Origin of the sequence: Bacteroides sp. NSJ-39, assembly GCF_014287315.1 — a bacterium.
GTDB lineage: Bacteria > Bacteroidota > Bacteroidia > Bacteroidales > Bacteroidaceae > Bacteroides > Bacteroides finegoldii.
In genome coordinates, this window is the sequence record NZ_JACOOB010000008.1 from 115344 (window position 1) to 173014 (window position 57671).

General features: G+C 42.6%; 42 protein-coding genes and 3 pseudogenes (2 of these 45 cut by a window edge). 28 read left to right on the plus strand and 17 right to left on the minus strand.

All coding sequences use genetic code 11. The features are described from left to right. The 5 genes from H8S63_RS11410 to H8S63_RS11430 all read right to left on the minus strand — a co-directional run. Positions 1-14, minus strand: partial view of a RagB/SusD family nutrient uptake outer membrane protein gene (locus tag H8S63_RS11410; protein WP_186926840.1) — the start only. 1870 nt of this gene lie to the left of the window's left edge; only the first 14 of its 1884 coding nucleotides appear in the window; it begins with the start codon at positions 12-14; its stop codon lies beyond the left edge, outside the window. Between the two features lie 12 nt (positions 15-26). Beyond that, entirely contained in the window at positions 27-3431 is a 3405-nt protein-coding gene (locus tag H8S63_RS11415; RefSeq protein ID WP_186926841.1) for a TonB-dependent receptor, read from the minus strand. Between the two features lie 168 nt (positions 3432-3599). Then, on the minus strand, positions 3600-4658 hold the full coding sequence (locus H8S63_RS11420; protein ID WP_186926842.1) for a FecR family protein: 1059 nt from the start codon (positions 4656-4658) through the stop codon (positions 3600-3602). A 130-nt stretch (positions 4659-4788) separates the two neighbouring features. Beyond that, positions 4789-6108, minus strand: a complete 1320-nt coding sequence (locus H8S63_RS11425) for an SGNH/GDSL hydrolase family protein (RefSeq protein WP_186926843.1) — start codon at positions 6106-6108, stop codon at positions 4789-4791. Between the two features lie 124 nt (positions 6109-6232). Then, complete coding sequence (locus H8S63_RS11430; RefSeq protein WP_186926844.1) at positions 6233-6844, minus strand: RNA polymerase sigma factor; 612 nt, start codon at positions 6842-6844, stop codon at positions 6233-6235. A gap of 213 nt (positions 6845-7057) precedes the next feature. On the opposite strand from H8S63_RS11430, the gene mazG reads away from it, so the two are divergent. Next, entirely contained in the window at positions 7058-7846 is a 789-nt protein-coding gene (mazG, locus tag H8S63_RS11435; RefSeq protein WP_186926845.1) for a nucleoside triphosphate pyrophosphohydrolase, read from the plus strand. A 115-nt stretch (positions 7847-7961) separates the two neighbouring features. Here the strand turns inward: mazG and H8S63_RS11440 are convergent, their stop codons facing one another. Genes H8S63_RS11440 through H8S63_RS11460 form a run of 5 tightly spaced genes read right to left on the minus strand, consistent with a single transcriptional unit; the run spans position 7962 to position 11921 of the window. After that, positions 7962-8426 (minus strand): hypothetical protein, encoded by a 465-nt coding sequence (locus H8S63_RS11440; RefSeq protein ID WP_186926846.1) that lies wholly within the window; start codon positions 8424-8426, stop codon positions 7962-7964. Between the two features lie 27 nt (positions 8427-8453). Next, the gene (locus tag H8S63_RS11445) at positions 8454-8831 is read right to left on the minus strand and encodes a hypothetical protein (protein ID WP_081449106.1); all 378 of its coding nucleotides are present in this window, start codon (positions 8829-8831) and stop codon (positions 8454-8456) included. Positions 8832-8878: 47 nt separating this feature from the next. Then, on the minus strand, positions 8879-9430 hold the full coding sequence (locus tag H8S63_RS11450; RefSeq protein ID WP_022275055.1) for an RNA polymerase sigma factor: 552 nt from the start codon (positions 9428-9430) through the stop codon (positions 8879-8881). Positions 9431-9454: 24 nt separating this feature from the next. Next, positions 9455-10993, minus strand: coding sequence for a L,D-transpeptidase family protein (locus H8S63_RS11455; protein ID WP_186926847.1), 1539 nt, complete (start codon positions 10991-10993; stop codon positions 9455-9457). After that, positions 10983-11921, minus strand: coding sequence for a ribonuclease Z (locus H8S63_RS11460; protein ID WP_186926848.1), 939 nt, complete (start codon positions 11919-11921; stop codon positions 10983-10985). Before H8S63_RS11460 ends, H8S63_RS11455 begins: the two co-directional genes overlap by 11 nt. A 254-nt stretch (positions 11922-12175) precedes the next feature. Between H8S63_RS11460 and H8S63_RS11465 the strand changes: the two genes are divergently transcribed. From H8S63_RS11465 to bglX, 7 genes are all read left to right on the plus strand, one after another. Then, positions 12176-13813, plus strand: coding sequence for a DUF6377 domain-containing protein (locus H8S63_RS11465; protein ID WP_229101852.1), 1638 nt, complete (start codon positions 12176-12178; stop codon positions 13811-13813). 304 nt (positions 13814-14117) lie between these two features. After that, positions 14118-17252, plus strand: coding sequence for a glycoside hydrolase family 2 TIM barrel-domain containing protein (locus H8S63_RS11470; RefSeq protein ID WP_186926850.1), 3135 nt, complete (start codon positions 14118-14120; stop codon positions 17250-17252). Between the two features lie 28 nt (positions 17253-17280). Continuing rightward, positions 17281-18579, plus strand: a complete 1299-nt coding sequence (locus H8S63_RS11475; RefSeq protein WP_186926851.1) for a hypothetical protein — start codon at positions 17281-17283, stop codon at positions 18577-18579. A 12-nt stretch (positions 18580-18591) separates the two neighbouring features. Beyond that, positions 18592-19539 (plus strand): family 16 glycosylhydrolase, encoded by a 948-nt coding sequence (locus H8S63_RS11480; protein ID WP_022275060.1) that lies wholly within the window; start codon positions 18592-18594, stop codon positions 19537-19539. A 30-nt stretch (positions 19540-19569) separates the two neighbouring features. After that, positions 19570-21315, plus strand: coding sequence for a fimbrillin family protein (locus H8S63_RS11485; RefSeq protein WP_186926852.1), 1746 nt, complete (start codon positions 19570-19572; stop codon positions 21313-21315). A gap of 15 nt (positions 21316-21330) precedes the next feature. Further along, complete coding sequence (locus H8S63_RS11490) at positions 21331-22848, plus strand: hypothetical protein (protein ID WP_186926853.1); 1518 nt, start codon at positions 21331-21333, stop codon at positions 22846-22848. A gap of 56 nt (positions 22849-22904) precedes the next feature. Then, positions 22905-25154 (plus strand): beta-glucosidase BglX, encoded by a 2250-nt coding sequence (gene bglX, locus H8S63_RS11495; RefSeq protein ID WP_186926854.1) that lies wholly within the window; start codon positions 22905-22907, stop codon positions 25152-25154. Between the two features lie 90 nt (positions 25155-25244). On the opposite strand, the gene rpsA is transcribed toward bglX, so the two are convergent. After that, complete coding sequence (rpsA, locus tag H8S63_RS11500) at positions 25245-27047, minus strand: 30S ribosomal protein S1 (RefSeq protein ID WP_007757364.1); 1803 nt, start codon at positions 27045-27047, stop codon at positions 25245-25247. A 145-nt stretch (positions 27048-27192) separates the two neighbouring features. Continuing rightward, entirely contained in the window at positions 27193-29400 is a 2208-nt protein-coding gene (locus tag H8S63_RS11505; RefSeq protein WP_186926855.1) for a DUF5686 family protein, read from the minus strand. 538 nt (positions 29401-29938) lie between these two features. Between H8S63_RS11505 and H8S63_RS11510 the strand changes: the two genes are divergently transcribed. The 4 genes and pseudogenes from H8S63_RS11510 to H8S63_RS11520 form a co-directional block, all read left to right on the plus strand. After that, positions 29939-32128 carry a glutamine synthetase III gene (locus tag H8S63_RS11510; RefSeq protein ID WP_007765217.1) on the plus strand — a complete coding sequence of 730 codons (2190 nt, stop codon included), beginning with the start codon at positions 29939-29941 and terminating at the stop codon, positions 32126-32128. 116 nt (positions 32129-32244) lie between these two features. After that, positions 32245-32946, plus strand: coding sequence for a Crp/Fnr family transcriptional regulator (locus H8S63_RS11515; protein ID WP_186926856.1), 702 nt, complete (start codon positions 32245-32247; stop codon positions 32944-32946). Positions 32947-32979: 33 nt separating this feature from the next. Continuing rightward, positions 32980-33087 (plus strand): annotated as a pseudogene (locus H8S63_RS20100) (RNA polymerase sigma-70 factor); the annotation flags it as partial. Between the two features lie 31 nt (positions 33088-33118). Then, a pseudogene (locus H8S63_RS11520) lies at positions 33119-33468 on the plus strand (thioredoxin family protein); the annotation flags it as partial. 135 nt (positions 33469-33603) lie between these two features. On the opposite strand, the gene trxB reads toward H8S63_RS11520, so the two are convergent. Genes trxB through H8S63_RS11535 form a run of 3 tightly spaced genes read right to left on the minus strand, consistent with a single transcriptional unit; the run spans position 33604 to position 37753 of the window. Further along, positions 33604-34554, minus strand: coding sequence for a thioredoxin-disulfide reductase (gene trxB / locus H8S63_RS11525; RefSeq protein WP_007757353.1), 951 nt, complete (start codon positions 34552-34554; stop codon positions 33604-33606). A 39-nt stretch (positions 34555-34593) separates the two neighbouring features. Then, positions 34594-35241: a LolA-like putative outer membrane lipoprotein chaperone gene (locus H8S63_RS11530; RefSeq protein ID WP_022275977.1), complete on the minus strand. Its 648-nt coding sequence runs from the start codon at positions 35239-35241 to the stop codon at positions 34594-34596. A 19-nt stretch (positions 35242-35260) separates the two neighbouring features. After that, the gene (locus tag H8S63_RS11535; RefSeq protein WP_186926857.1) at positions 35261-37753 is read right to left on the minus strand and encodes a DNA translocase FtsK; all 2493 of its coding nucleotides are present in this window, start codon (positions 37751-37753) and stop codon (positions 35261-35263) included. Between the two features lie 125 nt (positions 37754-37878). On the opposite strand from H8S63_RS11535, the gene H8S63_RS11540 reads away from it, so the two are divergent. From H8S63_RS11540 to H8S63_RS11605, 15 genes are all read left to right on the plus strand, one after another. Beyond that, positions 37879-38529: a DUF5063 domain-containing protein gene (locus H8S63_RS11540; RefSeq protein ID WP_186926858.1), complete on the plus strand. Its 651-nt coding sequence runs from the start codon at positions 37879-37881 to the stop codon at positions 38527-38529. A gap of 6 nt (positions 38530-38535) precedes the next feature. Continuing rightward, positions 38536-39180, plus strand: coding sequence for a 3'-5' exonuclease (locus tag H8S63_RS11545; protein ID WP_007757345.1), 645 nt, complete (start codon positions 38536-38538; stop codon positions 39178-39180). A gap of 6 nt (positions 39181-39186) precedes the next feature. Continuing rightward, a complete protein-coding gene (locus H8S63_RS11550) occupies positions 39187-40365 on the plus strand; it encodes a class I SAM-dependent rRNA methyltransferase (RefSeq protein WP_007765161.1) in 1179 nt (392 codons plus the stop codon). Between the two features lie 378 nt (positions 40366-40743). Further along, complete coding sequence (locus H8S63_RS20105; RefSeq protein ID WP_070099487.1) at positions 40744-41142, plus strand: hypothetical protein; 399 nt, start codon at positions 40744-40746, stop codon at positions 41140-41142. Positions 41143-41331: 189 nt separating this feature from the next. Then, positions 41332-42027, plus strand: coding sequence for a hypothetical protein (locus tag H8S63_RS20110; RefSeq protein ID WP_229102205.1), 696 nt, complete (start codon positions 41332-41334; stop codon positions 42025-42027). A gap of 1 nt (position 42028) precedes the next feature. After that, positions 42029-42304: a hypothetical protein gene (locus tag H8S63_RS11560; RefSeq protein WP_186926859.1), complete on the plus strand. Its 276-nt coding sequence runs from the start codon at positions 42029-42031 to the stop codon at positions 42302-42304. Between the two features lie 295 nt (positions 42305-42599). After that, complete coding sequence (locus H8S63_RS11565; RefSeq protein WP_186926860.1) at positions 42600-43196, plus strand: DUF3575 domain-containing protein; 597 nt, start codon at positions 42600-42602, stop codon at positions 43194-43196. A gap of 38 nt (positions 43197-43234) precedes the next feature. Beyond that, complete coding sequence (locus H8S63_RS11570; protein ID WP_186926861.1) at positions 43235-44683, plus strand: hypothetical protein; 1449 nt, start codon at positions 43235-43237, stop codon at positions 44681-44683. 95 nt (positions 44684-44778) lie between these two features. Then, positions 44779-46308 (plus strand): Mfa1 family fimbria major subunit, encoded by a 1530-nt coding sequence (locus H8S63_RS11575; protein WP_186926862.1) that lies wholly within the window; start codon positions 44779-44781, stop codon positions 46306-46308. Positions 46309-46451: 143 nt separating this feature from the next. Then, entirely contained in the window at positions 46452-47420 is a 969-nt protein-coding gene (locus H8S63_RS11580) for a FimB/Mfa2 family fimbrial subunit (protein WP_186926863.1), read from the plus strand. Positions 47421-47496: 76 nt separating this feature from the next. Beyond that, on the plus strand, positions 47497-48750 hold the full coding sequence (locus H8S63_RS11585) for a hypothetical protein (RefSeq protein WP_186926864.1): 1254 nt from the start codon (positions 47497-47499) through the stop codon (positions 48748-48750). 57 nt (positions 48751-48807) lie between these two features. Further along, positions 48808-52383: a BACON domain-containing protein gene (locus H8S63_RS11590; protein WP_186926865.1), complete on the plus strand. Its 3576-nt coding sequence runs from the start codon at positions 48808-48810 to the stop codon at positions 52381-52383. Between the two features lie 399 nt (positions 52384-52782). Next, positions 52783-53631 (plus strand): AraC family transcriptional regulator, encoded by an 849-nt coding sequence (locus tag H8S63_RS11595; protein WP_007757324.1) that lies wholly within the window; start codon positions 52783-52785, stop codon positions 53629-53631. A 35-nt stretch (positions 53632-53666) separates the two neighbouring features. Further along, positions 53667-54326 carry a hypothetical protein gene (locus H8S63_RS11600; protein ID WP_007757323.1) on the plus strand — a complete coding sequence of 220 codons (660 nt, stop codon included), beginning with the start codon at positions 53667-53669 and terminating at the stop codon, positions 54324-54326. Positions 54327-54468: 142 nt separating this feature from the next. Beyond that, positions 54469-55605 (plus strand): OmpA family protein, encoded by a 1137-nt coding sequence (locus H8S63_RS11605; RefSeq protein ID WP_186926866.1) that lies wholly within the window; start codon positions 54469-54471, stop codon positions 55603-55605. Positions 55606-55670: 65 nt separating this feature from the next. Here the strand turns inward: H8S63_RS11605 and H8S63_RS11610 are convergent, their stop codons facing one another. Next, entirely contained in the window at positions 55671-56357 is a 687-nt protein-coding gene (locus H8S63_RS11610; RefSeq protein ID WP_229102206.1) for a hypothetical protein, read from the minus strand. A 243-nt stretch (positions 56358-56600) separates the two neighbouring features. Further along, positions 56601-56759: pseudogene (locus H8S63_RS11615) on the minus strand (ATP-binding protein); the annotation flags it as partial. A gap of 458 nt (positions 56760-57217) precedes the next feature. On the opposite strand from H8S63_RS11615, the gene H8S63_RS11620 reads away from it, so the two are divergent. Next, positions 57218-57671 carry the 5' portion of a nucleoside permease gene (locus H8S63_RS11620; protein WP_007757313.1) on the plus strand. Its footprint extends 794 nt past the window's final position, so only the first 454 of its 1248 coding nucleotides appear in the window; its start codon is at positions 57218-57220; its stop codon lies beyond the right edge, outside the window.

The following is a 57671-nucleotide window of genomic DNA, read 5'->3' on the forward strand; positions in this document are numbered from 1 at the left end:
ATCACTTGTTTCATAATTCATCATTTTTAGCGTTTACCATTTATTGTCATCTGAAAACCAATATTGAAAACCCTTTGCGTAGGATATTTCAATCCATTTCCTCCGCCCTGTTCCGGATCCCACAAGTCGAATTTGGAAAAAGTCAGCAAATTGGAACCACGCAGATAGAAACGCATGGACTTATATGTGTAGCCTAATTCCATGTTCTTTAGTTTCAGAAAATCACCGTCGCGCATCCAATAAAGAGATGTCTGCGAGTTGTTTTTGTTCTCAATGGCGGTAAGACGCGGATAGGTGGCATGAATATTCTGGTTGTCCGGGCTCCAATGGTTTTCTGCTATGAATGTTTGCAAATTTCTCACAAACCCCTCGCCAAACGGCTGCAAATTGCTCATAAACAGAGATGTTTTCGCTACTCCTTGAAAGAAGAAAGAAAAGTCCCATCCTTTCCACCGGAAAGAAGGACCGAACCCGTATACAATCTCCGGTGTAGTGGGATCACCTAAAGGTACCCGATCATTTTGATCAATCACCCCGTCATACTTCCCATAACGGTTGGGCACATTTACATACTTGATATCACCGGGACCTACAAAGCCGCCTACCAGCTGTCCAGGACTATTGTCAATCTCTGTTTGATCGACAAACAAGTGGTCGGATAGATATCCCCATTGTTGGCTCACGCTGTATCCTACCTTCGACAGATTGGGATAATCACCGTAACTTTCATTGTATTTCCGGATTTCATTGTGAGCATACGTAAATGTCCCCTTAAAAGTCATGCTAAAATCCCGGTTAAACTGGTGTCCGAAGTCGAGTGACAGGTCGAATCCCTGATTACGCACTTCCGCATTATTAGCATAAAACTTTGTTCCATATACTCCCGAATAATACGGAATGTTCTCGATGGTTTGGAAAATATTACTACGGTCTTCACGAAAGATGTCAAACGTCAGGTTAATATTTTTCCAAAAGGTCATATCAAACCCTAAGTTATACTTCTTGCCTACTTCCCAAGTCAGATCGGTGTTGGCAAAGCGTTTGTAAACCGGACCTTTTAACTCGATTTCCTGATTCTTTCCCGTAGTGAAACTGTCACTTCCCTTTAAATCCACGTCCGATAGGTAAAGAAAACGGCTGTTGCTTACCTGATCATTACCTACAAGACCGTAAGAAGCCCTGATTTTCAAACGCGGGATGTATTTTCGCAAAGGTTCGAAAAATGCTTCCTCACTGATGTTGTATCCGATGGCAAACGAGGGGAATAGACCGAAACGGTGATTCTTCGCAAAGTTTTCCGAACCGTTATAACCCAAGTTGATCTCCGCCATATATCGGTTGTCGAACATATAAGAGGCACGGGCAGCCAATCCCTGACGACGTTTCGGAAGGGCCTTCAGTAAATCTTTTCCCGGATTGTGATCCATATATTCGTCTTGATTGTAAATCAACAATCCGCTTACGTCGTGTTTGCCGAAAGCACGGTTATACTCTAACATAGCTTGAAAATAAATCTGACGGTGTCCCGTATTCGAACTGGAAGTGGCAAGAACGGGATTCACTTCTTCACCTACACGACTCAACGTGAAATCATAAGTTCCGTCTTCATAGCCCGTATAGTTTTCCAATGTAAAGGTATTATACGGGGCTGTGCGATTCTGTGTGGAAGTGGAAAGACTTTTGAAAGAGGCCAGTGCCTTGAACTTTAATCCCGGAGTGATGAACTTCAAATCCTGGTCGAAAGTAAATGAGGCGGTTACAGTGCTCTGAAACAAGTCGGAATAGCCTTTCACCAATTCCGCCACCGGATTGCTGGCTCCTGTGGCCCCCCACTTCACGTAGGTGGTCTCTCCGTCGGTCGGAAAATATACCGGAGCAACCACCGGATTGGTGTTTATCACGTGATTATATAAGCTCGATGTAGAGCTAGAGGGCGAACTTTTGTCCACTAACATCACGTTCAGACGCAAAGACAATCGCGAAGTTTCGCCTAATTTGGCGTTAATATTGTTTTGAAACGAATAACGCATGCGATTGATATTGTTACTAAATGAAAAGAACTCCTTGGAACGGTTTCTCAACATACCTTCCTCGTGGACGACCGAAACGCTGGAGAAATAATCCACTTTCCGTCCACCTCCACGAATATTAAAATTCACTGACTGACTGAACGCCTGGTCTTTGAAAATCTCATCATACCAGTTGACATTCGGGAAAATATAAGGGTTCAGTCCCTTACGGGTACCTTCAATCTTTTCTGTAGGGTAGGGAATCTGTCCCGAAGGATGGTTGTTTACCGCTTCGTTAAACAGTTCCATATATGAAACACCGTCCACAAAATCGGGAATATTGGTTGGTGCAGACATACTTCCTTCTACACGGAAGTTGATTATCGGTTTGTCAAGACTTGCACCTGACTTTGTGGTAACAATCATAACACCGTTGGCTCCACGCATACCATACATGGCTGTAGCGGTAGCATCTTTCAGAATAGAGAATCCTTCAATCACCTCTGGGTCAATGGCGTTCAAGTCAGCGGCGGTAGCTTCCACTCCGTCAATAACAATCAAAGGGTCTGTACTAGCACTTCCCAATGTGGAAACTCCGCGAATCCAGAAATTCGCTCCATCGGCTCCCGGCTCCCCTGTACGCTGCATGGCAATGACACCAGCCAAACGGCCCGCAAAAGAAGTGGAAAGATTAGATGATGGCACTTCCAAATCAGACGGACGGATGGTCTGCACCGACCCCACCACGCTGACTTTTTTCTGCCCCGTTCCGAAAGCGGTGACCACCACTTCTTCCAATACCCCGGTATCTTCCTGCAACACCACTACTACCTGATTTCGTCCGCCCACTTTTACCTGCTGCGCTTTGTAGCCGATGTAAGAGATTTCCAATGTGGCATCTGCCGGTACAGAGAGTGAATACAATCCGTCAATGTTCGTGGTCGTACCGGTGGAGGTACCTACCACAGTCACGGTAGCACCGATAAGCGGTTCTCCCCCTTGGTCTTTGACCAATCCCTGAATGGTCTTTTTGTGTTCGCTTCCGGTAGGAGAAGATGTTTTCTTTTCTTCTCCTGCCTTCAGCAAAATCTGCCGGTCTCTAATCTCCCAGACCACAGAGGTACCCTGAAACATCTTTTCCAATACTTGCACAATGGTGTTATTGGTAGCTTTTACCGTGACACGGCGTTTGTCATCCACCTTGTCCTCGGTATAGAGAAATACATATTCGCTTTGTTTTTCAATATGCTTTATCACAGTACGCACTGAGACGTCCGTCAAAGTGAAAGTGAAGAGTTTCTGGCGGTTATAATCTGACAAGTCAGCCGCCTTAGCCTGTAAAAAGAATAAAAATAAGCAAAATAAGAATAAAGCTTTACATAGATGGGGACTATGAAAGCAATTCAAACTAAATGTTTTCATAACTTTGTTTTTAGAATGGTTAAACTAAGGTCAAAACATTGGTTTTAGCACAAGCAAGAAGGTCCGGATAGTATTGCCGTATTTATCCGGCCTTTTTTTCCCTCAACAGGAAGTGTTCGTCTGTCTTTTCATGTTACCATAAGTTTTAATTTTAAGTTTATAAGTTCCTTATTTCTCGGTGACGCAATAGCCCTCGCTGGTCTTCACTACATTAATCGGAGCGATGACGGAAATGCGGTCGAGCACTTCGTCCAACGGGCAGTTCAAGTCAAGCATGCCGCGGATGGTGAGAGCCTGTGAACCGACATCAATGACGATGCTCTCGCCGTAGTATCTCGAAAGACGGTCAAACACGCGTTGTATAGGCTCTCCCTCCAACACCAATAGGCCTTCTGTCCAAGCACTGTACTTCCATGCCTCTACCTGCTTCTTCCCGATCAGGCCTCCGTCAGAAAGGTTGACCTGTTGGTCGGGGAGCAGTTCTACAATCTGTTTCCGGCTGTCGGTAAGTTTCACCGCCCCACGCATCAGGGTGACTTCGGCATAAGCGTCCTCGCGGTAGGCGTTGACATTGAAAGCCGTGCCCAATACCTCTATTTCAAACCTGTCGGTCTTTACGATAAAAGGTGCACTTTTGTCAGGATGCACATCAATGAAGATTTCCCCGTTGACGTATATTTCACGTTGTCCTTTACGGAACACACGCGGATACACCACTTTCGTGCCGGAATTGACGAAAAGGCTGGAACCATCAGCCAGCACCATATGCATATGTCGGCCTTTCGGCACCACCAGCTGTGCATACTCTCCGGCATCGGCACGGGAGTCTGGCACTTCTACCCGCTTCTCGTTTACGAGGATACGCCCCGACTGGGAATTAACCACCTTAGCCGATTCCCCCACTGTTATCGTCTCCTTTCCCGAAAGAATCAGCTGTATCTCGTTGTGGTTATCCGTCTGCTCCATGAGCCGATCAGCTACTTTCACAATGTCCACTGTATGGTCTCCTTTCCAATAGAAAAGCACACCTGAAAATAATAATCCCATAAATACAGCGGCTGCGGATACAGTGCTCCAACGGTGAATCCGCCTTTCTATCTGTTTTCTCCGTATGCCTTTTTCAATCTGTCTCCAAAGAGCATCGCGCTCTTCCGGTATGGGAAGTTCTTCCTGTGCCTTGAAGTAACCCACCAGTTTGAAAAATGTATGTCTCCACTCAACTTTCATATATTTGCAAGTTTATTTATTATTAGAACCGGGAATACGGGAAAACCTACTCATTCTTTTTGTGTCTTTATCGTTAAAATAGATTAATACTACATTCTTTTAAACCCGCATAAGCATTGGAGGAGTAGCTTTAAAAGCCACCGTTTTGCTCAATAAAGTCCTTTATCTGCGTGTAGGCATCCGCCATCCCTTTCTTGGTGGGACGCTGTCTGTAGCCTGCTTCGTCCACGTATTCTATATTTTCCAACACAATGTTTGGCACGTCATAATGTTCACACGCAGCCTCAATACCGCTCACATATTCTTCAGGAAGGCCGTCGGCCGTAATATGGTAAATTTTGGCAGTGGCGTAATTCTTCGTCACGTAGTCCAATACCTCACAGAAAGCCGGCAGGAAATTCACACGTGTTTCGGGCGACCAATCAGCATAAGTCACCTCGCCAAGTGGTGCTTTAGAGACTGCCCAATAGTCTTCCAGTCCCCCCTCTATAAAAATAATATCCGGATTCTCACCCAAATTCTTCATGCGGACAAGGTAAGAACGGTAAGAAATACCCTCTGCATTCAATTTGTTACCAGAATCCCATCCTTTGCTGCTCACCGTACCGCCTGACCAGGATTCGTTGCGCTCCAAAGCCAGTCCGTAGTCATTAATCAGTTTCCACCACCAGGTGTCTTCCACAGCCTGCACATCGTTTTTTTCCTTAGTGTCCGGATACCAAGCAGTGTTGCCGGCCGGTAGATAACCCTTAAATGTACAGTATGCGCCGCCCAGAATGGAGACTTTCAGCGGTGCTTTGGCCGAAGACGAGACTTCCACTCCATCAGCCAGCTTGAAGACATAAACGTCTCCGGAGGGTGTCACGGGTGTTTCGAGATCGAACGCCGACACGCGCCCAGTTTCTTTCTTATCCATTATCTTCTTCCATGTGGATCCGTTATCTACGGATAAGTAATAGGCATCATGGGTGAAATATCCTTGCCGCCGTAAGTTTTCACCCACCGTCACTTGTGGTATGGTGCCGGAAACGCCTTCGGATGTGGCTATAAGACTAACCTGCAACGGATTACCATCCGCATCACTCAATACCGTGCCATTCAGAGTCCAATACAGCCCCGTGTCGCTGCCTGTTCCCTGCTGAAGACCTATCAGCGGAGTTTCTACATCTACTTTCTCCATGCGACGGATGACGACAGGTTTTTGTTTCTTGAATTTCACAGTGTCGGCCGTGCCCTCCGCGTTATGGGAAACCGAGGTGATGTAATCTCCCGGCACCACAATGGCTTTCATGGCCTCAATGTCCATAGTCATCTGTTCCTCCCAAGCCTTCATTTGAATAATCCGCTCCTGCTTTTGCTGCTCTTCCATCGTAGCGCTGTTTTCCTCGTTGTCATTGCATGCCGCAAAAGACAGCAGGCATGCCAATAAAAAAATAACTTTCTGTTTCATGATATTAATAATTATGAGGTTAAAATATTTCCTGCCACCGCAGGTATTTTATATTATAACCAACGTAGTTGAAAAACCTACTCACTCTTACAGAAGTTTTTTCTAAAGGAGGACACTATGCCCGTCAGGAAGCCAGCACCTTAAGGAAGACACCCACCCACATCAAATCCTCCTTGGGCATGACAAAAGTACGAAGCTTCGCCAACGTACGGTTAAGCAGATTCATGGACGACTGTTCATTCATCTTCAGAATGTCAGCGATTTCCCGATGCGAGAGTTCGCTCACGTAACGTAGGTAGAGAGCATGCTTCTGTCGCACAGACAGTTGTGAAAGGGCATGGAGCAACCTGCGCGCCATGTCTTGTTCCGCATCGTCCTTCGGAAAGAGGCATTCGAACAGTTCCTCGTCTTGCGGAATACGAAAGGTACATGTCTCGATATCTTCCATGTCCTTCCACTTGGTCGCATAGTTAAAGAGGATATTCTTCAGCGAACAAAGCAGGTAGGAACGCACAGTGACATCGGACCTTACCCGTCCATTGGCAAATATACGCACAAAAAGGTCTTGAATAGCATCTTTCACCTGTTCCCGATCATCGCAACAGCGCAGACCATAGTTCATCAGTAAAGAATAATATTTCTCATACAATTCCTCCATTGCCTTCCGGTCGCCTTTTATAAGACGTTGCCACAAAAACAGATCATCTGCATCTTGTAAAGGTTTCACTGTTTCCATTGTGCAAATAAAACCTGAAGTATTAATATACGAAATAAAAAATAGCACAAAATACATAAATTAAACACATATTATACTAATTTAGCAATTTTAAAAAAGGATATATTGCAAAAGATGATATTGAGACCGGATATGGAAATATTATTCCTCTTTGGAATTTCGGAATGAATTATTAGTAATATCTTTGCACGAATCTTAAAAAATAAAGCGATTATGTCACATACCAGACAAGAACAGATGGAAGCCTTCGGACGCTTCCTCAACATCCTCGACGAGCTGCGTGTCAAATGTCCCTGGGACCGCAAACAGACCAATGAAAGTCTGCGCCCCAACACCATAGAAGAGACTTACGAACTTTGCGACGCCCTGATGAGGGATGACAGGAAAGAGATATGCAAGGAATTGGGGGATGTACTGCTCCACGTAGCTTTCTATGCTAAGATAGGTTCGGAAACAGGGGATTTCGATATCAAAGACGTTTGCGACAAACTGTGCGATAAATTGATATTCCGCCATCCCCACGTGTTCGGAGAAGTAAAGGTCGAGACGGCAGGACAAGTATCCGAAAACTGGGAACAATTGAAGCTAAAGGAGAAAGACGGCAATAAGAGTGTATTGAGCGGAGTACCCGCTGCCCTCCCCTCGCTCATCAAGGCTTACCGTATTCAGGACAAGGCCCGTAACGTAGGTTTCGACTGGAAAGAACGCGAACAGGTGTGGGCTAAAGTGAAGGAGGAAATCGGAGAGTTTCAGGCGGAAGTAGCCAATATGGACAAGGATAAGGCGGAGGCCGAATTCGGTGACGTTATGTTCAGCCTTATCAATGCGGCACGTCTCTACAAAATCAATCCTGATAATGCTTTGGAACGCACCAACCAGAAATTCATCCGCCGTTTCAACTATCTGGAAGAACATACCATCAAAGAGGGCAAGAACATGAAAGACATGACTCTGGAAGAGATGGATGCTATTTGGAATGAGGCTAAGAAGAAAGGATTATAATCTTGCACGAACTTGATACCGCAAAAAATGAAGGCTCTGTTCCAATGGAACAGAGCCTTCATTTCCTACAGACGAAACGTCTGTCCGCACCGGACAGAGCGTCTGATATATTCACTTACTTTTTCTTTGTATCTTTACTTTCTCCCTTGCGGTGCATTCCTCTAATCATCTCCCTATGGAAACGCATTTCCGCACGTTGCACGAGAAAAATCTTCTTACTGGAAAGGATTTTATTGAACTTGCCTAAATAGGTCTTGTCAAGTTGGTCGGCAGCAATACGGTTCTCAGCAATCTTCTCGTTGATTTCCTTGTATTGAGCTTCCGTCGTCTTATCATCTTTACCTTTGCGCATCAAATCCCACGATTCATCATTCAGCTTCTTCTTCTTATCCTGAAGTTCAAAATAGACGGAAAAGAACTTGGCTGCCTCTTCTTTACTCAATCCAGCCTGTTCGATAATGAATGCCTTTTGTTTTGCCCTGAACTCCTCCCGGGATAAATGCTGGTCACATCCGTCAGCAGCCCAAAGAACAGGCATAAAGCCACACAACAAAACAACCCATGCAATTAGTTTTCTCATTTTCTGTATTCAATCAGTTTTAATAAATCATTCTACACTTGCATCACTCAAATAAACATATAACGAATAATCATCCAGCATAGCACGGTCCAGTGCCACATCCAGCATTTCGTCCGATACAACTTCAGTATCCACCTCCGTCACCGCCACTTCATCGACCGCAGCAGGTTTGTGATCTGACGACGCCACCCGTATAATCAAGGCAGCCCCCACAAACATAGCTGCCATATAGAGCAATGGTTTCAGTCTTGTCCATGTACTGACAGGTTCTTCCTTGAAAACCACTTTCTCTTTTTCAGGAAGTTTATTCATCACTTCTGAAGTCAGGTTCTCAAAGTAACCATCAGGAACTTTGAAGGAATCTTCCTTACCAAGTTTCTTCAATAGGATATCTTCTTCTTTCATTCGTTTTTCTCCTCTCTTTGATTTAGACATAGTCCGAGTCCAAAGGTTTAATCAATGTCTTCTAAAAACTTCTCTATTTTCTTCACTGCATGATGATAAGACGCTTTCAAAGCACCGACTGAGGTACCGAAGATTTCAGACATTTCTTCATATTTCATTTCTTGATAGTATTTCAGATTGAACACCATGCGCTGTTTCTCCGGTAAAGTCATTAATGCCTTTTGCAAACACAACTGCGCCTCATCACCCGAAAAGTACGGGTCGCTTTCCAGTTTCTGCACAACCGCTGCTTCCGGATCATCAATGGCCAAGGTAGTGACAGCACGTTGTCTATTCAAGAAAGTAAGGCATTCATTCAACGCAATACGATAGAGCCAGGTAGACAATTTCGCCTCAGCACGGAAATAATCAATATTCGTCCATGCCTTGATAAAAGTATTTTGCAGGAGATCGTTCGCATCCTCATGCGACAGCACCAGCCGACGGATCTGCCAATACAATTGTTCGCTATACTGCGCCACAATCATTTCAAATCCTTGTCGCTGCGTACTCTCCTCCTGGAGGAGCTTCAGAACTTCGCGCTCGTTATAAGGGGTCATAATCTCTTGTATCTCTATGTTTATTTATGGTTTCAAATCCAGATCGGTCATTGCCTTTAGTAAAGACGGATCATACTTATAAATGTCATCACAATACATCAAATTATTATCGGCAGACAGATAAACAGTCTGATAATCTATAAACAAAGGCACATATTTCTCCAAACTATAATGTTTCAATTCACGATAAGCCGCACTGATAGGAAGCTTCTTTCCTTCCTCGCTTATCGGCTTGAGGTCCATTGCAATGCGGATGCGGTCTTCCAGTAATTCATCCGGTTCTTCTAATAAGAAGAAAGCAAAATCGAGTGCTTTCTGAAGACGTACACAACCATGGCTCACCGCCCGGTTCTTTCGCGTGAAAGCCCAACGGGAAGGAGTATCGTGCAAATAAACGGAATAAGGATTTGGGAAACGGAAGATGATACGCCCCAACGAATTTCCCGTCTTATTATCCTGTTTCACAGTATAAGGTACTCCCTTGCCCGCATACCTCTCCCATTTGATACTATGAGGATCGACTTGTGTACCATTCTTATCATACACCTTCATGCGGTTACGGGTAAAGTAAGTCGTATCCCTGCGATAAGTAGGAATAATCTCTTTCCGGATAATACTTTGAGGAACATTCCAATACGGATTCAGCTCCATATAATAGATTCTGCTGGACAACAAAGGTGTTTTATTCCTCACACTTCCCACACAAATGCGCATTTCCAGAATAGAGTCTGTTTCCTCGTTGACGGCTTGCAGCATGAATGCCGCCACATTTGCCACCACATATTTCTTCCCTTTATCCAGAGCATACTGCCAACGCGCCCGTTCCAGATTCAGCAATAAACGATCCCAGTAATAATCCGTAGTATCCGTCTTTCCCCAATCATTCACGCGCACCAATTCTTCCTGCATTTTCTTATAAAGACGGGAAGAGGGTTGCGCCCAATGAAAGGCGGCAGTGGGATTGGCACGCAAAGAATCAAGAGCCGACAATGCAAATTCCATATCACAACGCTTCAGAGAAATACGGTCTATCGAATCATTCCATCTGCGCTCCGGAGGTAGAAAGCCAAACTTTAACCGGCACACATACGAAAGATAGGCAGCTGTCAACTGATATTCTAAATCCGCCAACAGGGAATTCATCGTTTTTCCATCTTGCAATTGTAATGTACGTATCTGCTGCAACCCATTACGAATACTATCTACAGGATAAAGTCTCGGATTAATCCCATGCCGCAATATATTCTCTAACCAGTACAACATTGAGTCCGCTGCCTGCACAGTCGGTTTATCGGAGACCAATGAATCATTCAACCATAAGAAATCGCCTTCCTCCTGATAATGAGAGACTAACGCAGAATCCCAAACTGTAGCCAGTTTATTTTTTTCCAAACAGGCATGAATGAGCTGCCGAATACTATCCGCACTGATCTGATAGGCAGGATTAAACAGTTCTTTGAAACCTGCCAAAGAGTCCGGTATCGGAGACAAAGGCTTCTCCTTTCTACAAGCAGCCAAACAAATTATACATATTACTCCCAAAAATAACCGGCTACTTTTCATATACAGTTCCTCCGTCAATATCAATACATAAATTCTCTTTCGCTAAAATTGTCTGCGGAAAAATGGCGGACGCTTCATTAAGTAAAACAGCTTCATCTTCATATCGGGCTGAGAAATGCCCGATAACCAATTGTTTTACCTTTGCATCCAAAGCGATTTGTGCAGCTTGTGCAGCTGTCGTGTGATAAGTTTCTTTTGCCCGTGCTTGTTCCGCTTGTGCAAAAGTAGCTTCATGGAACAGCAAATCCACATTGTTGATTTGTTCCACTATAGACGGACGAAAAATTGTATCGGAACAATAAGCGTATTTGCGTGCCGGGGTCGAAGGACGGGTCAAACGCTGATTGGGAATAACTTCTCCTTCGGGAGTAACAAAATCCGCTCCGTTCTTAATACGGTTCAGTTCGTAAACCGGAACTTTATAAAAATCCACCATTTCTCTAATGATATGATTCGGACGTTGCTTCTCCTCAAACAGGAATCCGCAACAGGGAATTCGATGTTTAAGAGGGATCGTAGTTACAGTCACCGAACGGTCATCATAAATCTGTGTCGGTTCTTTCGTCTCAAATTCGTGAAAAAACACTTTATAGGTCAGTGTCTTACAAAAAAAAGCTAGCATCGGTGCGAATAATTCTTCCAGCCCCTTAGGAGAATGAATATGTAAATCAGCCGTCCTCCCCAATAATCCGAATGTAGAGATTAGCCCCAAGAGTCCAAAGCAATGATCACCGTGCAGATGAGAGATAAAGATATGATTCAAACGGGAAAATTTAAGCCGGGAACGACGTAATTGCATCTGAGCCCCTTCCCCACAATCAATCATAAATAATTTTTCACGCAAATTGACGACTTGTGAAGTCGCAAAATGTCGTGTAGTGGGCAAAGCGGAACCGCACCCTAATATATGTAACTCAAACTTTTCCATCTCCGGCAAAGATAGAAAAAAAACATATTAATTTCGCAAGCAATGAAACAAAAGTCTTATTACCTGCCATATAGTATCAAAAAAGAATATATATTTGCATATCGACAACCGGTTTCAAGAACATGATATGAAAGCTGGTCACAGTATCAGAAAAAGAAGTATTTAATATGACGAATCCCTTTATATACAGAAAATTATCAGTATTGTTCCTACTGTTTATTACTTTCGGGAATGTTTATTCCAAGAATAAAGAAATGGAACAATTGTTTTCCAGATTGGATTCCGTATTGACAAACAGTGAAAAGTACGTTTTAGAGAAAGAAGATAAAATAGAAGAACTGCGTAAGAAACAGTCTATGCCTCTAAAACCGGAAGAAAAACTATGGCTTAACAAAATGCTGTATGATGAATATTTTGTCTATAATGCGGACTCGGCTATGGTTTATGTAAACAATAATATAGAGATAGCCAACGCATTAGGCCGAAAGGACAAAGAACAGGAGTGGATACTGCATAAAGTTTTCCTTCTTGCAGCCCAGGGGCTACTGAATGAGGCTGAGAAAGAATTATTGAATGTAGATATAACTTCATTAAGTAAAGAAAATATGTATCAGTATTATGATACAAAAATCTATCTATACTCCCATTTGGTACAATTCATCGGTAATCGCCTGGAACTGACAAATTCTTATTACAATCTTGAGAAGGAATTCAAGCACGAAGCTAAGAAATATATAACTCCCGATCATCCTTCATATTATAGTTTTTGTGCGTCACTACATAGAGAATATCCCCGTTCTGCAGAGGGAGACAGTATAAAATTAAAATTAAAAAATATAGTAGACAAGTCATCATTGTCCACGCGGGTGGATGCCATCAATTCTTATATGCTTGCTATCATGTTTTACAATGAAGGCGATGAAGATAATTACGTAAAATACCTTATTTATTCTGCCATAGCCGATATTAAAATCTGCAACCGCGATATAGCTTCATTGGAGGAACTTTCCAATATCCTCTATTTGCGTGAAGACATAGACAGAGGCTACACTTACATCAGTTATTGCTTTAAAGCCGCATTGCTGTATCCCAACAGGGTGCGCGTAATAAACATATCGACCGTTATGGATAAACTACAGCAGGCCTATCGCGAAAGGAACAAAATACAGGAAAGCAAATTGCGTAAATCACTCTACACCACAAGTATATTATCCATTGTATTACTCATCTCCATCCTACTCATTTATTTCCAATTCAGAAAACTGTCTCGTTCACGTAAAAAACTGAACGAAAGTAACCGATTGCTTAATTCACACGTCAAAGAACTTTCTGAAGCCCAACGAATGCTGGGTGAAGTGAACGGAGAACTTAGCGAAGTAAATGAAAAGCTAAAAGTGATCAATAACCAATTACTAGAGTCCAATTATGTGAAAGAAGAATACATCGGATATGTATTCTCAATATGCTCCAATTATATAACCAAACTTGAAGAATACAGGAAGAATATCAGCAGAAAACTTAAAGCCGGTCAAATAGACGATATCAAATCATTAACTTCCAACATTACGATGGTACAAAGTGAGTTGAAGGAGTTCTATCATAGTTTCGACGCTATTTTCCTACACGTATACCCCGATTTTGTAAAAGACTTCAATTCCCTCCTGCGTCCCGAAGAAAAGATAATGCTTAAAGAAGGCGAACTCCTGAACACGGAGTTGAGGATATATGCGCTTGTCAGACTCGGAATAAATGACAGTATGAAGATTGCAGAATTTCTTCATTGCTCTCCGCAGACGGTTTACAATAATCGTTTAAAAACCAGAAACAAGGCAATAATTCCTAAGGAAGAATTCACCGAGACGGTACGTTCATTGGGTAAAATGCAAAAATAGAGAGAGCAAACAAACCATTTTACTTCATAAACTATTTACCTCTACCAAACATTATATAATTAATAATCAACACATTAACTTTTTATTTATTTACTCTTACTATTTACTTGTATATACACCGTACCTTATACTATACTACCTTTGTCCTCCAAGAAATTAATCAAGAAATTAATCGAGTATATACTTTTTAAATTTAATCTATGAGGCAAGAGAAACTACTAGGTCCAAAGCAAACTATGAAACATACGTTTGTAATCTCAGACGCTTTCTTTTCACAAAGTGCTAATTTGTTATTTTACTTATCATGAAAAATGTAATATTATTATCTTTGCTAATCCTTTTGTCCATTCCCCTTTCGGCACAACAGGAAAAAGTCTCCTTAGTCAACGACAGAACAGGTTCCAAGTTGCTTGTGAACGGTAAGTCTTTTATGGTGAATGGTATGAACTGGGATTACTTCCCAGTCGGCACCAATTATTCATATTCCTTATGGACAAAGCCTGACGATATAATCAAGGCTGCTCTCGATACGGATATGTCTTTATTAAAGAACATGGGTGTAAACGCTATCAGACAACACATAGGCGTTCCCCCCAGATGGGTAAAATATATCTATGAACAATATGGTATTCACACAATGATATATAGCTCCTTCGGACGCTATGGAGTAGCTTTGGACGGGGCATGGATGGCTAACACCGACTATTCCGACCCTAGAGTAAAAAAAGTACTTCTCGACGAGGCGAGAGAATTGGTAAAGGAATACAATAATACTCCTGGAATACTCCTCTATCTTCTTGGAAATGAGAACAATTATGGTTTATTTTGGCAAGGAGCAGAAACGGAAGATATTCCGGTAGAAGATCGTAAATCCACTATTCAAGCGGTTCACTTATATAAACTGTTCAATGAAGCGACTGTCGAGATGAAGAAAATGAATGCTTCAGCTCCTATAGCCATTTGCAACGGTGACCTTCTATTCCTTGATATTATAGCCAAAGAATGTAAGGATGTTGACATTCTAGGAATCAACTGCTATCGCGGTGACTCGTTCGGCGACTTGTTCAGCAGAGTAAAAGCTGAGTATGGAAAACCGGTATTGTTTACAGAGTTCGGATCCGATGCATTCAATGCCATAACTCAAAGTGAAGCACAAAAAGAGCAAGCAGACATTCTGTTGAAGAATTGGACTGAAATATATCTGAATGCGGCAGGACTAGGCAACAACAATAACTCACTCGGAGGTTTCACTTTCCAATTTGCCGACGGTTGGTGGAAATTCGGCCAAAATACTAACCTGAGCATACATGACACCAATGCATCATGGGCCAACGGTGGATATGTATTTGACTATGTGAACGGTGAAAACAATATGAACGAAGAATGGTTCGGTATATGCGCAAAAGGAACTCCTGACAGCCGAGGAATATACGAACTTTACCCGCGTGCCGCATACTATGTGCTGAAAGATGTCCACAAGATTAATCCTTATTCTCCCGGAAGTACCACCTCTTCGATAATAAGCAAACTTTCCGATATCAATGTAATGTCAGCCGTTTTATCCTCCAGAAGTGATAAAGCTGCCTTGCAAGGCGAAAAGACTCAGCTAATACGCCTGAGCGAACTGAGAGGTGACATAACTACCTACAATACAGGTGCAAAGAATACTACCACTCCAAGTTCCAGGCCGAAGAATCCGACAAGTTTCCCCAGCTTTAAAGGCTTTGACCATACTGAATCGTTCTACGTAGGCGTAGCCTCAAAACCGGCAGAGAATGTACAGGCGGAAGTCACTGTAAATGTTCTTGGAAATGTGGCGGAGAACCCGATAGACGAAATCTTTTATGAGAACAGAGGACGCTCCAGATATATAACGGACGAAAGCGGAGAAGTAGTAGATCTGGGTCCGTTGGAACGCTTAAGACTTTATAGTGCGAGTTTTGACTGGGATGGCAAACTGTTTAATCTGAAAACATTTTACCGCAAAGGACACTATCATTGGGGATACGAAGGAGACTTCTTTGGATTGTATCCCGAAGCGAGCTACGGTGATAATATGGATATTTATGGTGGCGAAGCTCCTTTCGGAAGTGAAATTGAAGGTAAGAAATACTTCAAAGGGCTGAAAATTGCTTTCGGTCCCGAACTATGGTGGGGTGCAAACCCGGCTCTGCTTGTCAAATACCAACGGAATATAGGTAAATATAACGTAGCAGGTATTTTCCATTATGATATAGACCAGCGTGAAGGAACGACTACTTCTTACGCCATACCCCGCCCCAAGAATACACGGGCCTCTCTTATGGTGGAAAGAAATTTCGGACGTTTCAATATTACAGCGGGCGGATTATGGTCAGGAACAACGCTTGTAGGACGGGAATTTCAAGCTACCACAGAATACAATAAAGAAGCTATCGTATATTCCGACGTGATAAAAACATCCGATACATTCGGAGGGAAGATGAAAGTGGTATATAGCGGAGGAAAGTTCAATGCCTATGCGCAGGGGGCGATAATGGGATTGGTAGCCAGTGGCGGAGCCGATTACACACAGACTTTAACAGGATGGAGGCTAAAAGATAGCGGTAGCGGAAATCAATCGAACGTCCTTGCCGGTTTTACTTATCAGATAGGCAACTTCCAGATTGCCCCTAATTTCCTGTGGCAGAAACCGCTTGTAGGTCCAATGCCTAATGGAATCGATGCTCCCGGAAGATTACGAAATATTATTGATGATCCTTTTGCTGTTAGGGATAACAGGGAGACAACAGCGGGAGAATTGTTGCTGACTTATGACCCGACACCCGCTACTTGGATGTACGACTGGGAGAATGACAATAACGAAGATGCACCGTTTGCCGCTTCACTTGGTTTCATTTACCGCCATCATCCCACCTCACAGGATGCAGCCATAGGTATACTTGCCAACGGTCGTTCTACCTTTGCTTTCGGAGGAGCTGCACCGGCTCATGATTTATGGGAAACAAACCTGAAAATAGCGTCTAGAATATCAAGAGATTTCGGTATCATATCAAGTGTCTACTGTGGTACTGCCCAAGCCAACGGAGATGATACCCGTTTAGTTAAGCGGGTAGGTGCAGACGCCAGAATGATTTATAAGAAACTGCGACTGAACGCAATGGTGAAGTTTAATGACTGGGGGCCGTACGACTATCACAGGGATTTTAACCTTACTTTCCCTTTCCAATGTATGTTAGACTTTTCGACCAGTCTCGCCAAGCCTAAATGGTTGGGTCCGGTATCCACTCGCGTAGGAATCAGAGGTACTTTCAGAACATTAGATCAATATTCTCCTCGTTACGTTGCCGGATATATACCGGACGGTTCCGGTGGTTTTGAACCAAGCACAGATATTATAGGCGCAGGTCGTGGCAACGAATGGGAAATAAGAACCTACATTTCATTCAGCATTTTCTAATCTACGAACTAATTAATAAGATAGTTTTATGAATCACAAAATCAATATATCATGTAAGCTCTCTGTTGTCGCTGTTCTCTTTTCGTTGACAGGATGTACAAGAGATATAAATACGGATGTGCTGGCAACTTACCCACACTTGTCTGATGTCTTTATCGATGAATTTGCATCCGACCTGCAATACCAGGCATGGGGAAAAGTAACTAATTTCGGGGTGGATACTGAAACCACCTACGATGGCACGTCATCTATGCGAATAGAAGTTCCCAATCCGAGTGATCCTATGGGAAGTTGGGCAGGAGGTACTTTCTATTCCGCTACAGGCAGAAACCTGTCCGGATATGACGCACTGACTTTTTATGCCAAGTCTTCCGTAGCTACCGCTATTGAAGTTGGAATAGGAAATTATGATACTACCGAATATCTGGTTCAAGTTAATGATGTCCAACTGAATACAAACTGGAGCAAGATTATCATCCCTATTCCTAATTCCGCAAAGCTTTTATCGGAAAAAGGATTATTCTACTACTCCGCCGGTGCAGTAAATGACGAAGGCTACACCATCTGGTTCGATGAGGTCAAGTTCGAAAAACTCGGTACATTGGCTCATGCCAAAATAGAAGATATAGAGGTTCCCGGTTTTCCCGGAAAACTGACGATAGGAACTCTGACCGAGACTATCAATCTTCCGAACGGCATTAACCGTAAAATGCGGGTCTCTCCCAATTATTTTACATTCGAGTCATCTGACGTCAATGTGGCTTCGGTAACAAATGATGGTAACATAACCGTGCACAAAACAGGAGAAGCCGTTATCTCGTTAAAGGAGGCTGAAGGCGAAATAAAGGTACATTGCTACGATTTCGCTCCAACACCCACGAGAGACGAATCGGAAGTGTTGTCTCTGTTCAGTGATTCTTATACTAATAAGATTTCTGCAAATTGGAATCCTAGATGGGAATGGTCAACAGCTGAATATACGGAAATAGATACCGGTGATAATCATATAGCACGGTATAGCGGTTTGAACTTTGTAGGTATTGTATTCAACAAAACTGCGGATTGTTCGTCAAAGACTCACCTCCACCTGGATGTATTATGCATGGACGAAGTAAGTGAAAGCACTATTATAACAGTCTCTATATACTATGGAACAACGGAAATAAAGTATCCGATAACATTGGAGAAATATCCTGATTTCAAATCAAAACAGTGGCTGTCACTCGATCTGGAACTTGAAAAAGAAAATAAACTAATACCACAATTGGCATTGGCATGTGATGACAACACCAGGAACATTCTTTTGGACAATATTTATTTCTATTAAAAATGATAACTTATGAAACCATATAAAACAATATTGCTTAGCTTGCTGATACTTCCTTTGCCACTGTTACTTGGAAGTTGCGAGAAAGAAGAAGAGATAGAAAACACCCGATGGGTATTGGTGTGGTCGGACGAATTTGACACACCGACTCCCGACAACAGACCCGATCCTTCAAAGTGGACGTATGAAAAAGGCGCTTCAGGATACGGTAATCAGGAACTTCAGAACTATACCGACAGAGTAGAAAACGCCTCATACACAACTCACAAAGGTTTGGGATGCCTGAAAATAACAGCTTTGAACGACAATTATGACGGAGTAGCTTACTCTTCTGCCAGAATAAAGACCGAAGGACTGTTCGAACAACGATACGGACGTTTCGAAGCACGTCTGAAACTTCCGTACGGTCCGGGACTTTGGCCTGCATTTTGGATGTTAGGAGCAAACTATGCCACCGATGTATGGCCAAAATGCGGTGAAATAGATATTATGGAAAATAAAGGATACCAACCTAATATCGTATCAAGTGCTCTACATTTTCCGGGACATTCGGGTGGAAATCCCATAACACAGACTTTTGGCTATGAGAACCAACGTTTTGACACAGACTTCCACATATTTGCCGTAGAATGGGATGAATCCCAAATAGACTTCTTTGTGGATAATGTACTTTACAAAAGAGTGAAAGCCGCTGATGTAACAGATGGTGAATGGGTATTCGATCATCCATTTTTTATTATTCTGAATGTAGCGGTAGGCGGTACATTTGGTGGTGATCCCACAGCAGACACTGTATTTCCCCAAAGCATGTATGTAGATTACGTCAGGGTTTATCAGAAATCAACAGAAGTACAACCCGGAACTAATACCGGAGATATCTCTTCAAACGGTTCAATTCCCGGATGGGATTTTAACGGACCGGATTCTGATAAAGGGCTTATAGAGCCTGAATTAAAATAAATAACAATGTAACTGCTAAAGATTAAAATTATGAATTTAATAAAAATACAAGGATACTATTTAGGGCTTATGGCAGCCATAAGTCTTGGAGCGGTTTCATGTACGAACGAAACGGAATTTGCCAATTCGCTGGATAAAGGCGACATTACTTTCTCAGCTCAAGTAGGAAAAACGATGAGCAGAACCACAGAAAGCGCATGGGATGGTGACGAACTGATAGGTGTGAAAGCGGGAGAAACAGTAAAAACTTACAAAGTGACAACCAATGGAAAAATGTCTACTGAAGATACACCTTATACATGGGATGGCACAAGCTATGATCTGCTGGCATGGACTCCCCTCACAGCAGAACAGATAAACCTAACAGACCAAACTACCGAAGAGAAACTCTTTGACTGTGACTTATTGGCAAGTAATGCGAAAGTGGAAGCAAAGAATGTACATTTTGTATTCAGACACCAAATGACCCGGATGTGGTGGGAACTTCAGAAATTTGAAGGATATACAGATGAAGAAGTGAACACCGCAAAAGTTTCGTTTATCGGTTATGGAAGTGTAACGTATACTAATGGAGAAATCACAACGGTAGGCGATGCTGACCAATTGATTTCTACTCATGACACAAAAGGAGAATATTATAGAAACGGCGAAGCTATGATGGTTCCTTGTGAAATGTGGGAGAAACCATTGATAAAAGTAGAAATAGGAGAAGATACCTATATCTATACTCCAAGTAAGTCCAACCCCAATGACGTCAATAAGAAAACCGGAGATTTGCTTCCCAATACATGGCAAAGATATTACTTGTCTGTCAGCAAAAAAGGACTGACTGTAGAAATGGAATCCGGAGAAATTAATTGGGATAATGAAAAGATCGATGACAATCAGATTACGGATGCTAAATTTAAGGCTATTATATCTGATGAAGTATCAAATTTGACCAATTGCCAGTTTACAGGTTTGGAAAACAGTTTCATTGACAACGCAACCAACGGCTTCTCCATAACTTATAAAGAAACAAATGCAAGCGGAGGCATCGATTACGAAGGTCTATGTGACAGAGTACGTACAGTTGATACCCCAAACGGGACTGTCACTTTCACATTCTGCAATATCCGTTCGGATATCAAATTAACATATACTAAAGAATATATGGAAGTAGGCTATTATTTCTATAGTGACGGTACTTACGGGACAGATTACAAAGACGGTTCCACCTTAGGTATTATCTATAAGATAGGAAAACATGAGACGGACAACGTAACAAATTACGAAGGTACGGATATAGAAACCATTCATGGATATGTAGTAGCGCTAACTGATGAAACTAGCGACGAAAAGAGTAGTTTCAAATGGAAAGAAGGTAATGCAAACTTGTATGGGGCAGATTTTCCAGAACACGGCATAAGAGACGGAAAAACCACACAATATCTAGGATACCTTAACACTAAATATCTTATAGCAAAAGCAGCTGTAGCAGAGGCTACAACAGTGCCGGCAGCCTCAACTTCTACCAGCAAAAACAATAATTCACTTATACCCGGCACATCTGGTTGGTATTTGCCCTCTCATACCCAATTAAGAGATCTAGCAACTCTTGCGGGTAACACATTCACTAATTACAGTGCATTGAATGGCACATATTGGGACAGTACATTCGACAGTGACCCTAATGCTTATATAGTAGTTTTCAATGAAAATGGCGCAATAAGCAGTACTGATTTCTACAGGGCTGTAGATTCAGAACAAAAAGTTCGTCTTATTCTTACTTTCTAATTAATCATACAAATTATGAAACAAATATATTCACATATCAAACTGGCAGCCGTATCGCTATTAATATTTTCGGCTTGCACCCAAGACGAGATGTTACCTCAGATCGGAGAAAACGAAACCGCCGTTTCTGATGTTCTGACTATTCAAAATGTAAATGTAGCCAATTTCGATACCGGAAATCCTACTACACGGGTAATCAATGATGGTGTCACAGTTCTTTTCGAAGCAGGAAACAGCTTGGAAGATGTCAACGGCGATGAAATCGGTATTTTACTGATAGACAAAGATGGAATCGGATTCGCCAATGAACCCTTTAAGTATATAAACGAAAACGGTGTAAACAAATGGGTTAGTAAAAACAGTGTGAGTTATACCAGCAAAATTAAAAAAGTCATCGCCTACTTTCCATACGCCCAAATAGTGAAAGATGGAAAAGAGTTTGTTCCTTCATCCGTTAATGAACTAAAAGAACTAAAGAAAGAGGAAGAAACAACGGAATTTAAAGACAAAGATTTGCTGATAGCAGAAATCAATGATATTCAATCCCATCAATTGACAATCAACTTTAAGCACGCCTTTTCATTGATAGCGTTCTCTGCGGAAGCGACCATTAAACTAGATGACACGGAAGAGATTTCCTATTTATTAGATCTTTCCGATGTATCTTTCTCCATTGGCGACGAACTGTACACGCCCGAATCAATGAGCGGCAAGTACATCTGTCTTGTTGACGAAGAACAATTAGTAAAAAATGATTTTCGCTACTTCTACACGATTGATAATATTACTTATTCAAAGACGCTGAAAGATCCTATAACACTGGCAGCCAACCAATGTTACACTTTCCCTTGCCCAACATCCTCCGAAGGAACGGCAGATATTGCAGTAGGTGACTTCTACTGTACCACAGAAAGTAATAAAACAATCATTCTTCCAAGAAATGCAGCCGGTATTCCTACCGGTCTTACCTGCAAAGGAATCGTATTCCACATAATAGACGATTTTGAAACTTTTAAATCTACAAATGATTTAAACGACTCCAATTTAAATGGATATCAAGAAAAACATGGCTTAGTAGTCTCTACAAAAAAAGGAAATAATTTTGGCACTGTGGCAGCAGCTGATATAGAGCAAGCCTTTATTGATGGAAATGTAGAGAAATACACTGATACGGAAACATCAAACGGTTATAAATTGACACAAATTTTAGTAGGAACTGAAAATCTGGGATTTATCGCTTTGAATAATCATACTGAAAAACTAAACAATAGTACCGCTTGGTATGCTCCTTCGTTCAATGAACTTAAATACCTGATACAAGGTGAAAATACTCAAACAGGTTCTACATCGGGGCAAGAGTACATTAACAAACAATTGAAAAAAATAAATGCGGATGAACTGGCAGGTACAATTCCTTCTGTCACTTTTTACAATGGTGTCGGAGACCATGGATTACGCCTTATGACGGGCGGTTCTGAAAATGGATGGCACGGCATACCTGGCGAAGCTTTTTATCCAATCTGTGCATTTTGATGCATTCCCCCCAAAAACAAGAACTAATAAATATTTCCAATAATAAAAGACGATTTATGAAGATAAACAAGTTATTATTTACCACAACACTGACAGCATTGGCATTAACAGCCTGCTCTCCGAAAGGAACCAACTCTGATTCTGAGATAGAGAACAAAGTAGAAGCCTTACTGGATAAGATGACTTTAGAGGAAAAGCTAGGGCAGATGAATCAGTTGAGTCCGTGGGATCCTAACGAACTGGCAAACAAAGTTCGTAATGGAGAAATAGGTTCCATATTGAATTATATGAATCCCGAAGAAGTGAATAAAATACAGAAAATCGCAATGGAAGAGTCACGGTTAGGTATCCCCCTACTAGTGTCACGCGATGTAATTCACGGTTACAAGACTATCTTCCCTATTCCATTGGGACAGGCAGCCACATTCAATCCACAGATAGTAGAAAACGGAGCACGTGTAGCTGCCATAGAAGCTTCAGCTGATGGTATCCGTTGGACTTTTGCGCCCATGATAGATATATCACGTGACCCTCGTTGGGGACGCATAGCCGAAAGTTGCGGTGAAGATCCCTACTTGACTTCCGTAATGGGAGTAGCTATGATTAAAGGGTTTCAAGGAGATTCGCTGAACAGTCCGACTTCAATAGCGGCGTGTGCCAAGCACTTTGTAGCTTATGGTGCATCCGAAGGCGGTAAGGACTATAATTCTACATTTATCCCCGAAAGAGTACTGCGCAATGTATATCTACCTCCGTTCAAAGCTGCGGTAGACGCTGGTTGTGCCACTTTCATGACTTCATTCAACGATAACGATGGTGTGCCGTCTACGGCAAATAAATTTGTGTTGAAAGATATATTGCGCGATGAATGGAAATATGACGGTATGGTAGTAACCGACTGGGCTTCGGCTGCCGAAATGATCAATCACGGTTTCTGTGCAGATGGCAAGGAAGCTGCCGAGAAATCGGTAAATGCAGGCGTTGACATGGATATGGTGAGTGAAACGTTCATCAAAAACCTCAAGCAGTCTTTAGCAGAGAATAAGGTTTCCATAGAATCAATAGACGACGCTGTACGGAATATTCTCCGTCTGAAATACCGAATGGGCTTGTTTGAAAATCCGTATATTGTTACACCACAGAATGTGAAATATGCGGAAGAGCACTTGAAAATAGCAAAAGAAGCGGTAGAGCAATCCGTTATTCTCCTGAAGAATGACACACAAACATTACCGCTTACAAACAAAATCCGTACTGTAGCGGTAGTAGGTCCGATGGCTGACGCACCCTATGAACAGATGGGGACATGGGTGTTCGACGGTGAAAAAGACCATACTCAAACACCTCTCAAAGCCATCAGAGAAATGTATGGCGATCAGGTTAACGTAATTTTCGAACCTGCACTCGGTTATAGCCGTGACAAAAACCTAAACGGTATCGCCAAAGCCGTAAACGCGGCACGCCACGCAGATGTAGTCCTTGCTTTTGTCGGTGAAGAAGCAATACTTTCGGGTGAGGCCCATTCTTTGGCAAACCTAAATCTTCAGGGAGCACAGAGTCAACTGATACAAGCACTGTCCACTACCGGCAAACCATTAGTAACCATAGTGATGGCAGGACGCCAACTTACAATCGCTAGTGAAGTTGAAGCTTCGGATGCAGTTCTTTATGCGTTCCATCCGGGCACTATGGGAGGACCTGCCATTGCCGACATCCTTTTCGGGAAGGTTAATCCAAGCGCAAAGACTCCGGTTACATTCCCCCGTATGACAGGTCAGGTTCCTATATATTATGCTCACAACAGCACAGGTCGCCCGGCCAACCCGAAAGAAATGCTCATTGATGAAATCCCTGTCGAAGCGGGGCAAACATCTGTTGGCTGCCGTTCCTTCTATCTCGATGCCGGGGCTTCTCCCTTGTATCCGTTCGGCTACGGATTGTCTTACACTACCTTTGAATATAGCAATCTGAAGTTGACTTCCGACAAACTTGCTATTAACGGCGAGATATCAGTCACGGTAGATCTAAAGAATACAGGAAAGTATGACGGCACGGAAGTAGTACAACTTTACATTCAGGACAAGGTAGGCTCTGTAACCCGTCCGGTAAAGGAACTGAAGGCTTTTCAACGTGTAGAACTCAAAGCCGGAGAATCAAAGAATGTTTCATTCTCTCTGCCTGTTTCAGAACTGGCTTTTTGGGGCTATAACATGACTTACAACGTAGAACCGGGAGATTTCAAATTATGGGTAGGAACAAACAGCGCTGAAGGTTTATCTGCCGACTTTACCGTATCGGCTTTATAAACAATCCTCAAAGAACATAAAAACATAGATAATAAAAAAGGTGTATCGCTTTCGCAATACACCTTTCTGTTTATTTAGAAATACTTTTTATTATTTCTTTCCTTCCAACTGTTCTTTCAATGCAGCAAGAGCGTCGATATCGCCCAGCGTAGTTGAAGCAGCCTGGTTTTGGATCATCGGAGAATCTTCTCTCTTGTTGCTAGAAGATGACTTCTTAGCACCAGAAGCAGCTTTCTTTTCTGCTCTTTCTTCAGCCTTAGCTACATCTTCGAAGATACGGCTGTGAGACAGGATGATTCTCTTAGCGTCTTTGTTGAACTCGATCACTTTGAATTCAAGTTTCTCATCCAACTGTGCTTGTGAACCGTCTTCTTTTACAAGGTGTTTCGGAGTTGCGAAACCTTCTACACCGTAAGGAAGAGCCACAACAGCACCCTTATCCAACATTTCGATGATTGTACCTTCGTGTACAGAACCTACAGTGAACACAGTTTCGAATACATCCCAAGGATTTTCTTCGAGTTGTTTGTGGCCGAGGCTCAAACGACGGTTTTCTTTGTCGATTTCCAATACCTGAACTTCGATATCAGCACCAATCTGAGTAAATTCTGATGGGTGTTTTACTTTCTTAGTCCAAGAAAGGTCAGAGATATGGATCAAGCCGTCAACACCTTCTTCGATTTCTACGAATACACCGAAGTTAGTGAAGTTACGAACTTTTGCAGTATGCTTAGAACCTACAGGATACTTTTCTTCGATAGTTTCCCATGGATCTTGTTTCAGTTGTTTGATACCCAAAGACATCTTACGTTCTTCGCGGTCAAGTGTCAGCACAACAGCTTCTACTTCGTCGCCTACCTTCATGAAATCTTGTGCAGAACGCAGGTGTTGGCTCCAAGACATTTCTGAAACGTGGATCAAACCTTCTACGCCCGGAGCGATTTCGATGAATGCACCGTAGTCAGCCATAACAACCACTTTACCTTTCACCTTGTCACCAACCTTCAAGTCAGTATCAAGAGCATCCCATGGGTGCGGAGTCAGTTGTTTCAAACCAAGAGCGATACGTTTCTTTTCGTCATCGAAGTCAAGGATAACAACGTTGAGCTTCTGATCCAATTCAACCACCTCTTTCGGATCGCTAACACGTCCCCAAGAAAGGTCAGTGATGTGGATCAAACCGTCTACGCCACCAAGGTCGATGAATACACCGTAAGATGTGATATTTTTAACAGTTCCTTCAAGAACCTGTCCTTTTTCAAGTTTACCGATAATTTCTTTCTTCTGTTGTTCCAGTTCAGCTTCGATAAGAGCCTTGTGAGATACAACAACGTTTTTGAATTCCTGGTTGATTTTAACCACTTTGAATTCCATTGTTTTGCCAACGAATACATCATAGTCGCGGATCGGTTTAACGTCGATTTGAGAACCCGGCAAGAATGCTTCGATTCCGAATACGTCTACGATCATACCACCCTTAGTGCGGCACTTGATGTAACCCTTGATAATTTCTTCATTTTCCAGAGCAGCGTTAACGCGATCCCAAGAACGAGTAGCGCGGGCTTTTCTGTGTGACAGAACGAGCTGTCCTTTTTTGTCTTCCTGGTTCTCGATGTATACTTCTACAGTATCACCTACTTTCAGGTCCGGATTGTAACGGAATTCATTCAAAGGGATGATACCGTCTGATTTGTAACCGATGTTCACAACTACTTCACGCTTGTTCATTGCGATTACGGTTCCGTCAACAACCTCACGGTCATTCACTTTGTTAAGCGTACCGTCGTAAGCTTTTTCCAGTTCATCGTGGCTGACGTTGGTTACTGTTTCGCCATTTTCATAAGCATCCCAGTTGAAGTCTTCAATAGGAGCTACGTTCTTTAAGTTTTCCATTAATAAATAAATTGTTTAATACTTTAATTAAATAAGACATTATATTATCTATAAATCGGGCGCAAAGGTAGGAATATTTTCTTGATTGACAAAAGAATGGTTAAATAAAAGATGCCTGCAATCCCCTTTTTTCTGAGAAAAAACATCATCGGTTGAACAACTCAAACGTGAACTTACAGCCTATTCCTCCAAATTTCCAGTTTTCGCTGCTCACAAAAACTCCAAAATCAAAGATATGCGTACCAATGCCATACCCTACTTCCAGATAAGGCTGAAGGTGCGGCATAGTGAGCGCACCGACATAAATGCGTTCATTTTGCACATAACGGGTGTACTTCATCAGATGTCTCAATATAAGGAACGGGGCTTCGTAAGTAAAATGCCCGCGCACATACCGGCGGGAAGAGTTGTACCAGCGTCCGTCAAGCACTTGGAATACTCCGCCGATTTCGTCATTCCAACCTACGGGAAGATTGTGACGGGAAAAATTGGCAAAGTCAACAAAATATAACTCATCCTGATTAGTAAACGCTCCGAAGCCGAAACGATAATAAATATTACGCATCAATCCCAAACGGATTTGATGCTGGAGATCAAATTCTATTCTTTCGTATTCGCCCGTACTCTTGAATACGCCTTTGATTCCCCGTTCATAATCAACCGATAAAGTAGGATACAATGAACGCAGATTTATCTTCCGCTTCCCGTTCATATAATAATAGAGTCCCGGTGTCCATTCCACCCGGACACGAGGGGCGAAACTTATATAAGTATTCTTGAATTTGTCCATAAACTCCGGAGGAGGCATCGGATAATCACCGGTTATCACAAAACGTGAAGGTTCTACGGCAGTTCTCTTATGGGCAGAGAAACCGACACTGACATCCAATCCATTGACAACCTCGACTGTATGGCGGAAATTGAAATACAAGTCCTTGAAATAATCAAGATGAATCAAGTTGAAATTGAATATACTGTCCGGCATGGCTTTCAGTTCATCCAGCACCTTACTGCTATAAATTCGGTTACCATTCCCCACATTCAAGCGGACAAATCCCCGTTTCTGCGGCCAGTACTCAAAATCTGCGTTCAATGACCAATAAAACTCCTTGCGTGTGAAATTATATCCGAGTTTAGGAACAATACGGAGCAGTTTATCTCCCCTAAAAAGACGGTTATAACGAAAATCCTGCCGATATGACAAGCCATTGCTTCCACTATAACTGAACAATAGAGGATTAATGAATGGAGAAAAACGTACACTTCCGATATTAGCCAGATTGAATTTATAGTCCTCTACCATCAAGTCACCCACCGTTCCCCAGAAAGCCTGACTTTTGGATGGCTTATGCGTTGTCGCCGTGTCACGCCTGAGCAGGTAATCACGGTAGAGTTTCTTCTCACTCTCACTCAATGGAATAGGACGCATGACAGCAAAGGTCGAAGCATCCGTCTTGTAAGCATTCGTATCACACTGCAAGGAGAATGATTCCGACAAGTTATACTTTTTCTTTTCTTTCTTGCGTACTTTCTTTTCTTTCAGTTCAATCGATTTATAATTCAAAGAAGCGGTATAATTGCCATCTACCCTATTTCCGAGAAACTTGAAAAGTGCCTCCACATTGTAACGGACCGGCAAAAATTCATCTTTCTTACCCACCTCTCCCATCTTAATCCAACATGTAAATGTTATCAGCTCCGACCGTCCCGAAAAACGTATTTCCCGGACACTCCAGACATTACTGCTGACAATCATATAGCCGCCGACCAACTGATCGCTTTTTGTCCGAGGGATAAAGCGTATCCGGTAATCGAGATTATTGGGATCTCCCATCACACTATCTATCTGATATTTATAATATTTCTGTCCGTTCTTGGCAAGCGGCGACAGCAACCGTTCATCATTCAGCAGCGAAGACGAATAGATATTGACACTGAAATATTCAAGCAAACCCGGCAGTCCTCTGTTTCCCCGCACAGTACCTTGATAAGCTTTTACTTTTTGATCGTAAATATTAGGAGCCGTATAATGAAGATCACTGTAAGTTTCGAGCAAATATTCGCGTACACCTTTCTGCAGACGGAACATAGAGGGCACATAGCGAAGAATAAAATTCTTTTTCTGGATATCCATCTTACCTTTTATATATAGGCTGGCACGATAATCACTGACGATCGTTTCATACAAAGGGGCAAAGGTCATGACACGCTCTATGATGGAATCGGCGGAGATCTCCTGACGCGTATACGGATTCATTACATAATCGTGAGCCGTTCCTTTTGAAGTAAAAAAGAACAACCCCAATATGCATACTATCAATATTTTATATCTCAATCGTCGTATCTCCTTCATTAACGGAGACAAATATAAAAAAGAATATCGAAAAGCAAGAAGAGTTAGACACTAAAAAGAGTTATCAAAAGAAAACCTTCACATGGCATAAATACATAACTGTACGGAAATAAACAGATTTGTGTCCGAACAACTCATATTTTCTATACTCCCTCTTGCTTTTTACTGATTAATTTCGTATCTTTAGTGGTTTCCATCCTTTCAGATATAGATGGTCATCTTGCATAATGACTAATATCACGTTATAAGCAGACTAATGTCACGTTACAATGTGACATTGGTCACCATGTAAGGGGACCACTACTCGGGTGCATAAACTATTATAGTTTTCTGCACTGCAATTTCAAATTCCCTGCACAGAATAACCTTAAAGACTACGAATCATCACCGGACGAATCAAACTAAAGGAGTACAATCCTAAGAAGGGGGTATACGTCCAAAAACACATCTATTTTCAAAAATACCCCCTTTAAAATAGGGGTACTTTCAGAAAAAACATATATTTTTGCACCATCAACCGATAAAAAGAAGACCATTTATGTCTAAAATGAGATTTTTTGCATTACAAGAACTTTCCAACCGGAAACCTTTGGAAGTGACTGCCCCTTCCAACAAACTCTCTGATTATTATGGCAGCCATGTGTTCGATCGCAAAAAGATGCAGGAGTATCTTCCCAAAGAAGCCTATAAAGCTGTCATCGATGCCATCGAAAAAGGTACACCTATCAGCCGCGAAGTGGCAGACCTCGTTGCCAACGGCATGAAAAGCTGGGCAAAGTCACTCAACGTCACACATTACACGCACTGGTTCCAACCTTTGACGGACGGAACAGCCGAAAAGCATGACGGCTTTATCGAATTCGGAGAAGACGGTGGAGTAATTGAACGTTTTTCGGGAAAATTGCTGATCCAACAAGAACCCGATGCTTCCTCTTTCCCTAACGGTGGTATCCGCAATACTTTCGAGGCACGCGGTTACACAGCATGGGATGTTTCCTCACCTGCGTTCGTAGTAGATACGACTCTCTGTATCCCGACCATCTTCATCTCTTATACAGGAGAGGCGCTAGACTACAAGACTCCGCTACTGAAAGCACTAGCCGCTGTAGATAAAGCTGCAACGGAAGTCTGCCAGTTATTCGACAAGAATATTACACGTGTATATACGAATCTGGGATGGGAACAGGAATATTTCCTTGTGGACTCTTCCTTATATAATGCACGCCCCGATCTTTGCCTGACAGGACGGACTCTGATGGGACATTCTTCCGCCAAAGACCAACAGCTGGAAGACCATTACTTCGGTTCTATTCCTCCACGTGTCACTGCCTTTATGAAGGAACTCGAAATTGAATGCCATAAGCTGGGGATTCCCGCCAAAACCCGTCACAACGAAGTAGCTCCCAATCAATTCGAGTTGGCTCCTATCTTCGAAAACTGTAATCTGGCGAACGACCACAACCAGCTCGTCATGGACTTGATGAAACGAATCGCCCGCAAACATCACTTCAACGTACTTTTACACGAGAAACCTTATAACGGAGTCAATGGTTCCGGCAAGCATAACAACTGGTCTCTTTGTACCGACACAGGTATCAACCTGTTTGCTCCGGGAAAGAATCCGAAAGGGAATATGTTATTCCTGACTTTCCTCGTCAACGTATTGATGATGGTCTATAAGAACCAGAACCTGCTGCGCGCCTCCATCATGAGTGCCAGCAACAGCCACCGTCTGGGGGCCAACGAAGCTCCTCCCGCCATCCTGTCCTGCTTTTTGGGTTCGCAACTCTCCGCCACTCTCGACGAAATTGTCCGCCAAGTAGGAAACGATAAAATGACACCGGAAGAAAAGACTACACTGAAACTGGGTATCGGACGTATTCCTGAGATTTTGCTCGATACAACCGACCGCAACCGTACTTCTCCTTTCGCTTTCACCGGAAATCGTTTCGAATTCCGCGCCGCAGGTTCGTCTTCCAACTGCGCTGCCGCAATGATAGCTATCAACGCTGCCATGGCAAATCAATTGAACGAGTTCCGTGCATCGGTAGAGAAACTGATGGAAGAAGGAGTTGGAAAAGACGAAGCCATTTTCCGGTTGCTGAAAGAAACAATCATCGCTTCCGAACCAATCCGTTTCGAAGGCGACGGTTACTCCGAAGAATGGAAACAGGAAGCCGCGCGACGCGGACTGACCAATATTTGCCACGTTCCGGAAGCATTGATGCATTACGTCGACAATCAGTCTAAATCGGTGCTTATCGGCGAACGTATCTTTAACGAAACCGAATTGAACAGCCGTCTGGAGGTGGAACTGGAAAAATATACCATGAAGGTTCAGATTGAAGGCCGCGTATTGGGTGACCTTGCTATCAACCACATTGTACCGACCGCGGTTGCCTATCAGAACCGTTTGCTTGAAAACCTTCGCGGACTGAAAGAAATATTCCCGGCTGAAGAATACGAAGTATTGAGTGCCGACCGCAAAGAACTGATCCGTGAGATTTCACACCGGGTGACTTCCATTAAAGTATTGGTTCGCGAAATGACTGAGGCACGAAAAGTTGCCAACCACATGGACAACTACAAAGATAGAGCCTTTGCATACGAAGAAAAGGTACGCCCGTATCTTGACCAGATTCGCGACCACATCGACCACTTGGAGATGGAAGTGGACGATGAAATATGGCCATTGCCTAAATACAGGGAACTGTTATTTACCAAATAAAACGTCCGTAAGATTGCACGAAAGCTCTCACTTTTGTGCAATCTTTTTATAGATTCGTTCATTTTTTCATTTTTTATTTCTACTTTTGTGCTGTATAACACAGTTTTGTAGCACTCATGGTAAAAATGAATATGTCAGACATCGATATTTCGGAACCGTTATCCGATATGTTAGCTCCTCTAAACAATGAACAAAAGGAGTTTCTGATGAATAATTATACGATTCAAACCTACAAAAAAAATGAAACCATTTACTGTGAAGGAGAAACGCCATCGCATCTAATGTGTCTTATCAACGGTAAAGTCAAAATCTTCAAAGATGGTGTAGGAGGTAGAAGTCAGATTATTCGTATGATTAAGCCACACGAATATTTTGCATATCGTGCTTATTTTGCCAAAGAGGATTTTGTTACTGCCGCAGCAGCTTTCGAACCTTCTGTTGTTTGCTTGATTCCCATGAGTGCCATCATGACTTTAGTTACCCAGAACAATGACCTGGCCATGTTCTTTATCCGCCAGCTTTCCATTGATCTCGGCATTTCTGACGAACGAACCGTCAACCTGACACAAAAACACATTCGAGGACGTTTGGCCGAATCTCTGATTTTCTTGAAAGAAAGTTATGGACTGGAAGAAGACGGCTCTACCCTAAGTATTTACTTATCACGCGAGGATCTGGCAAATCTGTCGAATATGACCACTTCGAATGCCATCCGCACGCTGTCACAATTCGCTACGGAACGGCTGATTACAATCGACGGAAGAAAGATCAAAATCATCGAAGAAGAAAAGTTAAAGAAAATAAGCAAGATTGGGTAAGAGTGTTCCTACACCAATCACTCCACCCTAAAAGTGAACATACATATAGAAAATATAATTGCAGACATAAAACGTGGCAACAAACAGGCTTTCAAAAAGCTATTTGATGACTACTACCCTATTCTTTGTGTTTTCTCCAACTAGTATATCGAAGACAAAGAAGTTTGCAAAGATATTGCACAAGATGTATTTCCAGCCGTTCGATCTAGCTCCTATCCCGGAAAATGAATCGAAAGTGATAGAAATAAAAGTAGAAAACGGCAAGCTGGCTCCCATCACCCGGCAGTTCTTCATCGACCACATTTTCGACTTCCGCAAATGGAAAAAATGGCGGAGCAATACAAAGGGAAAGTGATGTTCTACAAAGTGAATGCAGACAAAGAAAAGGATTTATGCAATCACTTTGGTGTACAGGCATTGCCTACTTTATTCTTCATACCTGCAAGCGGCAAACCGATTATTGAAGTCGGAGCTACTCCGGAGAAGTACGTACAAATCATCGAAGAACAACTACTGAAATAGAAAGATAAAATAATTGCAAGTACTTTTAGTACAAATACTTCATAATGACTGCCCCCTAAAAGTTTTTTATTCAACTTTTAGGGGGCAGTTCAAATAAGTTTTAAGTTCCGTCTTTTCCTCTAATGCAACAAACTATCAAATCTTCCCAATCGAAGAAAGATAACGCTCCGCCTCAATAGCCGCCTTGCAGCCACTTCCCGCAGCAGTAATAGCCTGGCGGTAATGCGGATCGGCAACATCTCCTGCAGCAAATACTCCCGGCACTTTCGTACGTGGGCTATCTCCATCCGTGATAATGTAACCTACTTCATCCGTATCGATATAGTCTTTGAATATATCCGAGTTCGGTTTATGACCGATAGCCAGGAAGAAACCATCGATAGGCAGGCTGTAACGTTCTTCATCAGGTTCGCCCCAACGTTTTACAAGGTTCACCCCTTCTACTCCATTATCACCATACAAACCAACAGCGTTGTGTTCAAAAAGCACTTCAATCTTCTCGTGATTCATCACACGCTCCTGCATAATCTTTGATGCACGCAGGAAAGGTTTGCGGACAATCAGATATACTTTAGATGCCAGACCGGCAAGATAAACAGCCTCTTCACAAGCTGTATCACCACCGCCGACAACAGCCACGATTTTCTTACGATAAAAGAAACCGTCACAAGTGGCACAAGCGCTGACACCCATTCCGGCATATTTCTTTTCATCTTCCAACCCCAGATATTTAGCAGTAGCTCCAGTAGCGATAATCAATGCTTCCGTTTCTATTTCTTTCTCACCGTCAATCGTAATCTTATAAGGCGCTTTGCTTAAGTCTGCCGCAGTCGCAATGCCAAAACGGACATCGGCTCCAAAACGGCTGGCCTGAGCACGTAGATCTTCCATCAATTGCGGACCGCTGATTCCTTCCGGATAACCGGGAAAGTTCTCTACGTCCGTAGTCGTTGTCAACTGACCGCCGGGTTGCAACCCTTCATAAAGCACCGGACATAAGTTTGCACGTCCTGCATAAATCGCTGCCGTGTATCCGGCAGGTCCTGAACCAATAATCAGGCATTTAACTTTTTCTATTTCTGCCATTTTATTATACCTTTATCGTTTTATTTAATCAAAAACATTTTATCTCAAATCTATAATTTCCGCACTCGGATATTGCTTTCTGTCAAAAGTGAAAAGAGTATCCGCATACTTCTGTCCGGTCTGATACCCCGTAACGGTAATCGCGTTACGTGTCGGATGCGCACGTTGCTGAAGCAATATATATAAAGGTTCGTATCTCTCTTTCGTCACATAAAGAGTAATGCGTTCCAAATCCTGTGCCTTGTCTTTGGCCGTCAACACCACTTCCCAAATGGCTTTGCCACGAAAAGTTTTCATTGTTCCCAGCTTATAAGAGAATCCTTTCTGATACATATAAAGAAATGTATAAGGATTGATTTGCTGCAACTCTTCCTGAGTCGGGTTGCTAACATTCACTTCATCATTCTTCGCTACATAACTCCACTGCGTTTTCCCATCAAACCAGGTTACAATATCGGTTGTTTTCAATACGAATTTCTCTCCTTTCAATTGGATCGTTCCATGCTCGACACCTTCTATCAGACCATCCGTTATAACCTTTACCGTAAAATCAGCCTTCACTCCTCCTGCTTTCCGAAAAGCCTCAGCAGTTTTATCCAGAATACTCTTAGCCTGCGACTGCTGTTGTTGAGCAATCACAGGCAATGACAGTAAAGCTATTAAAACACTAAAAATGTACTTTTTCATTTGATTTATAAACGAACTGTTACTGCAAATTGTTCAAACGCATTTCAAGGTCATTATCATCAACACACAAGACGTCACGCGCCTTGCTGCCTTGCGTAGGGCCCACGATACCTGCTTTCTCCAACTGATCCATAATACGTCCTGCACGATTGTATCCGATAGCAAATTTACGTTGGATTAACGAAGTAGAACCTTGCTGATGAATAACGACTAATCGGGCGGCATCTTCAAACAAAGGATCAAGACGCCCCATATCAATATCCCCTACCTCATTACCACCATCCTCACTCACATATTCAGGCAAAAAGAACGGAGTAGGATAACCTTGCTGACGGGCAATGAACTTCGTTATTTCTTCCACTTCCGGCGTATCAATAAAAGCGCACTGCACACGTACCGGATCAGCTCCCTGTAAGAAAAGCATATCTCCCTTACCAATCAACCGGTTCGCGCCCGGACGGTCAAGGATAGTACGTGAGTCCATCATAGCAGATACACGGAAAGCGATACGTGCCGGGAAATTGGCCTTAATCGTACCCGTAATAATATTCGTAGTCGGACGCTGTGTAGCGATAATCATGTGAATGCCGACAGCACGTGCCAACTGTGCGATTCGCGCAATCGGAAGTTCCACTTCCTTACCTGCCGTCATGATCAAATCACCGAACTCGTCAATCACAACTACGATATACGGCATAAACTTATGTCCCTTTTCCGGATTCAGGCGGCGATTGATAAACTTTTCGTTATACTCTCTGATATTACGCACATGAGCCATCTTCAGAAGGTCGTAACGAGTATCCATTTCCACACAAACCGAATTCAAAGTTTGTACCACTTTAGTTACATCCGTAATAATCGGTTCACCTCCATCCGGAAGTTTAGCCAGAAAATGATTCTCAATTACCGAGTAGATACTAAATTCCACTTTCTTCGGATCGACCAGCACAAACTTCAGTTCGGCAGGATGTTTCTTATATAATAAGGAAGTGATAATCGCATTCAGCCCCACAGACTTACCCTGACCGGTCGCACCTGCCACCAACACGTGCGGCATTTTACAAAGGTCGAACATAAAGACTTCATTCGTAATAGTCTTACCCAATACGATAGGCAAATCATATTTAGACTCCTGAAACTTCTTACTTCCAATCACACTTTGACCGGAAACAATTTTCGGATTCTTGTTCGGCACTTCAATACCGATAGTTCCCTTACCCGGTATCGGAGCAATAATACGAATACCATCGGCAGACAGGCTCAATGCAATGTCATCTTCCAATCCGCGAATCTTGGAGATACGAACTCCCTGTTCCGGAGTAATCTCGTACAGCGTCACCGTAGGACCAACCGTCGCTTTAATGGTGCTGATCTCAATTCCGAAACTACGTAATGTATTGATAATACGATCTTTATTCGCATTCTGTTCGTCCATATCAATCGTAGGATCATCATTCTCAAAATGTTTCATCAAGTCGATCGTAGGAAAGCGATAGTTTTCCAAATCCTTAGTCGGGTTGTAAGGTTCCAGTTCAGGGCCCTGGTATTCCTCTTCTGTAACTGCCGGTTCCACTTCAAATCCGGGTTCTTCTTCATCTTCGGTATCCTTAGGTATCGACGGAACCGAATCTGAAACAGTCGGTTCAAATACCATCGTTACTCCTTCACTCTCATCTGCCGGAGAAGAAGGCTCATCCGGTTCTGCATGCTCTGTTGGAAACCCTTCCTCTTCTTCGGACTGGACATCCACCACAGCTGCCGGAGGAGGAGTCTGCTTATAAGTCCGTTTCAAATTGAATTCTACTTCCTGAGGTTGAGAAGTAGTAAATTCCGGATTATCTCCGCCTGCCGGAATCGTCTCAACTTCTTCTTTCTTTTTACGTTTCAGAAAACTCAAAGCAAAAAGTTTACGCAACCAGATAATCGTGCGCGCACTGATATATATAAAGAAGCAGATAGCTGTTATCAACAGAATCATCCACACACCGGGCACACCTACCTGGGAAATCAGCCAACGGCTGACATTGTATCCGTGCATTCCCCCCAGATAGATGAAAGAATCCTGATAATGCTCCATGAAAGCAAATCCAAAGAAAACGGAGAACCAGACCAGCAACAAGGTACATCCGATAAACCATTTCCACAGTCGTACGACACGTACACGCATCAACTTCAATCCCGCCACAGCCAAAAAGACAAGGATAAAGAAAGAAGAGATTCCAAAACAGTCGTTGATCAGATAACTGGCCAACTGTGCTCCGCGTGAACCAGCATAGTTCTTCACATGATTATCAACGACCGACAAATCTGCCGGATTTCCACTGTCGATAATACTCTGGTCGGCCGCTCCCGTAAAAAAGAAAGAGGAAAAAGCCAAAAGTAAATAAACAGAAAAGATAACCAACATCAGCCCAATCACAAAATGGACAGTCTCATTCTTGAATATTGCAATAATTTTGCTAGGGGAAGAGGGAGTACGTTCCGTCTCCTTATCTAATTTCTTCTTTGCCATGAGTCTTTTTATTCTTTTTATAAAACTGGGATCATAATCTAAGCTGCAAAAATAATAAAAAAATAACGAGCACTACGCTCATTCAATCCTTTTTCTTACCTTTGCGTTTCAAATCAATGCTGATTATGGAAAAAGAAAGCCAAACGATATTTGATAAGAATGTAATTGAGTTCGTAACGGTAGCCGCCGAATTTTGCGCATTCCTCGAACGTGCCGAACGCATGAAGCGTAGCGATTTCGTTGATACATCCCTTAAAATACTTCCCCTACTCTATCTCAAGGCATCTATGCTCCCCAAATGTGAGACTATCGGAGAGGGAGTGCTCGAAACGTATGTAACGGAGGAAATCTATGAGATTCTACGTATCAACCTTGCGGAATTGATGGGTGACAAGGATGATTATCTGGATGTATTCGTACAAGATATGGTTTATAGCGACCAGCCGATCAAGAAGTCCATTTCGGAAGATCTGGCGGATATCTATCAGGATATCAAAGACTTTATCTTTGTTTTCCAATTGGGGTTGAACGAAACGATGAACGATTCATTGGCTATCTGCCAGGAAAACTTCGGAATGTTATGGGGACAGAAACTGGTCAACACGTTACGCGCATTGCACGACGTAAAGTACAGCCAACAGGACGAAGAAGACAATGAAGAAGGATTTTACGAACCAAGTGACGACGGTAACTGTTGCGAAGACGATGAGTGCCATTGCCACGATGACGATTGCCACTGCCACGAAAACGGCTGTCATTGTCACCACGATGAATAAATAAAAATGATTGTAAGAAGAACTATAAATAAAGATGAAGTAAAGGAGCTCCCGAAAACGGTTTTTCCGGGACGGATTTATGTCATCCAATCGGAAACGGAAACGGAAAAAGCAGTGGCTTATCTGCAATCCCGGTCTGTAATAGGTATTGACAGCGAAACGCGCCCTTCCTTTACAAAGGGACAATCACATAAAGTGGCACTCCTTCAGATTTCGTCGGAAGAATGTTGTTTCCTGTTTCGCCTCAACATGACCGGACTGACCCGGCCGTTAGTCGATTTATTAGAGAATCCGGACGTGATAAAAGTCGGTCTCTCACTAAAGGATGACTTTATGATGTTGCACAAACGTGCTCCTTTCAACCAGCAAAATTGCATCGAATTGCAGGATTACGTACGCCAGTTCGGCATCCAGGATAAAAGTCTGCAAAAGATTTATGCAATCCTGTTCAAGGAGAAGATTTCCAAGTCACAACGCTTGTCTAATTGGGAAGCTGATGTGCTGAGCGACGGCCAAAAGCAATATGCCGCTACCGACGCATGGGCCTGCCTCAACATATACAACTTATTGCAGGAACTGAAGCAAACGGGCAATTATGAAATTGCTCCCGAAGAGAAGAAAGAAGAACATTTAATTGAATCAGATAAATAAAATATCATGCATAAAGTATACCTCAAACCCGGCAAAGAAGAGTCTCTCAAAAGATTTCACCCCTGGATTTTCTCAGGTGCTATCTCCCGTTTTGACGGAGAACCTGAAGAAGGTGAAGTAGTAGAAGTATACACCTCAAAAAAAGAATTTATAGCCGAAGGACACTTCCAAATCGGAAGTATCGCTGTACGTGTGCTTTCTTTTCAACAGGAACCTATCAATCACGATTTCTGGAAGCGTAAGCTGGAAATAGCATACGATATGCGCCGCAGTATCGGTATCGCCACGAATCCGACCAATAATACCTATCGTCTGGTACACGGTGAAGGAGACAATCTTCCCGGATTGGTTATCGATGTCTATGCCAAGACTGCCGTTATGCAGGCACATTCGGCAGGAATGCACGTAGACCGTATGGTTATTGCCGAAGCTTTGTCCGAAGTGATGGGAGATCAGATTGAAAATATCTATTATAAATCAGAGACAACCCTTCCTTTTAAAGCAGACCTTTTCCCAGAGAACGGTTTTCTGAAAGGAGGAAGCAACGATAATATCGCACAAGAATATGGCTTGAAATTCCATGTAGACTGGCTGAAAGGTCAGAAGACCGGTTTTTTTGTAGACCAACGTGAGAACCGTTCTTTATTGGAACGGTACGCCAAAGGCCGTTCAGTACTTAATATGTTCTGTTATACCGGTGGCTTCTCGTTCTACGCCATGCGTGGAGGTGCCAAGCTCGTTCATTCTGTTGACAGTTCCGCTAAAGCGATCGACCTGACAAATAAGAATGTCGAATTGAATTTTCCCGGCGATCCCCGCCATGAAGCTTTTGCCGAAGACGCTTTCAAGTATCTTGACCGTATGGGCGATCAGTATGATTTAATCATTCTTGATCCTCCTGCTTTCGCCAAACATAAAGATGCGTTACGAAATGCACTGCAAGGTTATCGGAAACTGAATGCCAAAGCTTTCGAGAAAATCAAGCCGGGCGGCATTCTGTTTACTTTCTCCTGCTCGCAAGTAGTCAGCAAGGATAATTTCCGTACAGCCGTGTTTACAGCCGCAGCTATGTCAGGACGTAGTGTACGCATTTTGCATCAACTGACCCAACCTGCCGACCATCCGGTAAACATTTATCATCCTGAAGGAGAATATCTGAAAGGGCTGGTACTCTATGTAGAATAACCGAATCCGTGTAATCTGTGGTGAAACAGCAAGTAATAGCAGAAAAAAGAAAGCTTAAAAGTTAATTAGAGTTAATAAACAGAAGTTTTATAGCAAAACATTATGTTGTATAACATAAAACCACTTATCTTTGCACTGTGTTTTTCATGGTATTAGATTTAAGGTTAACAAAGATTGGCTGTCTGGGATAGATAGCCTTTTTTTATGCCCATATATAAAGAGGAAAATTAACATTCTGATTATCAAATAATTAATTAAAGGTAGTAGAACGGATAAATAGCCGAAATAAACAAAAATAGCGGGTAACCTCTATTCTTATGTAGGCTGTTATGTAGGCAAAAAATTGGCCTACATGAGTACACGTAAAACCTAATTAAAATGTATTCGATCAACATTAAAGGAAAAGTGACCTCAAAAGACAAAAAACTGGTGAAACAGGAAATGATCTTCTTCCAAACAGGCTACAACAGAGTTTCTAAAGTGCTAAATATCACCGGTCCCATCAAAGACTGGGACAATGCGTCACAATCATTTATTTCCAAATCAAGCGATGCTATCAAAAAGAACAAGATGTTGCTTGATCTGAAATTAAAGTATCAGAAGATTGCGGAAGAATGGGAAGAGGAAGGACGTAAATGGAGTCCGGCCGAATTGGCACTTAGTCTTGATAAAAAGAAAGGGAAGGAAATGAAAGAGGAAGACCGTTCTCTGTCCGTTTCCCAGATGATTGATTATTTGATTAAAAAATTCTCTGAAAAGGAAAAAAAAGAAAAATGACAAGATTGTGAAAAGCCTGGCGAGTGTAAAGGACTATAAAATCATAAAGAAGGCTTTGGAAGAATTCACACAATAGAAATACAATAAACCATTATCCGTGTTTTATTTCAGTGACATAACAAAACAGTTCCTCTTGGATTTTGTTCTATATACACAAAAAAAGGGATTGCCAATGGTAATAAAGCAGGCTTGAACCAGAAGTTGCGTAAACTGAGAGCCATAGCCAACTATGCCAAAGGGCTGAATATGCACGGTGCTGATCCGGAAATATTCGACTGTGTGGAGGATAAGATGAAATGGCACAAGTTTGAACCGAGAACTGCTTCCAAGAGAGTGATACAGTTAATTGAGAATGTGGATAGAAGCTTGCTTACACCTAAAGAGGAATTTTGCTTGGATTTATTTCTTTTCAGTTATTACACAGGAGGTATGGTCAATGTGGATATCTGCCATTTGACGTACAATATGATTCAAGGAAACCAGGTTATCTATGAACGGATGAAATTCCCGAAAATTGGAAAACCCTTGTTGATAGAGAAATCAAAACAAATTATTGAGAAACATGAAGGTCAAGGCATTGACAACTATGTATTCCCCGTATTCACAAAAAAACATACCACAGAGGCCAAAATGCGTAATAGAGTCATTCAAATCTCTAATAGAGTCAGCAAGACGTTGACTAAAGTTTGCAATATTCTGGATATAAAAGAGAATATAACTTGGTATTCCGCACGAGATACATTTATCTCCCGTATGGTAGATGCCGGTTGTTCTCCAGCTGTTACGGCAGAACAAGCAGGAAACAGTGTTACGGTAATCTTTAAGCACTATTACAAGTTCACCGAAGGCGAAACCTTATTGACAAAAATGAATTCTGTATTCTAAAGTGGCAATCAATAAGTTAGAATTTCCGGATATTTTAATGGATGAAGCCGGATTTGACAGGGCTATTGTTTTATTATTCGGGAAGTTTCGCTATCATTGTTACAATGAAGACGCCAGGCTGGGTATGATTCCTGCCGTCTTCATACCCAGCCTGGAAATAGACGGGGGATATACATATTACACGTTCGCTGAACGTCTTGGAATAGAAAAACTTGCACTTTTCAAAAAGGCAGGATGTATACGCAATGTTCATGCTGTGTATACTTATATAAAATGAGTTCACGCTGTTCTTTTGGGTACAAGGCGAGCATAACCATTTTTTCAATCTGAACTATTATGCCGGTCTTGAGGATGATGCAGACATGGGGATAAGAATGATAACTTCTTTTCGAATTTATGATAATATTAAAAAGAATATCTGTCTGGCTACCTTGTATAAACAAAAAGACTGTTTTACATAATTCTATGTCTAATGTATATAATAAAAATACGATTGCTCATTTTTAATTTTGCAGCATCATAATTAACATCATAAAACAAGTATTTTTATCTCAAAAACAATCAGCGACAATATGAAAAAAATATGCTTTTTTTTCTTTCTGCTGTTCAGCTTGCAGTCTTTCTCACAGAAGGTTGTGCTAAAAAACAACCTTGTCTATGATGCCCTGCTGACACCCAATCTTTCTGTAGAGTTTTCCCTAGGGAAGAAATGGACCTTGGATACCCAAATCGGTATGAATTTCTTTTTTTATGAAAATGATGCCACGGCAAACGGTTACAAAACAAAGAAATGGAGTCACTGGCTTGTACAGCCGGAGATAAGATATTGGACCTGTGAAACATTCAATGGCTGGTTTCTTGGCCTTCATGCCCATGGAGGGCAGATGAATGTGGGAGGCATAAATATTCCTTTTATTATTCAAAACCACTCCAAAGAAATGAAAGATTACCGTTATGAGGGGTATTTTTACGGTGGGGGTATTAGTACGGGCTACCACTGGATACTGTCCAACAGATTCAGTGTAGAGGCATCCTTAGGACTGGGCTATGCGCGTGTTAAATATGACAGGTTCAGATGTACTTCTTGTGGGAAAAAGGATGGTAAGGGGAAAGCTGATTATCTGGGACCTACAAAGCTTGCCGTTTCGATTATCTATATAATTAAATAAATGATGCTTTGCATATATAAACATTAAAAACAGAATCAATGAAACCAATACAATATTATATAGGAATACTCTCTGTGCTGGGATATGTATACTGTTTACCGGTGGTAGGACAGGTGGAGGATAAGGTTGTCAGAAAGGGGAATCCTCGTTTGGAATATACAGATGTGAAGACTGGACGTAGCCCGGAAGGGAAAATGTTTACCGTTTCTTTCAATATAGTAGAATCTATCAATCGGTTGAGGACACAGGAAATTGTTTATATCTATCCTTCTCTGGTATCTTCTGACGGCAATATCAGGACTGCTTTCTCGCCTTTGTGTATTTCCGGAAAGAAAAGATACAAAGTTGTTGCCCGTAAGGAAAGACTGGGTGGTAACCCGGGTACATTACTTCCTGTGAAGGATATTCACAGTTCCAAAGATTTGAGGGAACCTGGAATCTCCGTCAAGGAAGCATTGCCTTTTGAACGTTGGATGGCTTCCGGCCATCTCTTTCTTCGTGAAGAGGTGTATGGATGTGCCGAGTGCGGTAAAGGTGTGAGCCAGTTGAATATACCGGTAACCGGGATAGACCTTTTTGGCCCGGAAGACTATAAATACATTTTTTATACTCCGGAAAAGGTGGAGATAAAATGTTATGAAGAAGAATTTGACTGTAAGGTCACTTTCAAATCCGCACAGCATGGACTTCTTCTTGGATTTGGTAAAAATCAAGAAGAATTAGCCCGTCTGGATGATTTTGTATCCAAAGGGCTTCGGATCAAAGGGGCTAGGCTTCGTGAGGTACATATCATGGGATACGCTTCTCCGGAAGGTGAGTTTAGCTATAATAAACATTTGGCGGAACGTCGTACTCATACGCTTTCTTATTATGTACTGAGTAAGTACCCGCAGCTCAAGAAAGCCTCCATATACGAAATAGAAGGGGTGGGTGAAGACTGGAAAGGCTTGGAAAATATTATAAACGTATCTTCTTTGGCATATAAGGATGAAATTTTATCCGCTATTAAGAGGCATCATACGGATGTGGCCCGTGAAGCGGCTATACGCTCTTTAGATGAGGGAAAGGTTTATGCGGAGTTGCTTTCCACAGTTTATCCCACTTTGCGCCGTACCGTTTTTCACATGGGATTTGATGTTCGTTCCTATACGGATGACGAATTGGAGGAAATGTTTATTACCGTTCCCGGATGCCTGAGCCAGTATGAGATGTGTAGGTTGGCGCAACAGTATGTCGAACAGGGAAAAAATCCGGTAAACATATACAAGAAGGCTTATGAACAGTTTGCACTTGATCCGCTGGCGGCACTCAACTATGCCAATGCGCTTTTAAAGTATGAAAAGGATGCGGATAAGGCTCTGATGATATTGGACACAGTAAAGAGTGACAGCCGTTCTATTTATCCTATGGCAATTGCCCATAGTATGAAAGGAGACTGGCAGAAGGCGGAGGAATTACTGGAAAAAGACATGGAGTCCCGGGAATGAAAACTTCTGGACTTTCCATGACAGGATTAACGGATAAATAGCAAGCATTTAATATATTAATTATTAAATTATTTATTTACTAAACAGTTTAAGTTATGAAAGCAAACAATTTATTTTTAGCGGGAATTGCAGCCTTAAGTCTGGGCATGACAGCTTGTAATAATGAGGATGTCCCTCAGGTAAACAATCCGGGCGAGGGAACAACATTTGCAGGAATGTATATTTCCTCTATGAAGGATGTCTCAACCAGAGCGGTGAATGACAAACAGGAAGATTATGGAGGAAGAACGGAAGAGAGTAAGCTTACGGAATTACAGCTTCTCTCAAATGTCCTGCCTCAAACATGGACGTTAGGAACGGCAGCTGATGAAACAGGCAAGTTTTGGGAAACGCAAACAGCCGGTACATTCAAGGTTGCTCCATGGAAGACGAATCCCGGTCCTCAATCCATGGCGCTGTTGTTTAACAAGGGGACTCTTTCCGCCGATATTGCAACAGCCCCGGACAAGACGCATGGCAGTGCAGCTACCGCAGTAAAAGATATTGCCGCTCTTGCCACAGACAACAAGTTTGTCATGACTTCGAAAGCCGAGCAGAAAACCATTGCTCCCGGCATTACCGAGAACGCAGCCAAAACGGGTACAAGTGAGGCTCAAAATGTATTCTCCTTTGATGTGGAGCGCGTCGTGGCACAAGGACTGGTCGCGAAGGATGCCGCATTGAAAGAAACAACCGCGGATGGAAAAGGAAAGGTTGATCTTACCGACATCACGTATACTGCCATCAACGGTGCCGCAAAGACATATCTTTTCCGTAACCATGCGGGAAAGCGTACAATTGGAGATGCCGACGGCCTTTACGAGGGCTTTGCATCAGCCATTGATGGATATACCGATTTTGAGACGGCCAAAGAACCGGAAGGTTCAGCTAAAGAAAATTTAATCCGTTTGGGGAATCTTCTGTCAAAAGACAATCCACAGCAGGATGATCTTGGTATGTATGCTGCTAAAAATGCTGCAGCAAGCGCCTCTGAAGCTAAAACAGGAGCAGGCATTTATTTTCTGGAAAATTCCGTAAAAAAGGATGCATTCACTGCTAAAAACAAGAATTTCGGTTACTACCGTCTGCCCTATGCCAAGGTCTATACCACTTATACTCCGAATGAAGTATGGAAACTTGAAGACGGCAAATTGGTCAAAGAGACTAATTTTCAAAAAGGGACAACATTTTTCCGGGGGGAAAAAGACGGTCTTATCTATGCTAGCAAGGAAGCCGCAAAGAAAAGCCAGTTAAATCCGGATCAAGGAGCTTATACTTACATGAACGGAAAATGTGCATACCGTGCGTTGTGGAACCGTCAGACTGTTACAGCTGATGGAAAATCGATTGTGAACGCTGACACACGCCGTAACAACACCTATCTGTTGACAATCAAGGCTTTCCAAGGATTGGGCATGCCATGGGATCCTTCCGATCCAAAAGATCCATATCTGCCGAAACCGACAGATCCTACTGAACCGACAAATCCAGAAAATCCGGATATCGAGAAAGAAGAAACCTATATGCGTGTCGAGGCTAAAGTGCTCCAATGGAACCTCGTTTCACGTGATGTCGTTTTGGAGTAATTTTAATATTAGATTGCTGATAAATTCAGCCTGCAATTTCTTACATAGCTGTGAGAGGGAAGAGGAATTTTTCCTCTTCTTTCTCCAATCAACAAACAGTTTGGTTTCAAACTGTTAAATAACCCCAACATAAACTATATCAAATGAGAATCAGAAGTGTACATTACATCGCATTTATCATGTTGCTGGTTTACTGTCTTATAGGATGTAATTCTGCGGTATTTGATAACTTGGGTGGTTGTCCGCAAGGTGTTTATTTCCAGTTCTATAGACAGACCCCTTGCGAACAATTTCCTGGATATCCGTCAGATATCAGAGAAGTCCGGGTATTTGTCTTTGATGATGATGATCTGCTGGTGGGCGAATTTTCTGACAAGAAGGCAGTCCTTTCGGCAGATTATTCTTTGTCCGCCACATTGCGGCACACGGGGAAACTCACGTTTGTCGCATGGGGTGGCAGTGACCTGGAGGCCTATGATTTTTCAGATTTTCAGGAAGGCGTTACTACCAGACAGGAAATGCAGGTGTCACTGCGGTTGAAAAACGGACGGATTTCCTCAGCCCCCGGGCCTCTGTATGTCGGTCTCGCCTCCATATCACTGGAGAACCGGAAGGATATGGGAAGCGTGTATGAACGGGTGGCTTTCAATATGCAGGAATTGACATACCGGGTACACTTCACAATCAGTTCCATAGGTTCCCCTTTCCCCATAGACGAGGAATTCGTCATCAGGATAGAAGATGACAACGGTGTGTATGATTTCAACGGCCGGATCGCCCTTTGTGAACGTTTTGAATACGCGACCGAAGCCATACATGACGCTGAAGGGGCATTGAAAGCGGATTTCACGCTGATGAAACTGGAAGAGGGAAGAAATGCGTTCGTATCTCTGATTGACAAGACAACCGGGGAGATTCTTTATACCGCTAATCTGGTTGATGACATCCTCATGTTCCGGGGAGATGCGGGCGAACCGCCGTATAGCCTGGAATGTGACCATGATTTTCCCATAACCCTGAAACTCAAGTACGAAAAGGAAACATGGATGCTGATACAAGCGACCGTTCTGGATTGGAATGTCGTTTCCCGCCCCATAGAATTGGAAAACTGATAATCAGACAGATTTTAAAACTAATGATTCGTGTAATATTAGAAAGGAATTGGTATTATTATAAAAATGATAGATAATGAAATACGGAATTGTGATAAAGCTGTTGATGGTGGCCTGTGTATCAATTGTACAATTGACCGGATGTTCGTCTGATACGGAAGAGTTAGAAAAGTCAGTTTCGGGTATTCCCATCCGGATTGTGGCGGAAATGAATGGAGGAACCGGTATTTCTCAGATGACAAAGGCGTCTGTACGTTCATCCGGAGAGTGGAAAGAGAACTATATCGGTGCAGAGGAATATGAGAAAACTGTTAAACATGTTCTTCTCTTCGCTTTTAAGAATATGGAGAGCTCTCCGGAAAAAGTTATTTTCTATTATTCCCAAGGAACAACCAACCCGTTGGCGGGTATAACCGGCATTGAGCATTTTGAGATGAGAGAGATGGGTAGAGTGAATACAGGCGAATCCAATATAGCCTTGGACCTGGAGTTGATGGGAGGCGATTATAATTTTGTTTTGTTGGTTAATTGTGAATCCGGATTGGAAAAAATCAGGAATGGACATACAATTCCTGATCCGAAGCAATTAATGGAAAAGACCGAAATTTTCACATCTGACGATCTGAAAGGAGAAAACCGGAAGTATCTTCCCATGACTGGGCAGTGTAACTTCCATGTTCCGGATAATGTAGTTAGTAATAATAGGATTACCCTTTCTCCCTGCATACTTCTGGAACGTATGCATGCCCGTATTGAATTCATACTTACAACAGTTGATGACAGGGGGAATTATCTGTCTCCTTTGTTACCTCTTTCCAAAGTGACAAAACTCTCTCTGAATAATGAGGTCAGCGGTTATTCTGTCCTGCCTTCCGCCGGGGAATATACGGCAACTGGTGGGGGTAATCCGGATATGAGAGGAGTAGATTATGCGGGGACTCCCCTATTATTGCCGGAAAGAGCCAGTTTCCATAACGGTGCCAACGAGGGGGCCGGAGAATCCGCTTTTGTGACCAAATGCAAAGAAAGACTGCTTCCATATATGGGTAAGACACCTAGCTACATCTATGTGGCTCCGGGAGTCTACGGGAAAGGGAAAGAGGGGGCGCTGGCCTTGGTCTTATCCGTCGATTATCGGATGGGAACCCCCGATAAGCCGTATAGGATCGAATTCTATAATCCGGATCTTTCCGAGAATGATAAGGGTTATTACAACATCCGGCGTAATACGGTTTACCGTGTCTTCGCCACACTGAAAGGACCCGGAAATATGGAATATGACATAGTTGTGGACGAATGGGAGGATACGGAGGTGGCTATCCCCTGGTAACTAAGGTATGGTCAGTCATGCCATCACGAAGAAAAACAGTTTAAAGAATAGATACATATGAGAATCAAACATTACACTTTGATAGTCGCTTTTCTGGCGATATCTATGGGAATCCCTCTCGTGCAAGGGTGCAGTGATCCCTTCGATGAGTATGGAAACGGCGGGACAGAAATGCCTGTTAGGGAAGGCTGGACGTCTGTCAGCATGTCTGTCGAAGGACTTGGTCTTCGAAATCCCCTGACACGGTCCCTTACACTGGAGGGGGAGAATTCCACGGCAGCGGAGAGGATTAGGGTACTTGTGTTTGACAAGGACAACAAGTTTTCATATGAGGCCAAAGTGACCTCCTATATTCCTTCCGGTAATCCGGCTGACAAGAAAGACAAGGGTACCATGACCTTGTTGGCGAAAAATACTCCTTCAGGCGATACCAGTACATTCGTGATGCTGGCCAATGTCACCCGGTCAGCTAATACAGACGGACTGGCTGGAAAGACACGGGAGGAAGTCATGCAACTTTTCACTTTCTCCATGCCGGACAAGGGGATATGGAAAGACGGGGAGTTGCCGATGTGGGGTGCCTCGGACCCAGTCAGGGTGGATCACAGTGCCGGTGCCGTTCCCAAACTTGGAACTGTCTATCTGGTCCGTGCCGTGGCACGTGTGGACGTGGGGCTTAACTTAAGCAACATATCGGAAGGGGCTTCTACATTCGACGAGAAAGCCGGAGGGATTGAAGGGATAACGCTGACTAAAGTATTTTTTTATAATACCAATACGACGGGACGGGTCTCTCCGTTCGAGAACGGGATTTACTGGGATGAGGCCAATAGAAAGGCGAAACAGCCTTCTATTCCTGATCCTGCTCCGGCTGTGACAGGAAAGATTGATAGAACATCTTCCATAGTGGATGAGAAAATCTTGTTACGTGAGGTATATGTTCCGGAGGCGGTCAATGTGCCGACGGCTGCCACGCAAGGGGCCAACGGAGAGACTCTTCCTGAGAATAATACGGAAAAGTACTTGAAACGTCCTTATATCATTGTCGGACTGACCGGTGCAGATAAGAGCCGTCCTGACAAGGAAACTTTCTTCCGGATAGACTACCTGAAACGTACTGGAGCCGAGGCTGATGCGACATACGAGTACCTTCCCTTGCTGCGTAACTACCGTTATCTGGTGAATATCAAGGCTGTAGGTGGTCCGGGATTCGATACGGAAGAGGATGCTAGGAAAGGACCGGCCGCCAACATCATGTACAATGTTGTGGTATGGAACGAGTCCACTATGTCTGATGTATTGTATGACGGGCAATATATGCTGGGGGTCAGTGCCGACCATTTCACTTTTTATAGGGAGGGAGGCAGCCTGACGGCGAAAGTGCAGACTTCCTGGCCGGAAGGATTTACGGTAGAGGGACTGCCTGCATGGATCAGTTATTCTATAAAACCTTCGGATCCGGATAAGACCGCACCGACGGATGAGAAAACCGTGACCTTTACGGTCACAGAGCATGTGGATGCATCCCGAAGGTGGCCGGAAAAGCCGGAAGATGCTCAGAATACGTTGAAAGCCGCTTATGTGAAGGCGGGGCGTATGAAATGGTTTCTTGGCTTTGAGCAGTCTAAGGATATCAATGTCACCTTACAGATTTTTGCGGACGAGGCCTGCAGCCGACCGCTGGAGTTTATTGAGGTCAATCAGTATGGCGAAAGCTATGGGCAGGCGGATAAGGTGATAACGAAAGACGGGCGGACGCTTACGGCGGAAGAGGCAGGTGCCAGGGTTACTTTCTATGTAAAGACAGAACCGCATGATTTGGAACCCGTTTTCCATGCCGAAGCCGCCAATCCGTTCAAGATAGAGAAAGCGGGTCAACTTGCCGGGGGAATATGGAAGTACACGGTGACGGCTTCCGACATTACAGGAAATACGGAGTATTTCGATAATTTCAATACCACTTATACTTTGACCGTCACCCATGTGGAAACCGGTAGAAGTGCGTCGGGGAAACTCAGCCTCCTGCAGAAGGAATATAATGCTATCCCCTTTTTTGACAAATTCCTGCATCAGTCATTGCTGGTATCCAATAACAGTATCTATCTGATGGATGGCAAACAGAAGCAATATTATGTCAAAGCCAACAGCGAATACAAAATTGAGTTGGTTTCGGCTTTGTCTGACAACAATGCTGGTAATGTGATAGAAGACTTTACGCTTTTCTATGAGAAGGATCCTTCCCTTTCTGGAAAACCTGTGCCTTTCATAGCTGTTGACGATATGACGTCTCCGCGTCTTTACTCCGGTAAGGCGAAATTCAAGATTTATTCCCCTGATGCTCTTTTTCCGGAAAGAGAATTTGAGTTGGAGCTGGTTTCCGGAATTGTGCAGCCTGAAGCGAATACATATATGCTTAAAGCGGGAGCAAAGCAAGGGATCTTTATTCCTGTTTCCCGGGTAAATACTGCCTATGAGTATTACAAAAAGCTTCTGGACCATGACGCTGTTTTAAGTGGTAAGCAGGGACTTCCCGGTAGCAAAGAGGATTTCATGTTGAATAAGTTGGATGCAGATGATGATTGGAGAGTCAATATCGTGTGGACGGATATTAAAGAGGCTGGTGGGCATAATGATATAGAAAAAGCGGGACTCAGTGAATTGTCCGAACAGGGAGGTTCAGGTCCAGGATCATATATTTATGTCAAGCCAGGGCAGACTCCGGGAAATGTGTTGATAGAAATTAAATCTGGCAAGATCAAGGGGAATCCGACACTCTGGTCCTGGCATATCTGGATTGTTGACAAGTATCCGACAGTATTGGATGTTGCGAGTCAGGGAGGTGATGATCCGAAAACGGTTCAATTGATGTCGCATCTGTTGGGAGCGTACGAAAGGGTCCAATCACAGTATAGTGCAGATGCATATAGGGAATTTGGTATGCAATATCAATGGGGCAGGAAAGACCCGTTCCCGGCACATGATGTTCGTGTCAATAAAAACTTTTATGACGGCAGCGGTAAGCTATTTGATTTCCTTTGGGAACAGAGAGGAAATGATGTGGATTATGGAAAAACAGATGCTCAGGAAGCGAGAGGGGCTGCTCTTACGATGAAACAGAGTATCGAACATCCAAATGCCATCGTCTCTCATCAAAGTTTCTGGCTGTATGAATGTTTCCCGCATAGGTTTGTTAGTTATTTCAAAGACCGCTGGGTATTCCTGTATCCATGGAATAAACCTTCTGCGGGGAATCCGGAGGATGTAGGCGGGAAAACCGTATTTGACCCTTCTCCTTACGGATTCCGGATTATGTCGCAGAAAGAGGCTGTAATTTTGAGGTCTGCATATTATTATGCAAGTCGTTCCGGCCTTAACACACCGCTGCCTGGAAGTATTTATGACGGCAGTTTTACAGATGGCAAGTCTGGGGGTAATGAAGTCATTTTCGCCGTGGCACAAGCCAGAAGCGATACTCATGCAGGGCGTTATCTGCTTAATTCCACTGGAGGTCCTGCCGGTTGGGCGCCTACTTCCAATACAAGCGCTGTTTACAGGCGTTGCATGACCTATTCCGTACGTCCGGTCATTGATCCGGATGTGCAGGAAGACTACAAAAAGTATTTGCCAGAATAAGTCATACTCCGTGTGAGCTTTTGCTTGCACGGAGTAAAAAATCTTGTTGTATTTTTCTGTAGCGTATCATATTTTGGTGTCTTTTTATAGTCATATATTCACGAAATAAATATTGTGAGAACTTTGTTTCATATCACTTTTACACGAGCGTTTGGTAACTCAGAGACATATTTTATGAATACTGTTTTAAGAATCGGTATACCATCGGATGGTAGTCAGTCATAAAAATGCATGGTCTTATAACCTCCAAAACTCTTTATGTCCCAATGACCTATCAAAGACCGATTGATTGACCAGTATATGTTTTGTGTATTTAATTTGTCTGTTTTAGTTGAGAAATTGTCTGTTTTTACAAAAACAGCTATGTCTTGATTTTTGTTGTAATAAAAAATAAGAAATATGAAATTACTATATCTGAATGAACATTTATCCTGTCTGAATTACCAGATGAATTCGGATGTAGGATTTACTTGTCAGCAACTGGAGAAGGATGAGGTATACCGGATTGATAATAGCAAGTCGTCGTGTACTCTTTTTATGATTGAAGGTGATGTGATTTTTGATCTGGGTAAATATAAAGGTTTACGAATTTTACAGAACCAGATGGTGTTCATTCCACAAAACATAGGAACCCGGATGAAGTCTATAACCGGTTCGAAATGTATGCTTTTATTTTGGGACAGGAACATGAGTGTATGTGACAAATTGTTTTTGGGCTCGTTGTCTGCCAGAGGGGAGGACCGAACGGCTGATAATTTTATTCTTCCCGTCAGGAAGCCTCTTGCTGAAGTGCTGGATTCTGTCGGAATGTATCTGGAGGCAAGGTTGCTTTGTAAACATATGCATTTGCTGAAGCAGCAGGAACTGCTTTTGGTGTTGAAGGGCTTTTATACAAAGAAAGAACTGACAGCGTTCTTTTCCGCATCGACCGGCATCAGACAACGTTTTGAGAAATTTGTCATGGAAAACTATAAGAAAGTGAACTCTGTCAAGGAATTCGCTGATTTATACTATGTTTCCGAACGCTCCTTCAGCCGGAAGTTCCACTCCTGTTTCGGGGAAAGTCCTTATAAATGGATGCAGAAGAAAAGGGCGGAACAAATGTTGGAAATGATTTGTGATCCGGAGTTTTCCTTTCAGGAAATATCCGACAGGTTAGGTTTCAGTTCACCTTCCCATTTTACGGCATATTGCCGCAGAATGTACGGGATGCCTCCCACCCTATTGAGAGAAAAAAATAAGAAATGAACGGATTTTTATAATTACATTTTAACGGAGAAACTATGAAATATTTAAATACCGGTCTGGTCTGTGAGCAGTCAGGGCTTTCCTGTGTGGAGTTGCCGAAGATCTGTATACCAGTCTACAGAGAGGTTGTCAAGGAAATGGCAGAAGTGATAAAGGACTCTCAGATGCGGGATGTTTTTTACTCTCTTTCTACCGGGATAGATGTACAGACAGTTTCCAAGAAAACAGGTGTTGCCCCCAGGAATCTGGCATATATGTATAAAAAAGCGAGCAGGCAGGTTCATTTGGAATGGAAACCTTATTCTGAATGGAAACAAGAGTTGGACCGTGTATATATCAGATGCCGGAATTATGCGGCACTCCTGACACATTCCCAAGAGTGTGGCGGACAGAATTTCAAGAATGTAGTGATAGTTGTAAGGGAACAGGATATTCCGTCGGAATGTGTAGACCTGTTGATTACACCTTTAGGAAATTTGGATATAAATTTCAGGGTGTTACGTGCGCTTAGAAAATACAATATCTATCAGCTTGAGGATCTTTTACGCTTTATAAAATATAACGGATTTGATGCGCTGTGCCGAATACCCGGTATAGGAATGAAATCTGTTGAGCAGTTGTACAAGAATTTAAAAGAGAGGAAAATTCTGGAAGATAAGGAAACTTGTATGCTGTTCCGCTACCTTTTTGTGTAAAATACATAAAGAATACAGGAACTATATTCAGACATTTGAAATGACTATGGATATAATTGATATCTTGTCTTTATTTTTAAAACGAATAGATATACTGATAAAACGGGATAATTCCCCTATGTTTAATTAAAAACTAGAATTGATGAAAAAAAACATCTTGATTTTATGTATGCTTGGAGCATCTGCCCTGGCTGCAAATGGACAGACATTATTGAAAGGTATTAAATTTACGGACAACTGGTCTGTCGGAATTAATGGTGGTGTGACCACTCCGATGACACACTGCTCTTTTTGGAAGAACTCCCGCCCTGCTGTGGGCATTGAATTATCAAAACGGATAACACCAGTTCTGAGCCTGGGGACTTCAGTCATGGGGTATATCAATACAAGCAGTAGTAAAACGGCTTTTGACGCTTCGAATGTTGAGCTTTTAAGCAAGTTTAATATGATGAATCTTTTCGGTGGTTATCCTGGAACACCCCGGACATTTGAAATGGAAGCCGTAGTTGGAGTAGGCTGGCTTCATGGCTACGTCAACGGTACGGGGGATGATAATTCCTGGGGTACACGGCTGGGAATGGACTTCAACTTTAATATAGGGAAGGAAAAAGCGTGGGCAATCAGTCTGAAACCATCATTGGTATATGATATGGAAGGTGACTTTAACCGACACAAGAGCCGTTTCAATGCCAATAATGCACGTGTTGAACTGCTCGCAGGGATTACTTATTATATAAAGGGAAGTTCCGGCAGGCACCATGCCACCCTCGTAAAGGAATATAATCAGACAGAGGTGGACAACCTGAATGCAAGTGTAAACAGTCTGCGTGGCCAACTTTCGGACAGCCGTAAACAGACAGAGGAAGCAGTTGGCCGTGCGGACATGCTCCAGAAGCAGCTGGCTGAATGTCAGAACAAGAAACCGGTCATTGAAACTGTTATTGAAAAAGCCAAGACACTGGAGTCTATTGTAACTTTCCGCCAGGGTAGTTCCAAGGTTGACGTCTCACAACTCCCCAATGTGGAACGGATTGCCTCCTATATGAACAGGCATCCTGAATCCAAGGTTGTGATCAAAGGATACTCTTCACCGGAAGGAAGTATCGAGGTAAACGAAAGAATAGCCCGTGCCCGTGCGGAGTCAGTCAAATCCATTCTTACGAAGAAATACCGGATAGCCGCCTCACGCATTACTGCGGAAGGACAAGGCATAGGGGATATGTTCTCTGAACCTGACTGGAACAGGGTCAGTATCTGTACCTTGCAGGAAAATAAATAATATCCGGGACTATGGTTCCATACAATCCACAGCATCATCTGCAAGATGCATGAATGTTAAAGATTTCATATAAACCATGGATTGCGATGCGGATTATAGTCAGTCTGCAATGTAGCCAGTTGCCAATCGGTAACTGGCTTTTTGATTTCATCAAGCTTACGGAGAATTTGTGGGCTGAGCCGCAAGCGGACCGTATCGTTAAGCCATTTCATGCTGTCCTCATAATCCCGTATCCGTACAACACTTACATTATTGGGAACTATGAGTTTTGTAAGTTCATAAACAGCCAGTCTTACCATGTACCTCTTAAGGTTAGGATTACGTGGGTCATGTAACACAAAATGTTGTCCTGCTTGTGGAATATCTGCGTTTACGTCTGTTTCTGGACTGAACACCCGTCCTTTGTAGACTACATACTCGTGATCCGAAAGTTCATATGTGTTGTATGCCGGATCATAATCTGCGACGGCACCCCAATTGTCGGAAACTATTGGGTCGAGGTTGCTGTCAAAGCTGTCAAGTGTCGTCAACGTGTAAAACTCTCCGCTATATTCGACCACGCTCCATAATGGATATTCCACGGGCTGCCATGATGGCGTTTCTATTTCCTTCCAGCCATTGACTAGCGGGATACGTATGTCGTTGAACTTGTATCCATTCTCCAAAAGACAGGTATAGAAAACCCCATTATGACTTATCTTATCACCCAGATAGTAAGTACCAAACAGGGAGTAATTTACCACCTGTGTCACACTGATATTGGCATCGGAACACTCTTCCTAATAAATGGCTGTTGATGGTTTACGGTAACCGCTGATGGAGCGTGTCACTTCATGAATTTGTCCTTCAAAATAGATATGCCCCCCTGGAAAATATAAAGCCCGTTGACCCACTATTATATTCCCAATTGATCCATCAAAAAAACATTGGATTTATGAAAAGAAAAATGCATTTTAACCCGGGTCAGTTTTAGTTATAATTATCTACCACAGATGTTACTTCTTTTTGGCATTTATTTTTCTTACAGAATCTCCAGTAAGTTCAATCTTGTGTGCAGAGTGTACAATTCTGTCCAATATTGCGTCAGCTAGGGTAGGATCACCAATTGCATCATACTAGCTTTCGACAGGAAGTTGTGATGTTATTATGATTGATTACGTTTGATTGTACAGTCTATTTTCGAGGTATAGTACAGCTATTGGACTTTCACCATAAAACTATTACATAGAGATGAAATGCTCAATATTAATAGATTATGTAGTTTTTTTGCAGAAGTGGCAAGGAAGGAAATTTGCTCTGTATAGGGGGGGGGATTTTCAAAAATAATTCATTTCTAACCTTTTAGAAGTTGTAAACTATATACATCCGTCTTTGCGAAAATTTGATTATTAATTGTATTCATGTAGGCTAATATGCGATTTTTCGACTCAGCTACCTTAGTTTGCATTTGATATTCAGAAAGTTATAGAGCAAAATAAGCTACCTGGGATAGATAGCCTTCTTTTTTTTGTACCTTTTTCTCCGATTACTAGTTCACCTATCCAATGAAAATATTATATTTGCATCTATTATCAACTATCAACGAGAAAGAGAAACACAAATTTAAAAAGTCATGAGTATAAAAGTTCGTTTGATTATTATGAACTTCCTGCAATTCTTTGTATGGGGGTCATGGTTAATATCATTAGGTGGTTATATGGGCAGAGAACTCCACTTCGAAGGAGGACAGATCGGCGCCATTTTCGCCACTATGGGAATCGCTTCTTTAGTAATGCCCGGTATCATCGGTATCATAGCCGATAAATGGTTTAATGCAGAACGGTTATACGGACTTTGCCATATCATAGGAGCCGCTTGCCTTTTCTACGCCTCTACAGCAACGGACTACGATCATATGTATTGGGCAATGTTACTTAATCTGCTGGTATATATGCCTACCCTATCACTCGCCAATACAGTTTCATACAATGCATTAGAGCAATATAAATGCGATCTGATCAAAGACTTCCCTCCTATCCGTGTATGGGGAACTATCGGTTTTATCTGTGCCATGTGGGCGGTAGACC

What these genes read in the sequence shown, in the direction of transcription:
- H8S63_RS11415 (WP_186926841.1), bottom strand. Translation starts at nt 3,431, where the DNA reads ATGAAAACATTTAGTTTGAATTGCTTTCATAGTCCCCATCTATGTAAA.
- H8S63_RS11420 (WP_186926842.1), bottom strand. Translation starts at nt 4,658, where the DNA reads ATGAAAGTTGAGTGGAGACATACATTTTTCAAACTGGTGGGTTACTTC.
- H8S63_RS11425 (WP_186926843.1), bottom strand. Translation starts at nt 6,108, where the DNA reads ATGAAACAGAAAGTTATTTTTTTATTGGCATGCCTGCTGTCTTTTGCG.
- H8S63_RS11430 (WP_186926844.1), bottom strand. Translation starts at nt 6,844, where the DNA reads ATGGAAACAGTGAAACCTTTACAAGATGCAGATGATCTGTTTTTGTGG.
- mazG (WP_186926845.1), top strand. Translation starts at nt 7,058, where the DNA reads ATGTCACATACCAGACAAGAACAGATGGAAGCCTTCGGACGCTTCCTC.
- H8S63_RS11440 (WP_186926846.1), bottom strand. Translation starts at nt 8,426, where the DNA reads ATGAGAAAACTAATTGCATGGGTTGTTTTGTTGTGTGGCTTTATGCCT.
- H8S63_RS11445 (WP_081449106.1), bottom strand. Translation starts at nt 8,831, where the DNA reads ATGAAAGAAGAAGATATCCTATTGAAGAAACTTGGTAAGGAAGATTCC.
- H8S63_RS11450 (WP_022275055.1), bottom strand. Translation starts at nt 9,430, where the DNA reads ATGACCCCTTATAACGAGCGCGAAGTTCTGAAGCTCCTCCAGGAGGAG.
- H8S63_RS11455 (WP_186926847.1), bottom strand. Translation starts at nt 10,993, where the DNA reads ATGAAAAGTAGCCGGTTATTTTTGGGAGTAATATGTATAATTTGTTTG.
- H8S63_RS11460 (WP_186926848.1), bottom strand. Translation starts at nt 11,921, where the DNA reads ATGGAAAAGTTTGAGTTACATATATTAGGGTGCGGTTCCGCTTTGCCC.
- H8S63_RS11465 (WP_229101852.1), top strand. Translation starts at nt 12,176, where the DNA reads ATGGAACAATTGTTTTCCAGATTGGATTCCGTATTGACAAACAGTGAA.
- H8S63_RS11470 (WP_186926850.1), top strand. Translation starts at nt 14,118, where the DNA reads ATGAAAAATGTAATATTATTATCTTTGCTAATCCTTTTGTCCATTCCC.
- H8S63_RS11475 (WP_186926851.1), top strand. Translation starts at nt 17,281, where the DNA reads ATGAATCACAAAATCAATATATCATGTAAGCTCTCTGTTGTCGCTGTT.
- H8S63_RS11480 (WP_022275060.1), top strand. Translation starts at nt 18,592, where the DNA reads ATGAAACCATATAAAACAATATTGCTTAGCTTGCTGATACTTCCTTTG.
- H8S63_RS11485 (WP_186926852.1), top strand. Translation starts at nt 19,570, where the DNA reads ATGAATTTAATAAAAATACAAGGATACTATTTAGGGCTTATGGCAGCC.
- H8S63_RS11490 (WP_186926853.1), top strand. Translation starts at nt 21,331, where the DNA reads ATGAAACAAATATATTCACATATCAAACTGGCAGCCGTATCGCTATTA.
- bglX (WP_186926854.1), top strand. Translation starts at nt 22,905, where the DNA reads ATGAAGATAAACAAGTTATTATTTACCACAACACTGACAGCATTGGCA.
- rpsA (WP_007757364.1), bottom strand. Translation starts at nt 27,047, where the DNA reads ATGGAAAACTTAAAGAACGTAGCTCCTATTGAAGACTTCAACTGGGAT.
- H8S63_RS11505 (WP_186926855.1), bottom strand. Translation starts at nt 29,400, where the DNA reads ATGAAGGAGATACGACGATTGAGATATAAAATATTGATAGTATGCATA.
- H8S63_RS11510 (WP_007765217.1), top strand. Translation starts at nt 29,939, where the DNA reads ATGTCTAAAATGAGATTTTTTGCATTACAAGAACTTTCCAACCGGAAA.
- H8S63_RS11515 (WP_186926856.1), top strand. Translation starts at nt 32,245, where the DNA reads ATGGTAAAAATGAATATGTCAGACATCGATATTTCGGAACCGTTATCC.
- trxB (WP_007757353.1), bottom strand. Translation starts at nt 34,554, where the DNA reads ATGGCAGAAATAGAAAAAGTTAAATGCCTGATTATTGGTTCAGGACCT.
- H8S63_RS11530 (WP_022275977.1), bottom strand. Translation starts at nt 35,241, where the DNA reads ATGAAAAAGTACATTTTTAGTGTTTTAATAGCTTTACTGTCATTGCCT.
- H8S63_RS11535 (WP_186926857.1), bottom strand. Translation starts at nt 37,753, where the DNA reads ATGGCAAAGAAGAAATTAGATAAGGAGACGGAACGTACTCCCTCTTCC.
- H8S63_RS11540 (WP_186926858.1), top strand. Translation starts at nt 37,879, where the DNA reads ATGGAAAAAGAAAGCCAAACGATATTTGATAAGAATGTAATTGAGTTC.
- H8S63_RS11545 (WP_007757345.1), top strand. Translation starts at nt 38,536, where the DNA reads ATGATTGTAAGAAGAACTATAAATAAAGATGAAGTAAAGGAGCTCCCG.
- H8S63_RS11550 (WP_007765161.1), top strand. Translation starts at nt 39,187, where the DNA reads ATGCATAAAGTATACCTCAAACCCGGCAAAGAAGAGTCTCTCAAAAGA.
- H8S63_RS20105 (WP_070099487.1), top strand. Translation starts at nt 40,744, where the DNA reads ATGTATTCGATCAACATTAAAGGAAAAGTGACCTCAAAAGACAAAAAA.
- H8S63_RS11565 (WP_186926860.1), top strand. Translation starts at nt 42,600, where the DNA reads ATGAAAAAAATATGCTTTTTTTTCTTTCTGCTGTTCAGCTTGCAGTCT.
- H8S63_RS11570 (WP_186926861.1), top strand. Translation starts at nt 43,235, where the DNA reads ATGAAACCAATACAATATTATATAGGAATACTCTCTGTGCTGGGATAT.
- H8S63_RS11575 (WP_186926862.1), top strand. Translation starts at nt 44,779, where the DNA reads ATGAAAGCAAACAATTTATTTTTAGCGGGAATTGCAGCCTTAAGTCTG.
- H8S63_RS11580 (WP_186926863.1), top strand. Translation starts at nt 46,452, where the DNA reads ATGAGAATCAGAAGTGTACATTACATCGCATTTATCATGTTGCTGGTT.
- H8S63_RS11585 (WP_186926864.1), top strand. Translation starts at nt 47,497, where the DNA reads ATGAAATACGGAATTGTGATAAAGCTGTTGATGGTGGCCTGTGTATCA.
- H8S63_RS11590 (WP_186926865.1), top strand. Translation starts at nt 48,808, where the DNA reads ATGAGAATCAAACATTACACTTTGATAGTCGCTTTTCTGGCGATATCT.
- H8S63_RS11595 (WP_007757324.1), top strand. Translation starts at nt 52,783, where the DNA reads ATGAAATTACTATATCTGAATGAACATTTATCCTGTCTGAATTACCAG.
- H8S63_RS11600 (WP_007757323.1), top strand. Translation starts at nt 53,667, where the DNA reads ATGAAATATTTAAATACCGGTCTGGTCTGTGAGCAGTCAGGGCTTTCC.
- H8S63_RS11605 (WP_186926866.1), top strand. Translation starts at nt 54,469, where the DNA reads ATGAAAAAAAACATCTTGATTTTATGTATGCTTGGAGCATCTGCCCTG.